Origin of the sequence: Frigoribacterium sp. VKM Ac-1396, from assembly GCF_015350895.1 — a bacterium.
Classification (GTDB): Bacteria; Actinomycetota; Actinomycetes; order Actinomycetales; family Microbacteriaceae; genus Frigoribacterium.
The window spans coordinates 238,398-295,375 of sequence record NZ_JADKSD010000001.1 but is presented as its reverse complement, the minus strand read 5'-3'; the positions used below and the strand labels follow the sequence as shown (position 1 = coordinate 295,375).

The window sequence follows — 56,978 nt, the reverse complement described above, 5'->3', positions numbered from 1 at the left end:
TCGGTGCCCTGCTCTGCGTCTACGGCGTCGCCACGGCGTTCATGGGCACCGCACCCGCAGCGCTCGTGGGCGACGCGGCAGGAGCCCGCGGTGGCCGCCCGGTCGCGATCTTCTCGATGTGCTCGGACGTGGGGGCCATCGCCGGGCCGCTCGTCGCCGGGCTGCTGGTGGACACGGTCTCGTACCCTGCGGCGTTCGGCGTGGCGGCCGTCTTCCTCGCCGTCGCCGCCGTGACGGCGGTCCGACTCCCTCGGACCGCCGTCGGCGCCCCCACCCCGGCCTGACCGGCCACGGGGGCCTGTGCTTCAGCCCAGGTGCACGGGCGCCTGGGTGGGCAGCAGGTCCTCTTTCCGACCGCGGATCAGCACGAACGAGATCGGTGCGGCCAGCAGCATGGCGATCGCGGCGGCGAGGAACGCCACCGAGTAGCCGTCGACGAGCGGGCCGAGCGGGCCGCCCACCGTCGACGTCGACGACGCGACCGCCCCGGCGTACAGGTTGGTGAAGACGGCGAGGCCGATCGAGCCGCCGATCTGCATCATGGCGTTCGACGTCGCGCTGGCGGCGCCGGCGTCGTGCGGCTCGACCCGGCTGAGCGCCAGGTTCTGCATGGGCACGAAGACCCCCGCGAGCCCCACGCCCATGACGAGCAGCGCGGGCAGCACCTGGGCGGCGTACGAGCCGTCGGCGGTGATCTGCGTGGCGAGCCAGAGCAGGCCCGCCCCGGCCACCAGCGGGCCGACGATCATCATCGGGCGGGGCCCGACGACCGGCAGCAGCTTGGTCAGCAGGGGCGCGCAGACCATGATGACGAGCGTCATCGGCAGGCTCGCGAGCCCGGCTTCGAGGGGGCCGAAGCCGAGCACGATCTGCAGGTGGAAGGTGAGGTAGAGCAGGGCCCCGATCATCACGCTGCCGACGATCAGCTGCACGAGGAACGCCCCGCCGCGGACCCGGTCGGCCAGCACGCGCATCGGCAGCAACGGGTGGTCGCTGCGCCGCTCGACGACGACGAAGAGGGCGAGCAGGCCGGCACCGAGGGCGATGAAGCCGATGACGACGGCCGAACCCCAGCCGTCCTCGGCCCGGGTGAAGCCGTAGACGAGGCTGGCGAGGCCGGCCGCGACGACGATCGTGCCGACGACGTCGAGTCGGTTGCGTCCCTCGGCGCGGCTCTCGCTCACGACGAGCGCGGCGGCCACGATGGCGACGACCACGATCGGCACGTTCACCAGCAGGCACCAGCGCCAGCTGACGAACTCGGTGAGCACGCCGCCGAGCACGAGTCCGACGGCGGCACCTGCGCCCGAGATGGCACCGAAGACCGCGAACGCCGTGTTGCGGTCTCGTCCCGAGGCGAACGTCGTGGTCAGCACGGCGAGGGCGGCCGGGGCGAGCAGTGCGGCGAAGACGCCCTGCAGGCCGCGGGCGACGATGAGCTCGCCGCCGGTCTGCACTAGACCGCCGAAGGCCGAGGCCGCGCCGAAGCCGACCATGCCGACGATGAAGGTGCGCTTGCGCCCCCAGAAGTCGGCGATGCGGCCACCGAGCAGCAGCAGGGCGCCGAAGGCGAGGGCGTAGGCCGTGACGACCCACTGGCGGTTCTCGTCGCTCAGGCCGAGGTCGGCCTGAGCGTCGGGCAGGGCGATGTTGACGATGGTGCCGTCGAGGACGACGACGAGCTGCGCGAGGGCGACGATGACGAGCACCCACCAGCGGCGCGACGAGCGCGTCTCGGTGGGGGCGGGGGCGACGGTGGTCACTGCGGTACCTGTTTCTCTGAGGGGGACGACGGATCACCCTACCTACTAGTTGGTTGGTTCGTAAGTCGGCTACGGTGATCCGATGCGAACCGATGCCGCCGAGACCCGTCGAGCCATCCTCGAGGCGGCGACGGCCGAGTTCTCGCGCCACGGACTGGCCGGGGCGCGCGTCGACCGCATCGCCGCCGAGGCAGGCTGCAGCAAGGAGCGCCTCTATGCGAACTACGGCGACAAGCGCTCGCTCTTCACCACCGTGCTGAACGGCACCTTCGAGACCATGGGTGACGCGGCGTCGCGCCCCGCCGCGAGCATCGAGCAGTTCGCCCTCGCCGTCTTCGACCACATGCAGGCCCACCCCGACCACAACCGCCTGATCGCCTGGGCACGACTCGAGGGCGAGCACGACTGGGAGGCCTCCGTCCCCACCCTGCGCGCCGTCCAGGACGCCGCCCTGGCACAACTCGACCGCCTCCGTGACGACCCGGCCGTGACGGTGTCGTGGAGCAGCGACGACATCTTCGCCCTGGTCATGTCGCTCGCCCGGGCCTGGCAGAACCTCCCCGGTCTCGGCGAGGCGCACCCGGGCGTCGTCCTCGACCCCGCCCTGCAACGCGAGATCGTGCGCGAGGCCGTGCGTCGCCTGACGACCGCCTGACCCGGGCACGGGCCGCCGGCCGGCACCGACGACGAAGGAGGCGCGCCCCGGTCACCCGGGACGCGCCTCCTTCGGTCGTCGACTCGCTTCTACTTCTTCGCGTCGACCTTCGGGGTGACCTTGAGGAACCCGGCGCGCGGGTCGCCGAGCCCCACCAGCGGAGTCGTGTCGCGGCCGCCGACGAAGTTCGTCACCCAGCCGGACAGGATGCGGTACTTGCGATTCACCGTCGGCATCGCGTACAGGTGGTAGCCGCGGTGCGCGAGCCAGGCTGGCACGTTCTTGAGCTGCAGGCCGAACATGCTGGCCGCACCCTTGCCGATGCCGTAGCTCGCCACGGTGCCGAGCGACTCGTGGCGGTACTCCTTGACCGGCTCACCCGACAGCGTCGCGATGACGTTGTCGGCGACCGTGACCGCCTGCCGCACGGCGTTCTGCGCGTTCGGCGGGTAGTACGCCGGCTGCTTCTCGGCCAGCAGGTCGGGGACCTGCGCGCCGTCGCCGAGCGCCCAGACGCCGTCGAGCTTCTGGCCGTCCTCGGTCTGGACCTGCAGGGTGGCGCTGACGTTGACGTGGCCCTTCGGGCCGAGGGGCAAGCCCATGTCGCCGAGGACGGGGTTCGGCTTGACGCCGGCCGTCCAGACGATGGTGCCGGCGGGGATGGTCTCGCCGTCGCTCAGCACGACGTCGCCGTCGACGCACGAGGGCATCGTGGTCTTGAGACGGATGTCGATGCCGCGTCCGCGCAGCTGGCCGAGCGTCCACTTCGAGAGCTCGGGGCCGACCTCGGGCGCGACGCGGTCGAGCGCCTCGACCAGGACGAAGCGCAGCTCGTCGCGGGACAGGTTCGGGAACGTGTCGACGGCCGAGTTGGCGGCGTCGGACAGCTCGGCGAGCGCCTCGACTCCGGTGTAGCCGCCACCGACGAACACCACGGTGAGCAGCTTTCGACGAACGGCGGGGTCCTTGACGCTGGCGGCCTCGGCGATGTTGCCCAGGATGCGGTCGCGGACGTACTGGGCCTCTTCGACGCTCTTGAAGCCCACGCCGTTCTCGGCCAGGCCCGGCGTCGGGAAGGTGCGGGTGACGGCGCCGAGGGCGACGACCAACTGGTCGTAGGCGATGTCGCTCGCCTCGCCGTCGGCGCTGGTCACGGTGACCGTCTTGGCCTCCCTGTCGAGCCCGGTGACGGACGCCTCGACGACCTTGGTCCGTTTGAGCGTCTTGCGCAGCGGCACCGTGACGTCACGGGCCGCGATGTGGCCGCCGGCGACCTCGGGCAAGAACGGTTGGTAGGTGAAGTACGGGGCCTGGTCGACGAGGGTGATGCTCGCCGCCTGGGGTGGGTGCCGCTTCTGCAGTTCGAGTGCGGTGGTGAGCCCGGCGGAACCGCCGCCGAGAATTACGATTCGCTTGGTCATGTATGTGTTCCTCCCTCAGACGACCGTACCCCCGGGCCGGTCGGCGGGGTGACACACGACGAGGCGGTCCGGGCCCACGACGGGCCCGGACCGCCCGGTCCGCGAGGTGTGTGGCTCAGCGAGCGCCGTCGACGTCGGTCTGCGTGAACGACCCGTCGGGCTCACCGTCGTGCGGGCCGCCGGTCGTGGCGGATTCGTCGGGCACGTCGGCGTCGACGTACGACCCGTCGCCCTCGCTGCTGCCGGGCTCCTCGGTGTAGGTGCCGTCCGCCTCGCCGTCGTGCGGCCCTCCGGTGCGAGGGGCGCCGTCGTGGAGGTCGTCGTCGACGTACGAGCCGTCCTGAGCCGAGACCCGGTCGTCGGCGTTCGAGCCGTGCTCGTGCTCGTGCTCGTGGTGGTTGGCGTCGCTGCCCATGGCTGCTCCCGTTCGTCGAGGTCGGGCGGCGACGTCGCCGTCCGTGCCGCTCACCCTAGACCGCGGGGCGGTCGACCGGACGGGACGCGGCGCCTGCTCAGAAGCCCTCGTTCTCGCGGGTCACGTACGGCGACTCGAGGGTGTCGAGCTCGTCGTCGGTCAGCCACAGGTCGACCGAGGCGACGGCGTCGTCGAGGTGCTGCATCTTCGTGGCGCCGACGACGGGCGAGGTGACGGCGTCCTGCTGCCGCACCCAGGCCAGCGCGACCTGGGCACGCGAGACGCCCCGCGCCTCCGCGACGTCGGCGACGGCCCGGGCGACGCGACGGTCGCCGTCCTCGCGCTGCTTGTAGAGCGTCTGACCGAACCGGTCGGACTCGGTGCGCGTGGTCGTGGCGTCCCAGTCACGCGTCAGCTTGCCGCGGGCGAGGGGGGACCAGGGCAGCACCCCGACTCCCTGGTCGAGGCAGTACGGGTGCATCTCGCGCTCCTCCTCCCGCTGGATCAGGCTGTACTGGTCCTGCATCGAGACGAAACGGGTCCAGCCGCCGAGGTCGGCCGCGTGCTGCATGGTCGCGAACTGCCACGCCCACATGCTCGAGGCACCGACGTACCGGGCCTTGCCGGCCTTGACGACGTCGTGCAGCGCCTCCATGGTCTCCTCGACGGGCACCTCGGGGTCGAAGCGGTGGATCTGGTACAGGTCGACGTAATCCGTGCCGAGCCGGCGCAGGCTGTCGTCGATCGCGCTCATGACGTGGCCCCGGCTGAGCCCGGCGCCGTTCGGCCCCGGACGCATGCGCCCGTGCACCTTGGTCGCCAGGACGACCTCCTCGCGCGTGGCGAAGTCGCGCAGGGCCCGGCCGACGATCTCCTCGCTCGTGCCGTCCGAGTAGACGTCGGCGGTGTCGAAGGTCGTGATGCCGAGCTCGAGCGCCCGGGCGATGAACGGCCGGCTCTCGTCCTCGGGCAGGCTCCACCCGTGCGTCCCGCGCTCGGGCACCCCGTAGCTCATGCAGCCCAGGGTCACCGCCGAGACCGTCAGACCGCTCGTGCCCAGTCGTGCGTACTCCATGGGTCGTCCCTCTCGTCGTCCTGGCGCGGCACCGGCGGCCCCGCCGCCTGCGACCCTACGCGCGGGCGGCGGCGGGCCGACCCGCCGGGGGCGCGTCCCCGCGGATCACCGAGGCGGCGTGACGGACCGCACGCCGCGCCTCCGGGGTCCAGGGCGCCCCGACGAAGACGTGGAACGCCCCCCGGTACAGGCGCAGTTCGGCGCGCCCCCCGGTGCCGGTGACGCCCCGCACCAGGCGCTTCACGTCGGCCGTCAGCAGGTCGCGGTCGCCGGCGTAGGCGAACACGGGCGGCAGCCCCGAGAGGTCGCCGCGCACCGGGCTGACGACGGGGTCGGCCGGCTCGCGGTCGCCCGCCCACCACCGGCCCGCCGCCACGAGTCCGTCGCGACCGAGCATCGGGTCGACGGCCGCCACCTCGCGCGCACCGGGGGAGTCGAGCACCGCGTCGACCCACGGCGAGAACAGCACCAGCGCGTCGGGCGCCGGGCGGCCGGCGTCGCGGGCCCGCATCGCGGCGACCAGGGCGAGCGCCCCGCCCGCGGAGTCGCCGGACAACACCAGGCGGGACGAGGAGGCGCGACGAGCGTCGTCGAGGACGGCGTCCAGCACCGGCAGCGCCTCGTCCACGTCGTGCGCCGGGGCAAGCCCGTAGAGCGGGACGGTGACGACGGCTCCGGAGGCGCGGACCAGCCGGGCGAGGAGGTCCCAGTGGGTGGTCCGGACGGGGTGGACGTAGGCGCCCCCGGGGAGGTGGACGACGTGCACGCCGCTCGGGGACCGACGCGGCCGGAGGGTGACGACCGTGACCCCGCCGATCCGCGCCTCCTCGACGATCGCGACCCGTCGAGCCGCCCGCGAGACCGGGGCGGCCGAGCCCTGGCGGGCGATCGACCGCACGAGGGAGTCCTCCGACTCGGTCGACCTCGGTCGGAAGCGCAGCAGGGCCCGGGTGACGGCCATCGAGAGCGACATGACCCGACCCTACGGGCGTCGGCGACGCCGGGTCGGAACGGGGGGCTGGCGAGCGGGCCCCGTCGGGGATAGCTTGACCCCCGTACGGGTCACCCGACCCCGACGTCGCCGGTGTCCGTCATCTGGGAGCGAGCACGGACGGTACGCATCGCTGCACGAATCCACCCCGAAGGAACGACGATGTTCGACACACGTTTCATCAGCAGTGCCATCTCCCGGAGCGCCGAGACCCCCATCGACCGACGACGGCTGCTCGCCGCCGCCGGCGTCACGGGCCTCGGCACGGGGCTCGCCGCGGTCGCCGCGACGCTGCCCGCCCAGTCCGCCGCCGCCGTCTCGCCGTCCGACGAGGCGATCAGCGACTCGACCATCTTGAACTTCGCCCTCAACCTCGAGTACCTCGAGGCGGAGTTCTACCTCCGGGCCGTCACCGGCTCGGGCCTGCCCGCCGACCAGATCACCGGCATCGACCCCCAGGGCGCCGTGACCGGCGGGGCCCCCGTCCCGTTCAAGACGACGATCGTCAAGCGCATCGCCCAAGAGATCGCGGCCGACGAGAAGGCGCACGTCGCCTTCCTGCGGTCGGCGCTCGGCGGGGCCAAGGTGTCGCGCCCGGCGATCGACCTCAAGAGCAGCTTCACGGCGGCGGCCCTCGCGGCCGGCGTGATCACGCCGGGCCAGACCTTCGACCCGTTCGCCTCGGAGGAGAACTTCCTGCTCGGGGCGTTCATCTTCGAAGACGTCGGCGTCACCGCCTACAAGGGGGCCGCGCCCCTGATCTACAACAAGACCTACCTCGGGGCGGCCGCCGGCATCCTCGCGGTCGAGGCCTACCACGCGGGCATCATCCGCACCACGCTGAACGCCAAGGGGCTGCAGGTGCCCGCGACGAAGATCTCGGACGCCCGCGACTCCCTCGACGGGTCGACGGACGACGACCAGGGCCTGACCCTCGGCGGCGTCCAGAACCTCGTGCCGACCGACGCCAACGCGATCGTCTACGGACGGACCGCCGAGCGCGTGCTCAACGTCGTGTACCTGACGCCGAACCAGATCGACAAGGGCGGGTTCTTCCCGCAGGGCATCAACGGGGCGATCGTCGCGAGCGGCAACCCCGGCAGCGCGGTCTGACGACCGACGACGGCCGGCGAACCCAGGAGGCTCCCTGAACCAAGGAAGGCCCGCACACCCAAGAGTGTGCGGGCCTTCCGTCGCTTGCGAGCAAGCATCTGTCTCAACACAGATCGTGGGGAACGCCTCTCGCGAGGGGTGTTCCGAGTGTCCGAGGGGGGACTTGAACCCCCACGCCCTATACGGGCACTAGCACCTCAAGCTAGCGCGTCTGCCATTTCCGCCACCCGGACCGGATGGTGCCGACCGAAGCCGACACGAAAGATTAGCACGGCTCCGAGGGCCCTCGTGACCACGGCCACCTCCGTCGCCACGACCGGCGGCACAGGTAGCGTGGGGCGCATGACGACCACCCCCACGAGCACCGGCCCGACCGATCCCGAGCTCGACGAGACGGCCCGCATCGCCCGCGACCTGATCCGCTTCGACACGTCGAACTACGGCGGCGGACGGTCGAACGGCGAGGCCGACGCGGCCGAGTACGTCGAGGCGGCGCTCCGCGACCTGGGCCTCGAGCCGCAGCTGTTCGAGTCCGAGCCCGGCCGGGTCAGCGTGATCGCTCGCGTCGAGGGGGCCGAGCCGGCCAAGCCCGGCCTGGTCGTCCACGGCCATCTCGACGTGGTCCCCGCCGACCCGGCCAACTGGTCGGTCGACCCGTTCGGCGGGGTCGTCCGCGACGGCATGCTCTGGGGGCGAGGCGCCGTCGACATGAAGAACATGGACGCCATGATGCTGACGGCCGTCGGTGACATCCTCCGCGCCGGCGAACGACCCGCCCGCGACCTGGTCCTGGGCTTCCTCGCCGACGAGGAGGCCGGGGGAGTCCTCGGCTCGCACTTCCTGGTGACCGAGCACCCCGACCTGTTCGACGGCGCCACCGAGGCGATCAGCGAGGTCGGCGGCTACTCGACCTTCATCGACGGTCGCCGCTCGTACCTGCTGCAGACCGGCGAGAAGGCCCTCATCTGGATCAAGCTGCGGACGCGCGGCACCGCGGGCCACGGGTCGCAGATGATCGAGGCGAACGCCGTGACGCGCCTCGCCGAGGCCGTCGCCGTCCTCGGGCGGCAGCAGTGGCCGATCGTCCTCACCGACACGACGACCGCGCTGCTCGGCGAGGTGGCGCGCATCCTCGACGTCGACGTGCACGAGGTCGCGCCCGACGAGCTCGTCCTGCGGACCGGCACCGCGAAGGGCTTCATCCGCGGGTCGCTGCGCACGACGACGAACCCCACGATGCTCACGGCGGGCTACAAGCACAACGTCGTGCCCGACACCGCCGAGGCCCTCGTCGACATCCGCTGCATGCCCGGGCAAGAAGCGGCCGTGCTCGCCGAGGTGCGGTCGCTGATCGGCGACGACGTCGAGATCGAGACGATGCACACCGACATCGGCCTCGAGACGCCCTTCTCAGGCCCCTTGGTCGAGGCCATCACGGCGACCCTCGACCGGCACGACCCGGGCGCGCCCGTGCTGCCGTACCTGCTCTCGGGCGGCACCGACAACAAGGCGCTCAGCCTGCTCGGCATCGCCGGCTACGGGTTCGCGCCCCTCCGGCTCGACGAGGGCATGGACTTCCCGGCGATGTTCCACGGGGTCGACGAGCGGGTGCCGCTCGACGCACTATCCTTTGGCAGTCGCGTCCTGCGGGACTTGTTGTCGACGTACTAGCAACCCCCGCACCAGAAGGGTCACCCGCGTGGAGCATCTCCTCCAGGCACTCCTGCTCGGCCTCGTCCAGGGCCTCACGGAGTTCCTCCCCGTCTCGTCGAGCGCGCACCTGCGGCTCGTCGGCCTGTTCTTCAGCGACCCCGGGGCGGCGGCCGAGTTCGACCCGGGCGCCACGTTCACGGCCATCACGCAGCTCGGCACCGAGCTCGCGGTGGTCATCTACTTCTGGCGCGACATCACCCGCATCGTCTCGCGCTGGTTCGCCGGGGTGACGGGCAAGATCCCGCGCACCGACCCCGACGTGCGCATGGGCTGGCTCGTCATCATCGGCACGGTGCCGATCGTCCTCGTCGGCTACGTCGCCCAGGAGTACATCCGCACGGTCTTCCGCTCGCTCTGGATCGTCGCGATCGTGCTGATCGTGTTCGGCGTGCTGCTCGGGCTCGCCGACCGCCTCGGCAAGAAGACCGAACGCTTCGAGGACATGCGCTACGGCCACGGCATCGCCGTCGGCCTCGCCCAGGTGCTGGCGCTCTTCCCCGGCGTCTCGCGGTCGGGGGCGACGACCACCACGGCGTTGGCCCTCGGCTACACGCGCCCGGCCGCCGCCCGGTTCTCGTTCCTGCTGGCGGTGCCCGCGGTCTTCGGCAGCGGCCTGTACGAGCTCGTCCAGAGCTTCAGCGAGCCCGGTCCCTACTCGCTCGGCGAGACCCTGGCCGCGACCGTCGTCGCCTTCGTGGTCGGCTTCGTCGTCATCGCCTTCTTCATGAACTACATCTCGCGCCGCAGCTTCGCCCCCTTCGTGGCCTACCGCATCGTGCTCGGCGTCGTCCTGCTCGTCCTCCTCGGCACGGGCGTGGTGGCCGCGTGAGGTCCTGGGCAGAACCCGACGTCCCCCGCCTGCCGGGCCTCGGCGACCTCCCGTCGCTGCACGACACGTCGACCGGCACGGTGCACCCCACCGAGGTCGACGGCTCGCGGGCCGGGCTGTACGTCTGCGGCATCACGCCGTACGACGCCACCCACCTGGGCCACGCGTCGACCTACCTGGCCTTCGACACCCTGTTGCGGGTCTGGCGCGACGCCGGGGTCGAGGTCGTCTACGCGCAGAACACGACCGACGTCGACGACCCGCTCCTCGAGCGCGCGACCGCGACCGGCGTCGACTGGCGCGCACTCGCCGACGGTCAGACCGACCTCTTCCGCAGCGACATGGAGCACCTCGCCGTCGTGCCGCCGACGCACTACGTCGCGGTGACCGAGGTGGTGACCGACGTCGCCGAGGCCGTGGCGCGCCTCCTCGACCGGGGTCTGGCCTACCCCGTGCCGACCGACGACTCGTCGGCCGGTGACGACCTCTACTTCGACGTCCGCCGGGCCGAACGCGAGACCGACTGGCACCTGGGCCTCGAGAGCCGCTACGACGCCGAGACCATGGCCCGCTTCTTCGCCGAACGCGGGGGAGACCCCGACCGCCCCGGCAAACGCGACCCGCTCGACCCCCTGCTGTGGCGGGCGGCCCGTGACGACGAGCCTTCGTGGCCCACCCTGCTCGGTGCCGGCCGGCCCGGCTGGCACATCGAGTGCACGGTGATCGCGCAGCAGCACCTCGACGTCCCGATCACGGTGAACGGCGGCGGCAGCGACCTCGTCTTCCCGCACCACGAGATGAGCACGGCCCACGGCACGGCTCTCACCGGGCGCCCGTACGCCGTGCACCACACGCACACCGGCATGGTCGGGTACCAGGGCGAGAAGATGAGCAAGTCGCTCGGCAACCTGGTCAAGGTGAGCGAGCTCGTCGCCGCCGGCCACGATCCGAGGGCCGTCCGCCTCGCCCTCCTGTCGCACCACTACCGCTCCGACTGGGAGTGGTTCGACGCCGACCTCGTCGACGCCGAGGCCCGCCTCGCCCGATGGCGCACCTGGGCCGCGACGAGCGAAGGAGGCGCGGCGCCGGTACCGGCACCCACCCCGCTGGTCGTCGCCCTGCGGTCCGCCCTCGGGGCCGACCTCGACACGCCGTCGGCCCTGCTCGCCGTCGACGCCGTCGTCGCCCAGGGCGCGACGCCGTCCGAGGTGGACGTCGACGCGGTCCAGGCCCTGCTGGGAGTCGACCTGCGCCCCTGAGCCGCCGAGCTCCCGAGCCGGCGGTCCTACCCGGTCCGCCCGCCTCGAAACGGGTCGGGCGGCCCGTTCTGCATGCATACGCATGAGACTCTCTCAACCAGCACGATCGTCTGACCTACGATGGTCGGCGTGCACTCGTCGACCACCACCGCCTCGGCCCCGGCCGACGCGTCGGTCGACGAACGGCGGCCCCTCACCCGGCGCGACGGCCGCCTTGACCACTGGATCGCCGCCCTCGTCTTCGGGCTGGGGCTCGCGACTCTCTGGCTGAGCGCCGTCATCGTCGACGGCTCCGAGGGCGCCGGCACACCCTCGACCGTCGAGTCGGTCCTCTGGCTCGCCGCCCTGTGCGGGCCCGTCGCCCTGCGCCGGCGCCGGCCCGTCGCGGTGCTCGTCATCGTGTCGGCCGTCTTCCTGGCCGCACAGCTCAGGGGCTACCCCGACACGCTGACCCCGTCCATCGTCGAGTTCGTCGCGATCTTCACCGCGAACGCCTGGGCCGCCCGCCGCGGTCGGGCGCTCGTCGTCAGCGTCGCCGTGACGGCCGTCATGTTCGTCTGGCTCGGGGTGTGGCTGCGCACGGTCTACGTCTCGGGCGCCGAGTCGCCCGACGCGGTCGCCCTCGCCACGATCGCGTACACCCTCGTGTCGAACGGCATCGTCCTCGTGACCGCCATCGCCTTCGGGCGAGCGGCGCGCGTCTCGGCCACCCGCCTGCACGCGCTCGAACGCACCGGGGTCGAGCTGCGGGCCGCCCACGAGCTGGTGGCCGACCGGGCGATCAACGAGGAGCGCACGCGACTCGCCCGCGAGCTGCACGACGTCGTGGCCCACCACGTCGCCGTCATCGGCATCCAGGCCGGTGCGGCCCGGCGGACGCTCGACCGGCCCGAGATCGCCCGCGGCGCGCTGGCCGCCGTCGAGGCCACGGCGCGCACGACCATCGACGAGCTCGAACGCCTGCTGAGCGTCCTGCGGTCGAGCGACGGCGAGACGGATGCCGGCCCCTCCGGTCTCGCGGCCCTGCCCGACCTCATGACCGACACCCGCGCCCTGGGCCTCGAGGTCCGCTTCTCGGTGCACGGTGACCCGCGCGAGGTCCCCGAGAGCATCGGCGTCACGCTCCACCGCATCACCCAAGAGGCCCTGACCAACACCCTGAAGCACGGCAACGCCTCGCTCGCCGAGGTGTCGCTGCGCTACGGCGACCGCACCGTCGAGGTCGAGGTGGTCGACGACGGACGACCCGGCCCCGCTCCCTACCCCGTGGCGGGCGGCCCACACGACGCTGCCACGACCGGCGCCGGCCTCGGGCAGCGGGGCATGCGCGAACGCGTCGACCTGCACGGTGGAGAACTGCACCTCGGCCCGAGACGTCGGGGCGGCTACCGCGTCCGAGCCGTCCTGCCCGTCGGAGCCTGCGTCGACTCCCGTCCGCGCGAGCACGCCGTCACCCCCGACCCGTCCGAGAGAGCATGAACCACACCACCGATCCGATCAGCGTCCTGCTCGTCGACGACCAAGACCTCGTCCGCACGGGGTTCCGCATCATCCTCGACACCGCCCCCGACCTCCGGGTCGTCGGCGAGGCCCGCGACGGGCTCGAGGCGGTCGACCTCGCGCGACGGCTCCGGCCCGACGTGGTCGTCATGGACATCGAGATGCCCGTCCTCGACGGCCTCGAGGCCACCCGGCGCATCCTCGAGCAGGCTCCCCCCGACGGCCCCGCCGTCCTCGTGCTCACCACCTTCGGCCGCGACGACTACGTGTTCGGGGCGTTGCGGGCCGGGGCGAGCGGGTTCCTCCTGAAGACGGCCACGCCCGAAGAGCTGATCGAGGGGATCGCGGTCGTGCACCGCGGTGACGCACTCCTCTCGCCGCAGCTCACCCGGGCCGTCGTCGAGCGTGCCGTCGGCGACGGCGCGACCGCCCGCGTCATGGTGCCGAGCCCCGACCTCGCGACCCTGACCGACCGGGAGCGTGAGGTGCTCGACCGGCTCGCGTCGGGGGAGTCCAACGCCGAGATCGCCAGACGACTCTTCCTCGGCGAGGCCACCGTCAAGACGCACGTCTCGAACGTGCTCGGCAAGCTCGGACTGCGCGACCGTACGGCGGCCGTCGTGTACGCCTACGAGAACGGCGTGGCCGTCCCCGGCCAGGCGTCGCGCTGAGTCGCCCCGCCCGGCACGCCGGTGCTGCCGGCCCGGCCGGGCGTCAGGGGACGGGCGGGTAGCGCGGGTCGTCCGGCCGGCCGTCGCCGCCCTTGCCGTCGCGCCGACGCAGGTAGCGCTCGAACTCCTGGGCGATGGCCTCGCCGCTCGCCTCGGGGCTGTCGACCGTGTCACGGGCCTGTTCGAGCTGCTCGATGTAACCCGCCATGTCGTCGTCGTCGGCCGCGAGGGCGTCGATGCCCGACTCCCACGCCGTCGACTCGGCGGCGAGCTCACCGCGGGGGATCGCCACGCCCGACAGCTCGTCGAGCTTCTCGATGAGGGCGAGCGTGGCCTTGGGCGACGGCGCGTTGTGCACGTAGTGGGGCACCGACGCCCAGATCGACAGGGTCGGCACGCCGGCGGCCTCGACGGCGTCGGCCAGGACCGAGAGGATGCCCACCGGCCCCTCGTAGGTGCTCCGCTCGAGGGTGTACTCGTCGCGGACCGACTCGTTCTCGCTGCTGACGAAGACCGAGATGGGTCGTGTGTGCGGCACGTCGGCGAGCATCGCCCCGAGGAACACCACGCCCGTGACGTCGTGCACGTCGATGAGGTCGACGATCTCGGCGGCGAAGCCCCGCCAGCTGCGGGACGGCTCGGCCCCGAGCAGCACCAGCACCTCGGTGGCGGAGGCAGCCGGGTCGCGGGGGAGGACCGTCACGGCGTCGGCGGCCGCGTGCAGCTGGATGCGCGGCCACACGAGCGTCCGCTCGCCGTCGTCGTCGAGCCCCACCTGGGGCCGGTTGAACTGGTAGTCGATGTACCGCTCGCCGTCGAGTTCGGCGACCGGCTCGAGCGACAGCGTCTCGACGAGGCTGCGGGCGACGCCGCTGGCGGCCTCGCCGGCGTCGTTCCAGCCCTCGAAGGCCACCACCAGCAGGCGTCCCGCAGCGAAATCCGACGTGTTCGTCAACCTGAGTCCTCACCGTGCCGGAGGGCGTCCGGCGCTTGACCCTCCACGATAGACCGTGGCGACGACGAGGAGGCGCGGGTCGGGGGCCGCGGAGCCCACGCCCGGTAGACTCGTCCGCCGTGACCGAAACCCTGCCTGCCGCCGTCCTGTGGGACATGGACGGAACCCTCGTCGACACCGAGCCGTACTGGTTCCTCTGCCAGGTCGAACTGGTCGAGTCGTTCGGCGGCACCTGGAGCCGCGCCGACGGCGACGCCATGATCGGCAGCGGTCTGTGGCAGTCGGCCCGTGTGCTGCAGTCCCACGGCGTCGAGCTGTCCGAGGACGAGATCATCGACCGCCTGACCACGGCCGTGCTCGAGCGCTCCGCGGTCGAGATCCCCTGGCGGCCCGGCGCGAAAGAGCTGCTCGCCGCCTTGCGCCGCGAGGGCGTGCCCACGGCGCTCGTCACCATGTCGATCCGCCGCATGGCCCAGTTCATGGTCGACGCCATCGAGTTCGAGGCGTTCGACGCGATCGTCGCGGGTGACGACGTCGAGCACGCCAAACCGCACCCCGAGGCCTACCTCCGCGGCGCCGAGCTGCTCGGCGTCGACCCGGCCGACTGCATCGCCATCGAGGACAGCACGCCGGGGCTCGCCTCGGCCGTCGCCGCCGGCACCGTCGCCATCGGCGTGGAGCACCACGCGCCGCTCGCCGACGACGGCCCCTTCATCCGTCGCGACACGCTCGTCGGCACGACCGTCGACGACCTGCGCGACCTCCACCGGGCGGGTCGCGCCCTCCGCGACCGGTCGACGTCCGACTCCTGACCCCCGGTGCGCCCACCGCGCCTCCTGCACCCCTCGGGGTGCGACCCGATCGAAAGCAGCACCGCCGCATGACCGCGATCCGCCGACAGTCCGGCCCCTTCGTCGAGGGCGACAAGGTCCAGCTCACGGGCCCCAAGGGCAAGATGAACACCATCGTGCTGACGCCCGGGGCCGTGTTCCACACCCACCGCGGCATGATCGCGCACGACGACGTGGTCGGGCTGCCCGACGGGTCGGTCCTCGCGAGCACCACCGGTGACGAGTACCTCGCCCTCCGCCCGTTGCTGAGCGACTTCGTCATGTCCATGCCGCGGGGTGCCGCGATCGTCTACCCGAAGGACGCCGCCCAGATCGTCGCCTTCGCCGACATCTTCCCGGGTGCCACGGTGGTCGAGGCGGGGGTGGGCTCGGGTGCGCTGTCTCTCTGGCTGCTCCGTGCGGTCGGCCCCGAGGGTCGCCTGGCCTCGTTCGAGCGCCGCCAGGAGTTCGCCGACGTGGCCGAGGGCAACGTCGCGAGCTTCTTCGGCGCCGAGCCCGGCAACTGGACCGTCACGGTCGGCGACCTCGCCGACGAGCTGCCGGCGGCCATGCCGGACGGCACGGTCGACCGGGTCGTCCTCGACATGCTCGCCCCGTGGGAGAACGTCGACGTCACGGCCGACGCCCTCAAGCCGGGCGGCCTGGTCGTCTGCTACGTCGCCACGGCCACCCAGCTCTCCCGGACGGCCGAGGCGCTCCGGGCCTCGGGCGCGTTCACCGAGCCCGACGCGTCCGAGACCCTCGTGCGCGGCTGGCACGTCGAGGGGCTGGCCGTTCGCCCGGACCACCGCATGATCGGCCACACCGGGTTCCTCCTCACCGCGAGGCGCCTCGCCCCGGGCGCGGTGCTGCCGCAGCTCAAGCGGCGCCCGTCGAAGTCGGACTACAGCGAGGCCGACGTCGAGGCGTGGACCCCCGGGGCCCTCGGCGACCGGTCGGCGAGCGACAAGAAACTGCGCAAGACCGCCCGCCAGGCCCGTTCAGCGGCCGACGCCGCCATCGCCGCCACCGAGGCCGTCGACGGTGGCACACCGTCGGGTTCCGCACCCGCCTGAGCCGCGCGAGCGGGGCGGACGCCCCCGCTAAGCTGTCTCCGCATCCGTGCGACCCGACCGGTCGCCCCACTCGACCCCCCGGTCGCCTCGACGAAATGAGTCCCCGTGCGCAAGATCCCCGCCCTCGTCGTGACGGTCGGCCTGCTCGCCTCGATGACGGCCTGCTCGACCGCGACCGGGCCCGGCTCGGCAGGCTGCCCGCCCACGGGCGACGCCGCCTCGGTCGTGACGGCGACGGGTGACTTCGGCTCGAAGCCGGACGTCGACGTGCCCACCCCGATCGTGACGAAGAAGACCGAGGTCTCCACGCTCATCCAGGGTGACGGCCAGCGGCTCGTCGACGGCACGCCGGTGGTCATCGACTACACGCTCTTCGACGGCACCACGGGCCAAGAGCTCGAAGACAGCGGCTACGACGGGTCGACCAACGTGCCCCTGACCGTGGGCGGCCAGACCCTCGCGCCCCTCGTCGACGCGCTCGAGTGCTCGATGGTGGGCTCCCGCGTCGCCGTCGCGGTGAAGGCCAGCGACCTCTCCGCCTCGATCAACGGCGCCGCGACCACGCCGAACGACGACCCGGACGCCGCCTACGTGGCCGTGGTCGACGTCAAGCGCGCCTTCCTCGCCAAGGCCGACGGCGTCCTCCAGCTCGGTGCGAACGGCCTGCCGGCCGTCGTGACCGCCCCCGACGGCGCTCCCGGCATCACCATCCCCGCGGGTGACGCCCCGACGAGCGAGGTCGTCCACCTCGTCCGCAAGGGCCACGGCCCCACCCTGACCGCCGACGACACCGCCGTCGTGCAGTTCACGGCGGTCACCTGGAGCCAGCCCTCGACGGTCGCGGGCTCCACGTGGACGAACGGTGGGTCGGCGACGCCGGTCGACCTGGGCGACTCGCAGATCCCCGACGACATCCGGTCCGCCCTGGTGGGCCAGCAGGTCGGTTCGCAGGTGATGGTCGTGCTGCCCGCCTCGGCCGCGAGCGGTGGGTCGGCCTACGTCTACGTGTTCGACGTGCTCGGCGCGATCCGATGACCCCCACCTGCTGAGACGGCCCTCCGTGCCCGCTGCCCGCACCCCCCGCGTCCCCGTCGAAGAGCGTCTGTTCAGCCTCGTGCTGGCCCTGCTCGCGACGGATTCCGGGCTGAGCAAGACCGAGATCCTGTCGACCGTCCAGGGGTACCGGCAGAAGTACTCGCGGTCCGGCGACAACGCCGCCCTCGAGCGGCAGTTCGAACGCGACAAGGACGACATCCGCGAGCTGGGCGTCCCCCTCGAGACGATCGACGACCCGTCGGCGGCCGGCAACAACCAGGCCCTGCGCTACCGCATCCCGCGCGGGGCGTACGAGCTGCCCGACGACATCGCGTTCTCCTCCGAAGAGACCGCCCTGCTCACGTTGGCCGCCATGGTCTGGCGCGAGGGGTCGCTCTCCCACGAGTCCCGTCGAGCGCTGCTCAAGCTGCGGTCGCTCGGCGGCTCGGCGAGCGTCCCCGAGCTCGAGTACGCCCCTCGCCTCCGGTCGCGCGACCCGGCCTTCGAACCCCTGCGCAGCGCCCTCGACCGGGGCGTCGTGGTGCGGTTCGACTACCTCAAGCCAGGCGACGAGGCCGCCCGCCGACGCGAGGTGGCCCCGGCGGCGCTCGTGCAGCACCACGGTCGGTGGCTCGTCTCCGCGGTCGAGATCGCAACGGGGGCCGTCAAGACCTTCCTGTTGTCGCGCGTCGTCGGTCCGGTGCAGGTCACCTCGACCCCGTTCACCCGCCCCGACGGCGCCACGGCCGAACGCGCCCTGGCCGACCTCGAGCAGGTCTGGCGCGACCGCACGGCGACCGTCCGCGTCGAACCCCTGTCCGACGCCGAGACGCGCCTCGGCAAGCGTCGTGGCACGACCCGGGTCGCCCCCGACGCCCTCACGGTCCACTGGACCGACGAGCACCTGCTCGCCGACGAACTGGCCTCCTTCGGCCCCGAGGTCACCGTCCTCGAGCCCGAGAGCCTGCGCGCGCTGGTGCTCAGCCGACTCACCGGCGTGCTGCGTGCCCACGGCGGCACCACCTCACCCGTCGCCGGCGGCGACACGGGAGGCACCGGTGGCTGACGCGCGGGGCGCCCTGCACGCGGCCGACAAGTTGGCCTTCCTGCTCTCGCTCGTTCCCTGGCTCATGGACCACGAACGGGTCAGCGTGGCCGAGGCTGCGGCCCACTTCGGCGTCAGCGTGGCCGAGATCCGACGCGCGGTCGAGCTCATCGCCGTCTCGGGGGTCCCGGGCGAGACGACCCAGTACCAGCACGGCGACCTCTTCGACATCGCCTGGGACGACTTCGAGCAGAACGACGTGATCGTCCTGACCAACCTGGTGGCGATCGACGACTCGCCGCGCTTCTCGGCTCGCGAGGCCGCCGCCCTGATCGCGGGCCTGCAGTACCTCTCGTCCCTGCCCGAGAACGCCGACCGCGCCGCCATCGCCACGCTGATGAGCAAGCTGTCCCGCGGGGCCTCGAGCGAGCCGAGCCAGGTCGCGGTCGACCAGACCGAGACGAGCGAGGTGCTGGGCCTCGTCGGCCGGGCGGTCGAGTCCGGCGTCCAGCTCGAGTTCGACTACCGGGGCACCCGCGGGGTGGCCGAACGTCGCCGGGTCGACCCCCTGCGGGTCGAGTCGGTCGACGCCGACTGGTACCTCCGCGCCTGGGACCACCTCCGCGAGGCCCCTCGCACCTTCCGCCTCGACCGGATCGCCGCCCCTGCGCTCACCTCGACGCCCATCGCCCATCGGGCCGTCGACGTGGCCCTGCCCGAGACCCTCTTCGAGGGATCGCCCGACGACCTCGACGTGGTCGTCGACCTCGACGCGGCGGCGGCCCCCCTGCTGGCCGACTACGGCCCCGACGAACCCGAGGTGCTCGACGGCGGCCGCGTGCGGTTGCGACTGCGGGTCAACCGGCTCGGAACGCTCTGCCGGGTCGTCGCCGGCCTGCCCGGACGCCCCGAGGTCGTCTCGCCCGAGTCCGCTCGGACGGCTGTCGCGGACTGGGTGCGCACGGCGATCGCGCGCTACGACGACGAGGCGACACGCGCCTCCTGACCGCCGTGCGGTGATCCGCCCTGTGGATCGCCTGCGCCGCACCCGTCTCGGGCGACCCATGACGGTAGACTGATCGTCACCCTGCCCCGCAAGGAGAACCCACCATGTTCGGAAACGCGCTCTCAGGCTGGCACCTGATCATCATCCTGGCGATCGTCCTGTTGCTCTTCGGTGCCCCGAAGCTGCCGGCCCTCGCGAAGAGCATCGCCCAGTCGATGCGCATCTTCAAGAACGAGGTCGCCAGCGACAAGAAAGACCCGGTCGACGACTACGACGAGCGTCCGACCCGTCGCTCCGACGAGTCCTCGGCACGGTCCACCGACTCGACCACCGCTCGTCGCGTCGACGACTCCTACCCGTCGCCCGATCGCGACCTCCCGCCGAAGTCCTGACGCGTGGCCACGACGACGACTCGTGGCGACAGCACCCAGGGGCGAGGGGCCGGCCGTGTCCGTGGCCGTGACGGCAAGATGTCGCTCGGTCAGCACCTCCTCGAGTTGCGCAAGCGACTCTTCATCTCCGCCCTGGCCCTCATCCTGGCCGCTGTCGCCGGTTGGTTCCTGGCCCCGTTCGTCCTCGACGCCCTGAGATCACCGGTCGAGGCCATCGCGGCGGCCCGGACGGGCGCGACGACGCTCAACTACTCGAACATCACGGGTGCGTTCGACCTGAAGCTGCAGATCGCCGTCACGGTCGGGGTCGTCATCTCGAGCCCGGTCTGGCTGTACCAGGTGTGGGCCTTCATCGTGCCCGCGCTCGTCCGCAAAGAGAAGCTCTACGCCGTCGGGTTCATCGGCACCGCGATCCCGCTCTTCCTCGGCGGCTGCGTCGCGGGGTGGTACGTCCTGCCGCACATCGTCGAGGTCATGACGAGCTTCGTCGACACCCAAGACTCCACGATCATCGAGTCGAAGGTCTACTACGACTTCGTGCTGAAGCTCGTCCTCGCGGTCGGCATCGCGTTCGTGATGCCCGTGTTCCTCGTCCTGCTGAACTTCGTCGGTGTCATCTCCGCGTCGTCGATCATCAAGGGCTGGCGCGTCGCCATCCTCGTGATCGTCCTCTTCACGGCCATCGCGACGCCTTCGGCCGACATCTTCTCGATGTTCTTGCTCGCCGTCCCGATGGTGATCCTCTTCTTCCTCGCCGCCGGGGTGGCCTGGTTGCACGACCGTCGGGTCGCGAAACGGGCCGCCGTCCTCGACGCCGAGCTGGCGGCGAGCTGATCCGGTGAGTCCCGACCTCAGCCCGGCGGAACGCTTCGCCGCCGCGAAGACGCGCGTCAAGACGCCCAAGCTCCAGGCCTTCCGGTCGCGCCTGGGGTTCTCGCTCGACCCGTTCCAGATAGCAGCGTGCGCCGCCGTCGAAGACGGCGACAGCGTCCTCGTCGCCGCCCCCACCGGTGCGGGCAAGACCCTCGTCGCCGAATTCGCGATCCACCTCGCGATGCAAGACCCGCGGGCCAAGGTCTTCTACACCGCTCCGATGAAGGCGCTGAGCAACCAGAAGTTCCAAGAGCTCGTCGCCGAGTACGGCGCGTCCGAGGTCGGTCTGCTCACCGGCGACACGAACGTCAACTCGCGGGCCCGCATCGTCGTCATGACGACCGAGGTGCTGCGCAACATGATCTACGCGGGCTCCGAGATGCTCACCGACCTCCGCTACGTCGTCCTCGACGAGGTGCACTTCCTGGCCGACCGCTTCCGGGGTGCCGTGTGGGAAGAAGTCATCATCCACCTGCCCCTCGACGTGCGCCTCATCTCGTTGAGCGCCACCGTGTCGAACGCCGAAGAATTCGGCGACTGGCTGCAGACCGTGCGCGGCAGCACCGAGGTCATCGTCTCGGAAGACCGCCCCGTGCCCCTCGACCAGCACGTCCTGGTGGGCGGCAAGTTCCTCGACCTGTTCGACTCGTCGGGGCAGGCCGCGACCAACCGGGTCAATCCCGAGCTGCTCCGGGCGACCTCCCTCGGGCGGCGTGGCGGGCGCAGCGGCGGTCGTCGTAGCGAAGGGCACTCGTCCGGGCGCGGCGGCCCGCGGGGCCACGTCGTGCCGCCGACGCAGGGCGGACCCGGCCGGCTCGACCGCTGGAAGATCGTCGAGATGCTCGACGACCAGAACCTCCTGCCGGCGATCTTCTTCGTCTTCAGCCGCGTCGGTTGCGACCAGGCCGTCGCGCAGGTGCTGCGGTCGGGCATCCGCCTGACGACGGCCGAGCAACGGCACGAGATCCGCGAGATCGTCGAGGCCCGGTGTCGCACCCTGCGCGACGAAGACCTGGCGGTGCTGGGGTACTGGCGCTGGCTCGACGGGCTCGAGCGCGGCGTCGCCGCCCACCACGCGGGGCTGCTGCCGGCCTTCAAAGAGGTCGTCGAAGAGCTCTTCCAGAAGAAGCTCGTCAAGGTCGTCTTCGCGACCGAGACCCTGGCGCTCGGCATCAACATGCCGGCTCGGACGGTCGTCCTCGAGAAGCTCGAGAAGTTCAACGGCGAGGCCAGGGTCCCGATCACCCCGGGCGAGTACACCCAGCTGACCGGACGCGCCGGCCGTCGGGGCATCGACGTCGAGGGCCACTCTCTCATCCAGTGGCAGCAGGGCCTCGACCCCCAGGCCGTCGCCTCCCTCGCGTCGCGCCGCACGTACCCGATGAACAGCAGCTTCCGGCCGACCTACAACATGGCCGTCAACCTCATCGAGCAGTTCGGGCGTTCGCGCACCCGCGAGGTCCTCGAGACCTCGTTCGCGCAGTTCCAGGCCGACCGCTCGGTCGTCGACCTGGCGCGCAAGGTGCGGTCGCAGCAGCAGTCGCTCGACGGCTACGCCGCCTCGATGGCCTGTCACCTCGGCGACTTCGGTGAGTACACGCTGCTGCGTCGCGAGGTGGGCGACCTCGAGAAGCAGGGTGCGGCCCGTGCCGACTCGCAGTCGCGTGCCGAACGCGACAAGCGACAGCGCCGCATCACCGAACTCCGCCGACAGGTCCGGCAGCACCCCTGCCACGCCTGCCCCGAGCGCGAGCAGCACGCCCGGTGGTCCGAACGATGGTTCAAGCTCAAGAAGCAGACCGACCAGCTCTCGGCCCAGATCCGCAGTCGCACGGGTGCCGTGGCCAAGGTCTTCGACCGGGTCACCGACGTCCTGCTCGACCGCGGGTACCTCGTCCCCACGGGCGCGAGGGCCGGAGGCGCGGGTCGCGTCCCGCGCGACGCCGAGGTCGCCGTCGCCCCGGCTGGCCGCACGCTCCGACGCATCTACGGCGATCGCGACCTCCTCGTGGCCGAGAGCCTGCGCCTCGGCCTCTGGAATCTTCTCGACGTCCCGTCCCTGGCGGCGATGGCGGCGACCCTGGTGTACGAACCCCGCCGTGACGAGGGGCAGCTCTCCGAACGCTTCCTGCCGCGAGGCGAGTTCCGCACCGCGCTCGACGCCACGCAGACGCTCTGGGCCGAGCTCGACGACCTCGAACAAGAGAACCGCCTGCCGGGCAGCCAACAGCCCGCGCCGGGGCTGGCCCTCGCCATGCACCGATGGGCCCGAGGGGCTCCTCTCGACTCCGTGCTCGAGGACGCCGACCTCGCCGCAGGCGACTTCGTCCGGTGGACGAAGCAAACCATCGACCTGCTCGACCAGCTGTCGGTCGTGGGCGACCTGCCCGTCGGACCGACGGCCCGTCAGGCATTGGACGCGGTCCGCCGGGGCATCGTGGCGTACACCGCGGTCGGTCCCTGACGCGTCGCACCTCCTGCCGGCCGAGGGGTGGGCGGACGGCGGGTCTCCCAGACGCCGCCACCTAGAATCGCGTGGTGTCTTCCCGAGCGACCGACGTCCGACTGCCCCTCTGGCTCGCCGTGGTCGTCGCGCTCGGTGCGGGTGCCGTCCTCGACGGCGGCTTCCCCGACGGTGACGTCTGGCCGTTGACCTTCGTCGGCATCGGCTTCGTGCTGCTCGCGCTGAAGGGCCGGTCGCTCGGCGGCTCGTTCCTGGTGGGCCTCGTGGCCGGGCTGTCGTTCTACCTGATCCACATCTCGTGGGCGACGCTCTTCCTGGGCGTCGTGCCGTGGGCCGCCCTGTCGACGCTCGAGGCCCTGTTCTTCGCAGCCGGGGCGATGCTGATCACGCTCGCGTACCGCTGGGTGCCCCGCGTCTGGCCGGGCACCCTGGGCCGGACGGTCCTCCTCCCCGTCGTCGTCGGCGGGCTGTGGACGCTCCGTGAGTTCGTCGCCGGCAACTGGCCCTACGGAGGCTTCGCCTGGGGTCGGGTCGCCCTGAGCCAGTCCGAGAGCCCGTTCGCCGGACTCGTCGCCTGGTTGGGCATCTCGGGGCTGTCGTTCCTCATGGTGGCGATCGTCGCGGCGCTCCTCCAGCTCGCCCTCCAGACCACCGTCCGCGGGTCGACCCGCGTGCTCGCCGGCGCCACCGTGGTCGTGGCCGCGCTGGCGGTGCCCGCCTGGCCCACCCACTCCGCCGGGACGGCGACCATCGCCGCCGTCCAGGGCGACGGCGACGCCGGTTACTTCTCCGATCGCGAGTACGGCGACCTGACCAACGCCCAGGTGCTGGCGATGAGCAGCCTGCAGGCCCAGTTGGCCCAGCTCCCCGAAGACCAGCGCGACCTCGACATGATCGTCTGGCCCGAGGGCGGCAGCGACCGCGACCCGACCCGTGACGCCGCCGGGCGGTACGTCTTCGACGCGATCAGCCGCGGCTACGACGCCCCGCTCGTCTCCGGCGTCATCACGCAGAGCGACGACGGCGAGACCGTCTACAACTCGTCCCTGCTCTGGGCCGACGGGGCCGTGCAAGACCAGTACGACAAGAAGCACCCCGTCCCGTTCGGCGAGTACGTCCCCGATCGCGACTTCTGGCGCCCGTTCGCACCCGACCTCATCGACCTGATCGGTCGCGACTACACGCCGGGCACGCGTGACGAGGTCTTCGACCTGGGCGGGTTCCGGGCCGGCATCTCGATCTGCTTCGACATCGTCGACGACCAGCTGATCACGAACATGATGGACGAGGGCGCCCAGGTGATCATCGGCCAGACCAACAACGCCGACTTCGGCACGCGGCCCGGTCAGACCGACGAGAACGAACAGCAGCTCGCGATCGCGCGCCTCCGGGCGATCGAGACCGCACGCCCCCTCGTCAACGTCTCGACGGTCGCGTCGACGCGGGCCATCGACGCCTCGGGTCGGACGACCGCGAGCATCCCCGACTACGAACCGGGCACCATGATCGCCATCGTCGACCTCGGGACGGGCACCACTCCGGCCGTCGTCGCCAGTCGGGCGATCGAGCTGCTGGTCTCGTTCTTCGGGCTGGCCGTGCTCGTCCTGTCCCGACTCTTCATCGGCACCCGCCGGTCACGTCGACGCCGCCTGCTCGACGAGGCACCCGACCCGGTGCTGCCGCGGTGGCGAGTCGTCGACTGATCGGCACGCCCCCACCGCACGCGACGGCGAGAGGCCCGGGCACCTCGCGGTGTCCGGGCCTCTAGTGGTCTGCGGTCAGGCGCCGATCTTGTGCTGACCCTTGCGGGCCCGCAAGAAGTCGAGTCGTTCTTGCAGGAGCTCTTCGAGCTCGGCTCGACTGCGACGCTCGAGCAACATGTCCCAGTGGCTGCGGGGGACCTTCACGTCGCCGGCGTCGATCTCGACCGGCTTGCCGTCGGCCGACAAGAGACGGCCTTCTTGACCACTCTTGGGGGACTGCCAGATGTCCGGGATCTCGGCGTCCGCAGCGAACACCATGTCGAACGTCTGACCGTCGGTCGTCTGGTAGACGGCCTTCTTGCGGGGCGAGAACTCCACGCCCTCTTCGCTCTGCAGGCTCTGGCTGCCGAGCCTCATTCCGCGCAAACTGCGATCTGCCATTGTGTGGTCTCCTCTCGCGTTGCAATCACCCGTTGTAACCCGTTCTGGACCCTGCCCGTTCCGAGCCGTGCGCTTTCACAGTCGCTTCACAGTGCCCGGGCAGGCTGGAACGACGCTCAGATCGCGAGGCGACCGACCTCGACGAGGGCCAGATCGGCCCGGTCGGAGACGATCCCGTGGACGCCGAGGGCGAGGAGGCGGGCCATCACGGCGGGCTCGTTGACCGTCCAGACGTGGGTCTCGACGCCCAACGCGGCGAACTCGGCCACGCGCGAGGCCGTCACGATGCGGACCGGCCCCTTGCGTTCGGGCACCTGCACGGCGCCGCAGCCGGCCAACGCCCGCCGGAGGAGGGCGCGTCGGAGGCCGGCGACGGGGACGAGCCCGGCGGCGACGGCTGCGGTGATGCCGCGGGACGAGGCGGAGGTGGCCACGCCCGGCAGCGCCGCCACGGCACGGAGGCGGCGCCGATGGTCGAACGAGGTGACGAGCACGCGGTCCGTCGCGCGCACCCGCTTGATCGCCCGGACCGCCGGCGCGACGGCCTCGTCCGACTTGAGGTCGACGTTGAACCGCGTCTCGGGGAACGCGTCCAGGGCCTCGTCGAGGGTCGGGATCTCGTGTTCCCCGTCGAGCCGGACGGTCTTGACGTCGGCCAGGTCGAGGTCGAGGAGGCGCTGGTCGCGTCCGGCGAGCCGCCTCAGGTCGGGGTCGTGGCTGATGATCGCGATGCCGTCGCGCGTGGCGTGCACGTCGGTCTCGACGTAGGTCGCTCCGGCCGAGACGGCGAGGGCGAACGCCAGCATGGTGTTCTCGGGCGCCTCGACGGCCAGGCCGCGGTGGGCCAGGACGCGCGGCCCGGGCGGCGCGAACCAGCCGGCCGAGACCGGGGGAGCGGACGTCACGACGAAGTCGTGGGGGGAGTGCTCGGCCCGGTGCCCGCGGTGCCCCCCTCGGGGGCGGGACCGTCGGGGACGTCGCCCGCCGCGCCTCCTCGGGGAGGCGTGCCGCCGGCGGCGCCACCCGGCGTGGTCACCGTCGGGAAGCCCAGGTCGGGTTCGGCCTCGAGGTCGACCGTCGACGCCAGGTCGGGGGTGACGTCCATCTCGGAGACCTTGGGCGCCTCGGTCGGGGTCCACCCGGGGGCGTTCGGGTCGCGCGGGGCGAAGAATCCCTGCCCGATGCCCTTCAGCGCCTCGGTCAGCTCGCTCGGGATGATCCACATCGTGTTGGCCGAGCCGTCGGCGATCTTCGGCAGGGTCTGCAGGTACTGGTAGGCCAGCAGCTTCGGGTCGGGGTCGCCGGCGTGGATGGCGTTGAAGACCGTGGCGATGGCCTCGGCCTCACCCTGGGCGCGCAGCACCTGGGCCTTGGCGTCGCCCTCGGCCTTCAGGATGGACGACTGGCGTGAGCCCTCGGCCTCGAGGATCTGGGACTGCTTGGTGCCCTCGGCGGTCAGGATGGCGGCGCGACGGCTGCGCTCGGCGCGCATCTGCTGCTCCATCGAGTCCTGGATCGACAGGGGCGGGTCGATGGCCTTGAGCTCGACGCGGCCGACCCGGATGCCCCACTTGCCCGTCGCCTCGTCGAGGACGATGCGCAGCTGACCGTTGATGTTGTCGCGGCTGGTCAGCGCCTGCTCGAGGTTCAACCCGCCGACGACGTTGCGCAGCGTGGTCGTCGTGAGCTGCTCGACGGCACCCAGGTAGTTCGCGATCTCGTACGTGGCGGCCCGGGCGTCGGTGACCTGGAAGTACACGACCGTGTCGATCGAGACGACCAGGTTGTCTTCGGTGATGACGGGCTGGGGCGGGAACGACACGACCTGCTCGCGCATGTCGATCAACGGGCGCACCCGGTCGATGAACGGCACGAGCAGGTTGAGCCCGGGGGAGAGGGTCTTGTGGTATCGACCCAGTCGTTCGACGACGCCGGCGCTCGCCTGCGGGATGATGCGGACCGAGCGGAACAGGATGACGAGGACGAGCACGACGATGATCGCGACGACCACGATCGTGACGACGGTGCCGGCACTGATGGTGTCCATGGGTTCAGGACCTCTCTGCGGGGGCGACGAACGCCGTCGACCCCTCGATGGCGGTCACGACGACCGGGGACCCGGTGTCGAGGGCGAGGTCGGCGGCCGCCGACGTCGCGGGGGAGGACAGCACCCGTGCCGTCCAGATCTCGCCGTTGGACAGCTTCACCTGCCCGGGGTCGGAGCCGATCGGCACGACGACGGTGCCGCGCAGGCCGAGCAGGGCCTCGACGTTGCTGGGCGTCGGGTCGCCCCCTCGGCGCAGGGCGCGGAGGAGGGGAGGCCGCACCGTGAACAGCAGCAGGACGGCGAGCACGGCGGCGACGATCGCCTGCAGCCACCACAGGGCGCCGAAGAGCCCCGCGAGCAGACCGCCGACGCTGCCGATGGCCAACATCAAGAAGGTGAACTCGAGCGTCGTCACCTCGACGATGACGAACACCAGGATGAGCGCGACCCACGCGACCCATGCGAAATCGTTCAGGACGTCCATGTGGACCTTCTCTCGTTCCCCTGTTATGGAAACTACCACCCGCCACCGACGCTGACGAGGGTCGTTGGTAGGGTCGAGTCCGGCCCGCGGGCCGACCGACCCCTCGCACAGTCTGGAGCACGCCTTGTCCAACCCCCTCGCCGCAGAGTCCCTCACCGGAGCCCGAGTCCTGGTCACCGGGTCGTCCCGGGGGATCGGTGCCGACACGGTGCGCTACTTCGCCGAGGCCGGGGCCAAGGTCGTCGTCAACTACCGCAACAAGGAGAAGCGGGCGCTGCAGCTCGTGTCGAAGATCGAGGAGGCCGGTGGCGAGGCCATCGCGATCGGCGCCGACCTGACCGACGACGCCAGCCTCGTCGCCATGTTCGACACGGTCCGCGACGCGTGGGGCGGGCTGGACGTCCTCGTCATGAACGCCTCGGGCGGCATGGAGACCGGCATGGCCGAGGACTACGCCCTGAAGCTCAACCGCGACGCCCAGGTGGCCCTGCTGACGGCCGCGCTGCCGTTGCTCGCCCCGGGGTCGCGCGTCGTCTTCGTCACCAGCCACCAGGCGCACTTCATCCGCACCACCGAGACGATGCCCGAGTACCTGCCGGTCGCCCTCAGCAAGCGCGCCGGCGAGGACGCCCTGCGCGAGATGCTGCCCCAGCTCGAGGCCGCGGGCGTCGAGTTCGTCGTGGTGTCGGGCGACATGATCGAGGGCACCATCACGGCGACGCTGCTCGAGCGGTCGAACCCGGGCGCCATCTCGTCGCGCAAAGAGAGCGCGGGCAAGCTGTACAACGTCGCCGAGTTCGCGGCCGAGGTCGCGTCGGCCGCCGTCGACCCGGTCCCGGCCGACCACACCCGGCTCGTGGGCGACACCGGCGACTTCGCGCCGATCGTCTGAGGCGGGCCACCTCGTGACCGAGAGGGTCGTGCGTCCGACCTCGCGCCTCCTCGTCCTCGACGAGGGCGACCGCCTGCTGCTGATGAAGACGGTCGCGCCCGACACGAGCCGGTTCGCCCGGTGGATCACGCCGGGCGGTGGGGTCGACCCGGGCGAGACGCACGTCGAGGCGGCCGTCCGTGAACTGCACGAAGAGACCGGCCAGGTCGTGACCGAGGTCGGCGACGTCGTGCGCGTCGACGACTTCGAGGTGCCGTGGGACGACGCCGACCACACGCACGGCCACGCCGAGTTCTTCGTCGTGCGCCTGCCGCACTTCGAGGTCGTCGACGACGACTGGACCGACGACGAGCGAAACGACATCCTCGCGTCGCGCTGGTTCACGCTCGACGAGTTAACGAACACCCACGAGCCGGTCGAACCCGCCGACCTGGCCGACCTGATGCGTCAGGTGCTCGGCCGGAGCTGACCCGACCAGTGCCAGGCGCAGGCCGACGGGGCGTTCCAGACGGGTTGCCACCGACCCCTCTCCGGATCAGCCCCGGGTGACTGATAATGCACATTATGTCAAGTGATGCCGATCTGGCCACTGACGGCAGCTCCCCGGTGGCGCGCGTCGCCCCTCCTCGGAGTTGCCTGGTCGCATGACGACCGACGCGACCCGCACGACCGATTCAGACGACGGAACCGACGACGGCCCCGACGAGGCACACCGCCGACCCGACGGGCTCGACGACGCGACGGTCGCGGCCCTCGGTGAGCTCTCGGCCGCACTCGAGATCGTCGAACAGGCCCGGGGGTTCCTCTACGGGTTCCACCGCCTGACCGGCAAGGCCGACCTCGCGCTCGGCGACGCCGTCGACTCGTTGCGGGACGCCGGCCACGCCGAGATCGCCGACCGGCTCGAGCGCGACCTCGTGGGCCGAAACGTCGTCGAGGGCCGGTGGACGTACCAGCTCGTCGAGGACTACGACGACGGCTACCACGCCGCGTTCCGTGAGCACGAGAAGAACGCCCGTGATGCCTTGGCAGGCGGCAGGAGGCACCTTTTCGAGGCGGAGATGAAGGAGGCGCGGCGCAGCCACGGACGGCGGCACCACGAGGCGCTCCCCCGGGACCGCGACGGTCGTGCCGACCGAGACGGCGGAGCCGACCGAGACGGCGGACCCGACCGAGACGCCGACGAGGCGGGCGGCACGACCGGGCCCACCGCCTGAGAGGATGGTGCGATGACCCACCCGCCGATCGACCGGCCCCGCATCGAGGCCGCCGTGCTCGAACTGCTCGCCGCCATCGGTGAGGACGTGGGGCGGCCCGGGCTCGAGTCGACGCCGCGGCGCGTGGCCGACGCCTACGCCGAGTTCTTCTCGGGGCTCACGGTCGACGCCGCCGACCTCGTGGCCCAGGCCACCGTCCCGGCCGAGAGCCACCAGCTCGGCGAGGTCGTCATCGTCCGCGACATCTCGTTCCGTTCCGTGTGCGAGCACCACCTGCTGCCTTTCGTGGGCGTCGCCCACGTGGCCTACGTGCCCGGCGAGACCATCGTCGGACTGGGCGCGCTCCCCCGGGTCGTCGACGCCGTCGCCTCGCGACCGCAGCTGCAGGAGCGCCTCGGCGAGGAGATCGCCGAGGCCGTCCAGGCCGGTGCGCGTCCGGACGGGGTCCTCGTCGTGCTCGACGCGTCGCACGGCTGCGTGACGACGCGGGGTCCTCGTCAGACCGGCAGCACGACGGTGACGCTCGCGAGCCGGGGCGTGTTGTCCGAGCCGGCGGCGCGCGCCGAGGCCGTCTCCCTCATCGGCGCGTCCCGTGCCTGACCCCACCGGCGCTGCCCGTGGGGGCGCCGCCTCGGCGGCCGTCCTGCCACCGCTGCGGGTCCCGGTGCGGCGCATCGGGGCACGTAGCTTCGACTTCGCGCGTCAGGTCGCCGTGATGGCGATCGTCAACCGGACCCCCGACTCGTTCTTCGACCAGGGCGCGACCTTCGCGCTCGACCGTGCGGTGCAGGCCGCCGTGGACGCGGCCGAGGCGGGCGCCGACTGGGTCGACATCGGCGGCGTCCCCTTCGCTCCCGGGCCCGAGCTGTCCCCCGCCGACGAACTCGACCGCGTGCTGCCGGTGGTCGAGGCCCTCGCCGTCCGGTCCGACGTCGTGATCTCGGTCGACACCTTCCGCCCCGAGGTCGCCGAGCGGGTCGTCGCCGCCGGGGCCCACGTGATCAACGACACGACGGGGCTGCACGACCCCCGCCTGGCCGACGTGGTCGCCGACTCCGACGCCACGCTCGTCGTCACCCACAGCCTCGCGGCACCGCGACGCCCCCATCCGCGCCCCCGGTACGACGACGTCGTCGCCGAGGTCGTCGAGTTCCTGGCCCGCCGGGTCGACCTCGCGCGGGCCCACGGCGTCCGCGACGACCGACTCGTCGTCGACCCGGGCCACGACCTCAACAAGACGACGCGACACTCGCTCGAGCTCACGCGCCGGTTGTCCGAGGTGGCCGCCCTGGGGCACCCGACGCTCGCCGCGGTGTCGAACAAGGACTTCGTCGGCGAGTCGCTCGGCCGCGACAAGCCCGACCGGCTCGCGGGTTCGCTCGCCGCGGCCACCGTCAGCGTGCTGCAGGGCGCGCGCATCGTCCGCATGCACGACGTCCGGGCCAGCGTCGACGCCGTCCGCATGGTCGAGGCGATCCTCGGCTGGCGGGACCCCGTCCTGGAGCGCCACAACATCGACGAAGGGGCCTCGTGACCGCGACCACCATCACGCGACTGCACCCCGCTCCCCCGCAGGTCGGCGGGGCGCTGACGCTCGACGACCTCATCGAGCTGCACGCACCGCGCGACCGCGCGACCCCGCGGGTGCGGGCGAACTTCGTCGCGAGCGTCGACGGGTCGGCGACGGCCGCGGGCCGCACGCGCGATCTCGGCGGCCCGGCCGACCTGCTCGTGTTCGACCTGCTGCGCCGCCTCTGCGACGTCGTGGTCGTCGGGGCGGGCACCGTCCGCGACGAGGGCTACGGCCCGATGCGCCTCGGTGACGACGCGGTGGCGTGGCGCCGTGCGGCCGGCCTTCCCGACCACCCCGTGTTCGCCATCGTCTCCGGGTCCCTCGGGCTCGACCCGACGAGCGGCGTGTTCGCCGACGCCCCCGTGCGGCCGGTGGTGTTGACGCACGACGGCGCCCCTCGAGACGCCAGGGCCCGGCTCGACGAGGTCGCCGACGTGGTGTCGTGCGGTCGCGACCGGGTCGACCCGCGCCTCCTCGTCCGGGCCCTCACCGAGCGAGGACTCCCGCAGATCCACACCGAGGGTGGGCCCGCGTTGTTCGGCGACCTGGTGGCCGCCGACGTGGTCGACGAACTGTGCCTGACCGTCTCGCCCAACCTCGAGGGCGGGGCCGGGCCGCGCATCGTCGCGGCCCGCGAGGCGATGGCGCTCAAGGGACTGAGCCTCGACCACGTGCTGCTCTCGGGCGACATGCTGCTCACGAAGTGGTCACGCCGCCGCTGACGCCGGCGCCCGGGAGGCACGGGTCGCGCGGGGCGGTCAGCTCGCCTTCTCGCCGAACCCGCCCTCGATCAGCGTGATGAGGTCGTCGACGGCCGCGGCGGCGTCGGGGCCCGTGGCCATCACGGCCACGGTCGAACCGACGCCCACGTTCAACCCCATGATGCGCAGGAGGCTCTTCGCGTCGACACCGTTGACGGTCACGTCGGCCTGGTACTTCGACGCGTGCGTGACGAGGTCGGCGGCGGGCCGGGCGTGCAGCCCGGACTCGTTCACCAGCACCGCGGAGCGCTCGATCGCGTCCCCGCCACGGAGCTCGCGTTCGTCGGCGTGGGCATCCGCGACGCCCGTCGCCGTGCGCGCCGCCGCGGCGACGGCGCCCAGGTCTCCCCCGGTCTCGGCGGCGACGGCCGCGGCCACCGTGCCCTCGACCAGCGGGGCGTCGGCGATGATCACGCGCTCCTTGTCGGCGTCGTCGAGGAAGTCGACGGCCGTCTCACTCGTGAGGATGGCCGAGCCGAGGTCGCAGAGGACGACCGCTCCCCCACCGGCTCCGGCCTCGGCCAGGGCCGCCGAGATCTTGTCGAAACTCGTGCCGATGGCGCCGTCGTCCGTGCCGCCGGCGGCCACGAGGGTCGTCGTGGGCGCCATCTGACGAGCCAGCTCGACGACGCCCTCGGCGATCTTGGTGCTGTGCGAGACGACGACGATTCCGATGGTGGGCATGCTCAGGACTCCTTTGTCGTGCCGTCGGCGGCGTCCGCCGCCGCGGCGATGATGAGGGACGACGACTGGGCGCCGGGGTCCCGGTGGCCGACGGCTCGCTCGCCGAGGTAGCTGGCCCGGCCCTTGCGAGCCACCAGGGGCTCGGTCGACGCGGCTCCTGCGGCGGCGGCGTCCGCGGCCGCTCGGAGGACGTCCACGGGGCTCGCTCCCCCGGCTGCGGCAGCCGCGGCGGCGTCGACGGCCGGCGTCCAGGCGTCGATCATGGTCTTGTCGCCCACTTCCGCCTTGCCGCGCAGCACCACGCCGTCGCGAGCCGCCGTGAGGAACGCCACCACCGCCTCCGCGTCGAGCTCGGTCGCGTCGCCGAGAGCGGCCGACCCCTTGAGGTACGCCGTGCCGAGCAACGGACCCGAGGCGCCGCCGACCGTCGAGATCAACGTCGTGGCGACGAGCTTGAGCGCCGCACCCGGCGTCGCGTCCGCGGGCAGGTCGGCGAGCCGGCTGCGCACGGCGGTGAAGCCCCTCGACAGGTTCTCGCCGTGGTCGCCGTCGCCGATCTGGCGGTCGAGCTCGCTCAAGGCCGTGTGCTCGGCGGCGACGACGTCGGCCGTCCGGTCGATCCAGGCCCGGGTCCAGGTGGCGTCGAGTGTCATGCGGTCGTCGTTCCTCTCGTGGTGCGGTGGTGCGGTGTCAGGCCGTGGTGCGTTGTGGCGGCGTCGCCGTGGTGTGGTCGGGTCGGGCTGCGGCGGTGCCGGGTCACCGCCCCCGACGGAGCGCGACGGTCTCGACCGGCGCGTCCCAGAGCTCGGTGAGTTCGTCGTCGAGGCGCGTCACCGTGATCGACATGCCCTGCATCTCGAGGGACGTCACGTACGAACCGACGAGGCTGCGCGTCACCTCGACCCCCTGACCTTCGAGGACCTCGGCTGCACGATGGTAGGCGATGTACAACTCGACGAGAGGCGTTCCCCCCATGCCGTTCACGAAGAGCAACACGCGGTCACCCGACGTGACCCCGAGGTCGTCGGTCACGGCCGCCAGCAGCCGGTCGACGACCGCGTCGACGGGCTCGAGCGGGACGCGCTCTCGACCCGGCTCGCCGTGGATGCCGATGCCGATCTCGATCTCGTCGTCGGCCAACGTGAAGCTCGGCTCGCCGGCGTGCGGGACGGTCCCCGCCGTGAGCGCGACGCCCATCGTCCTGGTCGCCTCGTTCGTGCGGCGGGCGACCTCGGCCACCGCGTCGAGGGAGTCGCCGCGTTCCGCCGCGGCACCCGCCGTCTTCTCGACGACGACGGTGCCGGCCACTCCCCGACGACCGGCGGTGTAGAGGGAGTCCTTGACCGCCACGTCGTCGTCGACGAGCACGGACCGGACCGTGATCCCCTCGGCCTCGGCGAGGTCGGCGGCGGTCTCGAAGTTGAGGACGTCGCCCGTGTAGTTCTTGACGATGTAGAGGACCCCTGCGCCGGCGTCGACGGCCTGGGTGGCCGCGACGATCGGGTCGGGCGTCGGCGAGGTGAAGACCGGGCCGGGCACGGCCGCCGAGAGCATGCCGAACCCGACGAACCCGGCGTGCAGGGGTTCGTGACCGCTCCCACCACCGCTGACGATCGCCACCTTGCCCGGTACGGGGGCCGCTGCACGCCGGACGAACGTCGGGTCGTGGGAGACCACCACGAGGTCGGCGTGCGCTGCGCCGAAGCCGGCCACGGCCTCGTCGACGACATCGGACGGATCGTTGATGAGCTTCTTCATCGAAGTACCTTTCGCGGCGCGGGACACGGTGCTGAGGGCATCAGGCTGCCGCTCAACCTACTCCCAGGGCACCCCGATGCACATATGTGCAAACACCCGATGTTTCCTTCTCATCTCGTGTGATCACAGCACTAAGGTGTTGACACACGCTCACCGCGGGTGCACTGTCGCCCCGCCGTACGACAAGGAAGGTCGACGTGAACCTGGGATTGATTTTTCTTTCAGAGACGGTGGGCACCGCATTGCTGCTCACCCTCGGTGGCGGCGTCGTCGCCAACGTCGCGCTGACGAAGACGAAGGGCTTCAACGGCGGGACGCTCATGGTCAACTTCGGCTGGGGCCTCGCGGTCTTCGTCGGCATCTTGGCCTCGTACTCGTCGGGGGCCCACCTGAACCCGGCCGTCAGCATCGCGCAGCTCATCCTGGGCAACATCACGTTCGGGGCCTTCCTCGTCTACGTGCTGGCCCAGATGGTCGGAGCGATCATCGGTGCTGTCGTCGTCTGGCTGGCCTACAAGCAGCACTTCGACGACGAGCCCGACCCCGCGACGAAGCTCGGCGTCTTCTCGACCGGCCCCGCCATCCGCAACTACGGCTGGAACCTCGTCACCGAGATCATCGGCACCTTCGTGCTGGTCTTCACGATCATCGCCATCACCAACGGCGCCTCGCCGAACGCCGCCAACCTCGGCCCGCTCGGTGGTCTCGCCGTCGCCCTGCTCGTGGTCGGCATCGGCGCCTCGCTCGGTGGCCCGACGGGCTACGCCATCAACCCGGCCCGTGACCTCGGACCGCGCATCGCCCACGCCTTCCTGCCCATCAAGGGCAAGGGCGGCAGCGACTGGTCCTACGCCTGGGTGCCGGTCGTCGGCCCCCTCGTCGGCGGCGCCCTCGCGGCCCTGCTGTCCTTCCCGCTCCTCCCCCTCGCCGCCTGACCCCGGCGTCCACCCGATCGGCCGAGGCCGGCTCACCCGCACCAACCGACCCCGACCACACCACCCGCTCCCAGCAGAGGCTCGGGCCCGTCCGCTCGAATGGACCGTCCCGGGCCTCTGTGCGAGCCGCATCCATCAACGACGAAGGAGTTCCACCCGTGAGCGACACCGACTACGTCCTGGCCATCGACCAGGGAACGACCAGCACCCGCGCCATCATCTTCGACCACTCGGGCTCGATCGTGGCGACGGGCCAGAAAGAGCACGAGCAGATCTTCCCCCGCGCCGGCTGGGTCGAGCACGACCCCGCCGAGATCTGGGAGAACACCCGCGAGGTCATCGGCCAGGCCCTGTCCCGCGCCGACATCACGCGCCACAACATCAAGGCCGTCGGCATCACCAACCAGCGCGAGACCGCCGTCGTCTGGGACAAGACCACGGGCAAGGCCGTCTACAACGCCATCGTCTGGCAGGACACCCGCACCCAGCCCATCGTCGACCGCCTCGCGGCCGACGGCGGCGTCGAGCGCTTCAAGCCCATCGTCGGCCTGCCGCTCGCCACCTACTTCTCGGGCACGAAGGTCGTGTGGATCCTCGAGAACGTCGAGGGCGCCCGCGAGAAGGCCGAGGCCGGCGACCTGCTGTTCGGCACGACCGACACCTGGGTCCTCTGGAACCTCACGGGCGGCACCGACGGCGGCGTCCACGTCACCGACGTCACCAACGCCTCGCGCACCCTCTTCATGGACCTCGAGACGCTCCAGTGGCGTGACGACATCCTCGAGGCCTTCGACGTGCCGAAGTCGATGCTCCCCGAGATCAAGAGCTCGTCCGAGGTCTACGGCACCGTCGAGGCGTCGAGCCTGCTGCGCGAGGTGCCGATCGCCGGCATCCTGGGCGATCAGCAGGCCGCGACCTTCGGCCAGGCCGCCTTCGACCAGGGCGAGTCGAAGAACACCTACGGCACCGGCAACTTCTTGATCTTCAACACGGGTGAAGAGATCGTCCACTCGAAGAACGGCCTCTTGACGACGCTCGGCTACAAGCTCGGCGACGCCGCCCCGCACTACGCACTCGAGGGGTCCATCGCCGTCACCGGCTCGCTGATCCAGTGGCTGCGCGACAACCTGGGCATGATCGGCTCGGCGCCCGAGGTCGAAGAGCTCGCCAAGACCGTCGACGACAACGGCGGCGTCTACTTCGTGCCCGCCTTCTCGGGCCTGTTCGCGCCCTACTGGCGTTCCGACGCCCGAGGCGCCCTCGTCGGCCTCACGCGCTACGTCAACAAGGGGCACATCGCCCGTGCCGCCCTCGAGGCGACCGCGTTCCAGACCCGCGAGGTGCTCGACGCCGTCAACGCCGACTCGGGCGTCGACCTGACCGAGCTGAAGGTCGACGGCGGCATGACGGCCAACGACGCCCTCATGCAGTTCCAGGCCGACATCCTCGACGTCCCGGTCGTGCGACCCGTCGTCGCCGAGACCACCGCCCTCGGCGCGGCCTACGCCGCCGGTCTCGCGGTCGGCTTCTGGGAGACCCTCGACGACCTCCGCGCCAACTGGCAGGAAGACAAGCGCTGGACGCCGAACATCGACGCGGACGAGCGTGACCGCACGCTCCGCCTCTGGAAGAAGGCCGTCACTAAGACCTTCGACTGGGTCGACGAAGACGTCAACTGACCGACGCCGTGCGAAGGGCCCGTCCGCCAGGACGGGCCCTTCGTCGTGCCGCCCGGCACCTCCCGGTCGAGACGACGTGCCGCGAGGGCGGGGAGGCGCGGTGACGTCCAGGAGGCGCGGTGATGGTCAGGACGCGCGCGTCGCCGCCACCCACTGGTCGAGTTTGGCGATCGCCGCCCCCGAGTCGACGGCCCGGGCCGCGACCTCGAGCTGTTCACGGAACCGGGCGAGGAGGGGGCGCTCTCGCTGACCGGGATCGGCGGCGAGCCCGTACGACACGAGGCCCGCGGCGGCGTTGAGCAGCACGATGTCACGGACCGGCCCCCGTGCCCCCGCCAGCACCTCTCGGGCGACCCCGGCGTTGTGGACGGCGTCTCCGCCGATCAGGTCGCTGATGCTCGCCCTCGGGATGCCGAGTTCGAGAGGGTCGAGGTCGTGCTCGGTCACGGACCCGGCCGTGACCTCCCAGATGTGGCTGTGACCGGTCGTCGTCAGTTCGTCGAGACCGTCGTCGCCCCGGAACACCAGTGCCGTGGCGCCACGGGTCTGGAACACCCCGACGATCAAGGGCACCTTGTCGAGCGACGCCACGCCGACCGCACTGGCCTCCGGTCGGGCGGGGTTGACGAGCGGCCCGAGGAAGTTGAACACGGTGGGCACGCCGATCTCGCGACGGACGACGGCGGCGTTGCCGAAGCCCGGGTGGAAGGCGGCGGCGAAGGCGAAGGTCAGCCCGGCCTCCTTGAGCACCGCGGCGACACGTTCGGCCCCGATGGTGAGGTCGATGCCGAGTGCGGACAGGACATCCGACGAACCCGACGACGAACTCGCGGCCCGGTTGCCGTGCTTGATGACCGGCACGCCGGTGGCGGCGACGACGACGGAGGCCATGGTCGACACGTTCACGGTGCCGAAACGGTCGCCGCCCGTGCCGACGATGTCGACCGCCATGGTGTCGACCGGCAGGGCGACGGCATGGGCCAGGACGGCGTCACGGAAGCCCACGATCTCGTCCACGGTCTCGCCCTTGGCCCGCAGCGCCACCAGGAAGGCACCCAGCTGCGCGGGGGTGACGTCGCCCGTCATCACCTGGTCCATCGACCACGTGGCCTCGCTGATCGAGAGGTCGCGACCGGTCAGCAGCGCGTCGATGATCAGGGGCCAGGTGAGCTCGGAGGTCATCGTCCCAGGCTACCGGCGAGGCCGGGCCCGTCCGATGTCTCGGCGTCAAGGGAAATTCCCGACCCGGGGTTTGCGACGCAAACCCAGGGCGAGTTACCAGGCATAATGGACCTCGTGACAAGTACCTCTCTCTCGAGACCTTCTGGCGGCCCGGTCGTCAACCGACCCAGCACGGTTGCCGTGGGCACCATCGTGTGGCTCGGCAGCGAGGTCATGTTCTTCGCCGGCCTCTTCGCGATCTACTTCACGCTGCGCTCGACGTCTCCCGGCCTCTGGGCCGACCAGACGGCCCTGCACAACGTGCCGTTCGCCCTCACCAACACGATCACCCTCGTGCTCTCGTCGGTGGCGTGCCAGTTCGGCGTCTTCGCCGCCGAACGCATGCAGCCGCACCGCACCGGGCGTCTGTTCCAGGTCGGCCGCTGGGGCATGGTCGAGTGGTTCTTCCTCACGTACGCCATGGGCGCCGTGTTCGTCTGCGGCCAGGTCTACGAGTACGCGACCCTCGTCTCCGAGCACGTCACCCTCAGCTCGAGTGCCTACGGCTCGGCCTTCTACATGACGACCGGGTTCCACGGTGCCCACGTCATCGGCGGTCTCATCGCCTTCCTGCTCACCATCGGTCGTGCCTACGCCGTCAAGAACTTCGGGCACAAAGAGGCCACCACGGCCATCGTCGTGTCGTACTACTGGCACTTCGTCGACGTGGTCTGGATCGGCCTCTTCATCGTCATCTACCTCCTCAAATAGGCATTGGATCGTCTGCACAGCATGTTCTCCAGAACCTCGTCCTCTCGACGCACCAAGAAGGCCGGCCGCCGCGGCCCCGTCGCCACCGCCTCCTTGCTGCTCGTCGGCCTGCTCACCACCGGTGGTGCCTACGCACTCTTCTCGTCGACGGCTTCGGCGGACGAGAGCAGTGCGACCGCCACCTCGCAGCAGAGCATCGACGAGGGCCAGAAGCTCTTCGCCTCGAACTGCGCCACGTGCCACGGCCTCAGTGCCGCCGGCACCGACAGCGGCCCCAGCCTGATCGGCGTCGGCGCTGCCTCGGTCGACTTCCAGGTCGGCACCGGTCGCATGCCGATGGCCGTCAACGGCCCGCAGGCAGAACAGAAGCCCACCCAGTTCTCCGACGAGCAGGTCGCCGCGATGGCCGCCTACGTCGCCTCGCTGGCCCCCGGCCCCGCCATCCCCGACGAGTCGCTGCTGCAGGCCGACGGTGACACGACCAACGGCGCCGAGCTCTTCCGCATCAACTGCGCCATGTGCCACAACGTGGCCGGTGCCGGCGGCGCGTTGACGCAGGGCAAGTACGCCCCGCCCCTCGACGGCGTCTCGGCCCACCACATCTACGAGGCCATGCAGACCGGCCCGCAGAACATGCCGGTCTTCAACGACCTCAACCTGTCGCCCCAAGACAAGGCCGACATCATCACGTACCTCAAGTACGTCGAGAACACCCCGTCCCCGGGTGGATTCGAGCTCGGAAGCCTCGGCCCGGTCGCCGAAGGCCTCTTCATCTGGATCTTCGGGCTCGGTGCGATCGTCGCGATCACCATCTGGCTGACCGCCCGGTCGAACTGACCCGCGTTCTCTCCGTACTTCACGAAAGGCAGAAACAATGGCAGAGCACGACGACGAGGCCCCCACGGCGGGCTCGGCTGTCGAGAAGCGCGAGCCTCGACAGGTCTCGGCCGGCACGGCGATCGTGACGTCCGACGTGTTCCAGAACCCCGGCGAGCCGCCGCACCGCGACCGTGTCACCGACATCGACCCCAAGGTCGAGAAGCGCGCCGAGCGTCAGGTGAGCCTGTTCTTCTTCCTGTCCATCGTCGGCAGCATCGCCGCCATCGGTGCGTACGTGGCGTTCCCCATCACGTCGGGCGACTCGGGTTCGGTCCGACTGAACAACCTCTTCCTAGGGTTGGGCATCGCCCTCGGGCTGCTCTCCGTCGGCATCGGCGCGGTCCACTGGTCCAAGACGCTCATGCCCGCTCGTGAGATCACCGAGATGCGCCACGACACCCGCGGGTCCGAGCCCACCCGCGAGAAGGCCGTCGAGGTCTTCGCCCTCGGCAACCACGAGAGCGGCTTCGGACGTCGGTCCCTCATCCGCAACAGCCTCATCGGCGCCCTCGTCGCCACTCCCCTGCCGGCCGTCGTGCTGTTCCGCGACCTGGCGCCCGCCGAAGACCCGAACGCGGTCCTGCGCCACACGCTGTGGGAAGAGGGCATGCACCTCGCCACCGACCCGGCCGGCGCCCGCATCCGCGCCTCCGACGTCACCCTGGGGTCCGTGTTCCACGTGATCCCCGAGAACCTCAACGAATCAGAACACCTGCTCGAAGAGAAAGCCAAAGCGGCCGTCCTCCTCATGCGCCTCAAGCCGGAAGACCTCCACCCGGCCGAGGGACGCGAAGACTGGCAGTACGACGGAATCGTCGCCTACTCGAAGATCTGCACGCACGTCGGTTGCCCCGTGGCACTGTACGAGCAGCAGACACACCACCTGCTCTGCCCCTGCCACCAGTCCACGTTCGACGTGACCAACAACTGCGAAGTGATCTTCGGGCCCGCCAAGCGCCCGCTGCCGCAGCTGCCCATCACGGTCGACGCCGACGGGTACCTCGTCGCGCAGAGCGATTTCCACGAACCTGTGGGCCCGAGCTTCTGGGAGCGCGAAAAGTGATCACCACCACCCCGACACATGGCTCCGAGCCGGCCACGTCCGACAACATCGGCAAGGCCCCCGGCTTCGCGCCGACGAAGACGAACAAGATCCTCGGTGCGACGGCCAACTACATCGACGAGCGCACGAGCATGTCGGGCCTGGTCAAAGAGGTCGGTCGCAAGATCTTCCCCGACCACTGGTCGTTCATGCTGGGTGAGGTCGCCCTCTACTCGTTCGTCGTGATCCTGCTGTCCGGCACGTTCCTGACGTTCTTCTTCCAGCCGTCCATGGCCGAGGTCAACTACAACGGGTCCTACGTCCCGCTCAAGGGCCTCAACATGTCGGCCGCCATGGCGTCGACGCTCGACATCTCGTTCGACATCCGCGGCGGTCTGCTGTTCCGCCAGATCCACCACTGGGCAGCCCTGCTGTTCGTGGCCGCGATCATGCTGCACATGCTGCGCGTGTACTTCACCGGTGCGTTCCGCAAGCCGCGCGAGATCAACTGGGTCGTCGGCTTCACGCTCTGGATCCTCGCCATGGCAGAAGGCTTCACCGGTTACTCGCTGCCCGACGACCTGCTCTCGGGCAACGGTGCACGAATCATCGACGGCATGATCAAGGGCATCCCGGTCATCGGCGTCTGGATCTCGTACCTGGTCTTCGGTGGCGAGTTCCCCGGCACCGACATGGTGGGTCGTTTCTACTCGCTGCACATCATGCTGCTTCCGGCGCTGCTCATCGCACTGCTGGGCGTGCACCTCCTGCTGCTGATCATCAACAAGCACACGCAGTTCGCCGGTCCCGGCAAGACGAACCAGAACGTCGTCGGCGTTCCCGTCATGCCCGTGTTCGCCGCGAAGGCCGGTGGATTCTTCTTCATCGTCTTCGGCGTCATCGTCCTGATCGCGTCGCTCTTCACGATCAACCCGATCTGGAACTACGGCCCGTACGACCCCTCCCCCGTGTCGGCTGGTACGCAGCCCGACTGGTACATCGGCTTCGCCGACGGCGCCCTGCGCCTCGTGCCGCCGGGCTGGGAGTTCGTCGCCTTCGGCTACACCGTCTCGATGAACATCCTGGTGCCGATCACGGTCCTCGGTCTCTTCATCGTCGTGGTCCTGCTGTACCCGTTCTTCGAGGCTTGGGTCACCGGCGACAAGCGAGAGCACCACATCCTCGACCGTCCCCGCAACGCTCCGACCCGCACCGCCATCGGTGCTGCCGGCATCGTGTTCTACGCCAGCCTCTGGGCTGCGGCGAGCTCGGACATCATGGCGACGCACTTCCACCTGTCGTTGAACTACGTGATCCACGCCTGCCAGGCAGCGTTGATCCTCGGACCGTTCATCGCCTTCTGGGTCACCAAGCGCGTCTGCCTGGCCCTGCAGAAGAAGGACCGCGAGATCGCCCTCCACGGCTACGAGTCGGGTCGCATCGTCCGCCTCCCCGGTGGCGAGTACATCGAGGTGCACGAGCAGCTCGACGAGTACGAGCGCTGGCGCCTGCTCGACTTCAACGAGTACGAGCCCCTCATGGTCCGGCCGAACGCCAACGGCAAGATCACCGCACTCCAGCGGGCGCGGGCCTCGGCGTCGTCCTTCTTCTTCGAAGATCGCATCGCCCCGGTCAAGCGCTCCGAGATCGAGGCATCGCACCACGACGAAGGTCACTGACACGCAGACCTTCTGATACCCGGAAGCCCGGCCGCACACCTCGTGCGACCGGGCTTTCGCGGTCAGATGCCGTGTCCCCTCGCGGAACGTGCTCCGACCGCACGTCGCACAACATCGGAGTCGACGGTCGTCAAGCAGCCGGAGACGAGCCAGGAGCTCCTCTGGCTCGACATGAGTGCCGGGATCAGAGCCGGTTGCCGGAACGACCGTCGGAAGCTCTCGCGACCACGCAGGACGTTCGCTTGCGTCCGCCCGTGTGCGGGAAGGCAACTCCCAGCCGTCCCGCACGCCAGCCTCACCAGGGCACGCTCACTGTGTGGGCTTCGTCGTCCTTGGCTCCAACGAACGACCGGCGACCACCGCGAGTCCGCGGGGCGCTCCCCCGGCGAAGGACGGAAGGCTGACCTCACGGGCACGCCACCCGGCTCGTGATTGAGCCAAGAGGGACGACGTCGAGGTTCATCAGGCGCAGCACGACGGATGCCGGTGGCCCCGCCTGGTCAGTGAGGAGGCATCCCCGTCACTGTCATTCGTCCTACGCCGATACCCCGGGCGGTTCAGGTGCGACAACCGCCAGCGCCGTGAGGTAGTGCCTGTCGATGCTGACGGACGTCACTTCTCTCGTTCGGTAGCCGTTGGGCTTTCGACGCCAGGACGCGTCGGGTCGCACCTCGAGCAGCCCGACCCATCTGCCGTGCGTACCGACGCATCTACCGATCCACAAACACCCGGGCTCTCTGCGGTCGCCTTCGACGGCGATGAGGGAGGACAGGGATGACATCGTCCCGATCACCTGGCCGGTTCGGTCTAGGTCGATGGTGGCCAGATCGTCAGGGCCCGGTTGCGGCTGGGTCATCGCGAACGTGGTCTCGAAGGACCGATCCCTTGCGAGAGAGGAGATGTCGCGGACTCAGAGGGCGATGAGGCCGTCGGGGTGGCCGCCGTCCATCGTTCGGGCGATGAGCACCCACTTCGCGCCGAGGCCGACGACGAATCCGTCGACGCGTTCCATGGCCTCGATCTCACGGGAGATCCGGTAGATCGACGACGTTGCGAGGGCCCGTTGGAGCTTCGACTGGACTTTCGACTGCTGCTTGCCCACGGTGACCTCATCGCCTGGAATCGCCATGATCATGGCAGTTCTCGACCCTATCGATGTCCACGTATCGCGCGAGTGGTGTCCCGGGCAGACGACGAAGGGCGCCGATCCGGAGATCGACGCCCTTCGGGAGGTGCTGAAGCCCTGCTCAGTGGGCGAAGTTGCCTCGGTAGTACTCGTAGACCCACCCGACGAGCGCCACGGCCGTGAGAGCGGCCCCGATGTAGATGATCCACATGCCCACGGCCAGCGCCAGGAAGATCAAGCTGCACCCGGCAGCGAGGATGATGGGCCACCACGACCACGGGCTGAAGAAGCCCATCTCGGGGTCGCCGTCGTCGATGTTGGCGTCCAGGCGGTCCTCGGGGAGTTCGCCACCCTGCGTGGCGTGCGAACGGCCCATGTAGAAGGCCAAGAAAGCACCCAGCATGCCGGCCAAGCCGATGCCGAGCGTGCCGGCCCACTCCACCCTGCCCGTGTCGAGCAGGCTCCAGAGCACGTACACCGCGCACATGAGGAAGAAGAAGATCGCGAGGATCCAGAACAGCGTCGCGTTGGTCTTCATCGGAACTACTTCACTTTCTCGCTGGACGCGTCGTACGTCGGAGCGTCAGGCGCGTCCTTCACGGGGCCGATGCCGACGGGCAGGCCCGCCTCGGGGTGGTTCAGGTCGAAGGCAGGCGACTCCGAGCGGATGCGAGGGATCGACGTGAAGTTGTGCCGCGGCGGCGGGCACGACGTGGCCCACTCGAGCGAGCGCGAGTAACCCCACGGGTCGTTCACCTCGACCTTGGGAGCCCGGCGAGCGGTGATGTACACGTTGTAGAGGAACGGCAGGATCGAGACACCGAGCAGCATGGCCCCGATGGTCGACAGCTGGTTCATCCACGTGAAGTGGTCCTCGGGCTGGTACGTCGCGTAACGACGGGGCATGCCCATGACGCCGAGCCAGTGCTGCACGAGGAACGTCGTGTGGAACCCGACGAAGAGCATCCAGAAGTGGATCTTGCCGAGACGCTCGTTGAGCATCTTGCCCGTCCACTTCGGCCACCAGAAGTAGAAGCCGGAGAACATCGCGAACACGACGGTGCCGAACACGACGTAGTGGAAGTGCGCCACCACGAAGTAGGTGTCCGACACGTGGAAGTCGAGCGGAGGCGACGCGAGGATGACACCGGTCAGACCACCGAACGTGAAGGTGATCAGGAAGCCGATGGCCCAGAGCATGGGCGTCTCGAAGGTGACCGACCCGCGCCACATCGTGCCGATCCAGTTGAAGATCTTCACACCTGTCGGAACGGCGATGAGCATCGTCATCAGCGAGAAGAACGGCAGCAGGACGGACCCGGTGACGTACATGTGGTGGGCCCACACGGTGACCGACAGGGCGGCGATCGAGATGGTCGCGTACACCAGCGTCTTGTAACCGAAGATCGGCTTGCGGCTGAAGACCGGGAAGACCTCGGACACGATGCCGAAGAACGGCAGGGCGATGATGTAGACCTCGGGGTGGCCGAAGAACCAGAAGAGGTGCTGCCAGAGGATCGCCCCGCCGTTCGCCGGGTTGAAGACCTGGGCGTCGAAGACGCGGTCGAAGCCGAGACCGAAGAGGGCGGCGGCCAGGACCGGGAACGCCATGATGACCAGGATCGACGTGATCAAGGTGTTCCACGTGAAGATCGGCATGCGCCACATGGTCATGCCGGGGGCTCGCATCGACACGATCGTGGTGATGAAGTTCACCGAACCGAGGATCGTGCTGAAGCCGGTCAGACCGAGGCCGAACACCCAGAGGTTTCCGCCGAGGCCTGGCGAGAAGGTCGTGTCGCTGAGCGGTGCGTAGGCGAACCATCCGAACGACGCGGCACCCTGCGGGGTGAGGAACCCGGCGACGGCGATGATCGAACCGAACGAGTAGAGCCAGAAGGCGAAGCCGTTCAGCCGCGGGAACGCGACGTCGGGTGCGCCGATCTGGAGCGGCATGAGCACGTTGGCGAAGCCCGAGAAGAGCGGCGTCGCGAACATGAGCAGCATGATCGTGCCGTGCATCGTGAAGAGCTGGTTGTACTGCTCTTTCGTGGCGACGATCTCGAGGCCCGGTGCGAAGAGCTGGGCGCGGATGATGAGCGCCATGACCCCGCCGAGGCAGAAGAAGAGGAACGACGTGATCAGGTACATGTACCCGATGGTCTTGTGGTCGGTCGACGTGATCCAGTTGACGACGACGTTGCCCTTGCGGCCGACCTTCGAGGCGCCGAAGTTCTGACCGGAGGACGTCCCGCCGGTGGTGGGACGGGTGGCGGTGGCTGAGCTCATCGAACCTGTGCCTTACTTCTCGGAGTCTTCGGTGCCGGCGGCGTTGGCGGGGGCCTCGGTGCCGGGCTGGTTGGTGTTGGTGTTGTACTGGTCGCCCAGGAGGCCGGTGTTGCCTTCGGCGTCGAGGGTCTGCAGGTACTGGTCGTACTCGGACTGCGAGACGACCTTGACGTTGAACAGCATCAGCGAGTGGTACTCGCCGCAGAGCTCGGCGCACTTGCCGCTGAACGTGCCCTCTTTCTCGGGCGTGAAGTACATCGAGTTCGTCTTGCCGGGGATCGTGTCTTTCTTGTACAAGAAGTCGATGATCCAGAAGGAGTGCGCCACGTCGCGCGACTTGAGGTCGATCTGCACCGTCTTGCCCACCGGGAGGTAGAGCTCGGGGAGCTGGCTCTCGTCGATGGTGCCGTCACCCAGCTCTTGCGCCTGGATGCCCTGGTAGTAGACGCTCTCGTCTTCGTTCTGCTGGTCGATGTAGTTGAAGTCCCAGGCCCAGCGCTTGGCGTAGACGTCGATCTTGACGTCGGGGCTGGCGGTCGGCTCTTCGATGGCCGCCTGGTCACGGGCGGTGAACGCGAAGAAGCCGAGCACGAGGATCAACGGGACGACCGTGTAGAAGATCTCGATCGGCATGTTGTAGCGGAGCTGCACGGGGAGGCCGGTCTGGCCCTTGCGACGGCGGTAGGCCACGCACACCCAGATGATGAGACCCCAGACGATGACGCCGACGATCAGCAGCACGATCCACGAGGTGACCCAGAGGCCGATGACGCGGTCCACGTGGTTGGTCGTGCCGGCGGTGGTGGGCAGCCACCCCTGGAGCTGGTCGGTGGTACACCCCGCAAGCACGAGAGCCAGGACGACTGCCATGGGGGCGGCAGCCCAACGAAGACGGCGGTTAGAGCGCACTGTGACCTCTCGGATGACACGACAGTGGGGGTGTTCCCAGTGTTGACGGGGACTTGCCTAGCTTACTCGCAGGATGAGACCCCCAACGCACGGCACGCGCCCAAAGCCTCTCGACGTCGAGTGAGAACCTGCCCGAGACGACGGAAGGGGCCATCCGTCCGGATGGCCCCTTCCGCTCGCCGGGCGTGCCGGCGGGTGCGATCAGTGGAAGCTGTCGCCGCAGGCGCAGCTGCCCTGGGCGTTGGGGTTGTCGATCGTGAACCCCTGCTTCTGGATGGTGTCCTCGAAGTCGATGGCGGCGCCGTCGAGGTACGGGACGCTCATCTTGTCGACGATGACCTCGACGCCGTCGAAGTCGACGGTGGCGTCACCGTCGAGCATGCGCTCGTCGAAGTACAGCTGGTAGATGAGCCCCGAGCAGCCGCCGGGCTGGACGGCCACGCGGAGGCGCAGGTCGTCGCGGCCCTCTTGCGTGAGCAGGCTCTTCACCTTGTCCGCGGCGGTGGACGTGATCGTCACGCCGTGCGCCTTCGCGTCGACGGGAGCGGTTGCGATGTCGGTCATGGTGCCTCCTTCGGGCCGGGTCGAGTGCGGGGCACTCGTCGTCGACCAGTGTAAGCAGCGGTGAGCCGGTTTTGTTCCGGACCCGCGCCTCCTCGTCCGTCGTCGACGGCGACGAGGAGGCGCGGGTCGTGCCGGTCAGCCCCTCGCGTCCAACCGCGCCAACAGGATCGCTTCGCTGAGGATCGCCCGGTGCAGCACGCCGAGGTGCTGCGATTCGTTGGGGCTGTGGGCGCGCGTGTCGGGGTCCTCGACGCCGGTCACGAGGATCTGGGCCTCGGGGAAGGTGCGGACGAGGTCGGCGATGAACGGGATCGATCCGCCGATGCCGGTCTGCACCGGGGCCTCACCCCAGCCCTCGGTCATGGCGACGGTCGCATCGGCGATGGCCGTGCCCGACGTGTCGACCAAGAAGGGATCGCCCTTGTCCACGTCGTCGATCCGGACGTGCGCGCCGAACGGGGCGTGGCCCAGCAGGTGCTCTTCGAGCGCGGCGTAGGCGTCGTCCGCCGTCTGCCCGGGAGCGATCCGCGCACTGATGCGGACCGACACCTCGGGGCTCAGCGTGTTGGACGCGTTGGCGACCGACGGCGCGTCGATCCCCGTCACCGTGATGGACGGCTGCGACCAGACGCGACTGAGGATCGGGCCGCGCCCGATCGGGGTCACCCCGTCGAGCAGGCCGCTGTCGTCGCGCAGCTGCTGCTCGGTCTGCTCGGGGTGGTCGGCGTCACGGCTCGTGAGCCCGGCCACCGCCACGGCACCCACGTCGTCGTGCAGGGTGGCGAGCAGCTTCACCATGGCCATCATGGCGTCCGGGACGGCGCCGCCGAGCATGCCCGAGTGGGACGCGTGCGCCAGGGTGCGGACGGTCAGGCGGAAGGTGACGTTGCCGCGGAGGCCCACGGTGATGGCGGGCACCGTCGTGCTCCAGTTGTCGGAGTCCGCCACCACGATGACGTCGGCCCGAAGGTCGTCCTGGTGCTGCGCCAGGAACTCGGCGAACGACCGCGAGCCGAATTCTTCTTCTCCCTCGACGAACAGCGAGACGCCCACGCGCAGGTCGTCGCCCAGGATCTCGCGCACCGCCCGGAGCGCGGCCACGTGGGTCATCACGCCGGCCTTGTCGTCGGAGGCGCCCCGCCCGTACAGCCGGTCGCCCTTGACGGTCGGCTCGAACGGAGGGGTGTCCCAGTCCGCGTCGTCGCCCTGGGGCTGCACGTCGTGGTGGGCGTAGAGCAGGATCGTCGGCCGACCGTCACGGGCGGCGCGGCGGGCGAGCACGGCGGGCTGCCCGAGCGCGTCACCGTCGCCGATCGGCGCCCTGCTGACGGACACCTGGTCGAACAGGCCCGTGCCCTCGACCAGTGCCGCCACGGCGTCGGCGCTGCGTCGGACGTGCTCGGGGTCGAAGGCGTCCCACGACACCGAGGGGATGCGCACGAGGGCGCCGAGGTCGGCGATCGTCGACGGGAGACCCGCGTGGACGGCCTCCGCGAGTTCGCTGACAGTACGGGGATCGGTCGGTCGGACGGGATGCTGCGAGTCGCTCATGCAGGTAATCTTAGGAACTCGGACAACCCTGAGGATCTCCCGTGGCCAAGCCAGACAGCAAGACGACCGAGACGACCACCGTCGCCGAACCCGAGTCGACCGCGGTCGGCAAGGGACGACCGACCCCCACGCGTCGCGAACGCGAGGCCGCCAACCAGCGCCCCCTCGTCGCCTCGGGCAAAGAAGCCCAGAAGGCGCAGCGCGCCCGCCTCGCCGAGCAGCGTGACCGTGCACGCGTCGGGCTCGCCAACGGCGAGGAGAAGTTCCTGCCCGACCGTGACAAGGGGCCCCAGCGTCGGTTCATCCGCGACCACGTCGATGCCCGCTTCAGCGTGGGCGAGGCCATGATCCCGATCATGGTCGTCGTCATCGCCCTGACGCTCGTGCAGTCGGCCGCGATCCAGTCCATCACCCTGCTCGTGCTCTGGGGCTTCTTCGCCCTCGCCGTCGTCGACTGCCTCATCGTCGGCAGCAGCGTGAACCGCAAGCTCGCGGCCAAGTACGGTGCCGAGAACGTCCGCAAGGGCAACCGCTGGTACGCCGCCATGCGCGCGATGCAGCTCAAGCCCATGCGCCTGCCGAAGCCCCAGGTCAAGCGCGGCGAGTACCCGACCGCCTGAACTGCACCGCTCCCCCGTCACCGAACGGCGTCGCCCCCGGGCGACGCCGTTCGTTCGTGGTGGGGAACGCCGGCCCTCCGGTCGTCGTCAGGGCCGGGTGCGACGACGACGCAGGGCGACCAACCCGCGGTTCACCTGACGGGCCCACAAAGGGCCCCGGTAGAGGAACGCCGTGTAGCCCTGCACCAGGGTGGCCCCGGCCCGGAGGCGTTCGTCGACGTCGGCGGCAGTCGAGACCCCGCCCACCGAGATGACGCAGGTCTCTGCGGGCACGGACTCACGCACGAGCCTCAGCACCTCGAGCGACCGGGCGGCCAGGGGGGCACCCGACAGGCCGCCGGCCCCGGCCGCCTCGACCACGGCCCGATCGGTGTCGAGCCCCTCTCGCGACAGGGTCGTGTTGGTGGCGATGACGCCGGCCAGGCCCAGGTCGGTCACCAAGGCGCCGATGCGACGGACCCCCTCGTCGTCGAGGTCGGGGGCGATCTTGACCAGGACGGGTGTCCGACCCGCGGCGTCGCGGACAGCCTCGAGCAGCGGTGCGAGCTTGTCGAGCTCTTGCAGCCCGCGCAGCCCCGGCGTGTTCGGCGAACTGACGTTGACCGCCAGGTAGTCGGCCAGGGGGGCCAGGAGGCGCGTGCTGGCGAGGTAGTCGTCGATCGCGTCGTCGACGTCGACGACGCGGCTCTTGCCGATGTTGACGCCGATGACGGGCCGGGACGCGGCCGAACGTGCCCTGCTGAGTTCGAGGGCCGCCGCGTGGGAGCCCGCGTTGTTGAATCCCATCCGGTTGACGACGGCGAGGTCGGGGACGAGCCGGAAGAGGCGGGGGCGCTCGTTGCCCGGCTGGGCCCGGGCCGTGATGGTGCCGACCTCGACGTGACCGAAGCCGAGGGCCCCGAGACCGGCGATGCCCTTGGCGTCCTTGTCGAACCCGGCGGCGACGCCGAACGGCGAGGTGAAGCGCAACCCGAGGGCGTCCACCGCGAGCGACGGTGCCGGAGCCGTGAGACGACCGACGAGCCCCGCCAGCCTCAGCTTGGGGATCGCCGTGATCACGCGGAACGCCAGGTGGTGGGCGTCTTCGGGGTCCATCTTGGCGAAGACGACGTCGAACAGGACGCGGTACGGCGTGGTCACTCGTCGACCGACCGGGTGGGACGCGGACGCGACGCGTGCTCTTCGCGCAACTGACCGATGGAGGCCTCGAAGTCCTCGAGCGAGTCGAACGCCTGGTAGACGCTGGCGAAGCGCAGGTAGGCGACCTCGTCGAGGTCGCGCAACGGGGGCAGGATGGCCAGGCCGATGTCGTTGGCCTCGATCTGCGAGGCACCGCTCGCCCGGACGGCCTCTTCGACCTTCTGGGCCAGGACGGCGAGGTCACCGTCGGTGACCGGGCGCCCCTGGCAGGCCTTGCGCACGCCCGAGATGATCTTGTCGCGGCTGAACGGTTCGAGGACTCCGTTGCGCTTCACCACGTTCAGGCTCGCGGTCTCGGTGGTGCTGAAGCGTCGACCACAGTTCGGGCACTGCCGACGGCGTCGGATGGACGTGCCGTCGTCACTGGTGCGGGAGTCGACGACACGGGAGTCGGGGTGACGGCAGAAAGGGCAGAACATGGTGCGGCCAGATTATCGGACCCACGGGCCGCCGTCGGACGACCGAGGAGTCGGTCGGCCCGACGGGCCCCTCAAGGACGCGAGAGGCGGGCGGCGACGGCCTCGCCGTGGGCCGGCAGCAGCTCGGCGTTCGACAGGGCGACGAGACGTTCCGCCACGACACCGAGGGCGTCGGCGTCGTACCGCACGATCTGCTGCGGGCGCAGGAACGTGAACGCCCCGAGGCCCGACGAGAATCGCGACTGGCCGCTCGTCGGCAAGACGTGGTTGGAGCCCGCGAGGTAGTCGCCCAGGCTGACGGGGGTGTCCGGTCCGACGAAGATCGCGCCGGCATCGGTGATGTCGGCCAGGACGGCGTCGTCGTCACGGGTCTGGATCTCGAGGTGTTCGGGACCGTAGGCGTTGCTGAAGGCAGCCGCCTGCCGGAGGTCGTCGACCAGGACGACGGCGGACTGGCGCCCCGAGAGGGCCGTTCGCACCCGTGCCGCACTGAGCGTCCGGGGCACGAGCCGGGTCAACTCGGCCACGACGGCGTCACCGAAGGCCGCCGAGTCGGTGACGAGCACGGCCGAGGCCTCTTCGTCGTGCTCGGCCTGGCTGATGAGGTCGACGGCCACGAGCGTGGCGTCGGCCGAGTCGTCGGCGATGACCAGGATCTCGGTCGCGCCGGCGACAGAGTCGATGCCGACGCGACCGCGGACGAGCTGCTTGGCAGCCGCCACGAAGTTGTTGCCCGGACCGGTGATGACCTGGACCGGCTCGAGCTCGAGCTCGGGCACCCCGTAGGCGAGCGCCCCGATGGCGCCCGCACCACCGATCGCGTAGACCTCGCCGATGCCGAGCAGGCCCGCCGCACCGAGGATCACGGGGTGGACTCCCCCGGCGTGCTCGCGCTGGGCCGGTGAGACGAGCGCGATCGACGAGACGCCGGCCACCTGGGCCGGGACCACGTTCATCACGACGCTCGACGGATAGACGGCCTTGCCCCCGGGGACGTAGACGCCGGCCCGGGTGACGGGCTGCCACCGCTGCTCGATGACCGCCCCGGGCGCGGGACGGGTCGTGGTGGCTGCCGGTACCTGGGCACGGCTGGCCTGGGTGACGCGCGCGATCGACTCGACCAGCGCCTCCTTGACCAGGGGGTCGAGGGCGACGACGGCGTCGTCGATGGTCTGCTGGGCCACCCGCAGTGCGTCGGGACGCACGCCGTCGAAGCGAGCCGCCTGATCGCGCAACGCGGCGGCACCCCGCTCGCGGACGTCGTCGACGAGGCGGCGGGCGGCGTCCGTCGCGGCGCCGACGTCGGCGTGGGACCGCGGGACGAGGTCGAGCAGTTGGGCGTGCGTCGGCGTGAGACCGCGCAGATCTGTGGTCTGGATCATGGCCCGCCCAGCCTAGTCAGTAGGGTCGTGAGCATGACGGACGACGACCTGGCAGCCCCGACGACCGACGACCCCCTCACCGTCTTCAAGGAGGCCTTCCGTCGGCACGCGGCCGGCGTCGCCGTGGTGACCGCTCGCGACGCCGAGGGGACGCCGGTGGGCTTCACGGCCACGTCGCTGGCCTCCCTGGCCGCTGTGCCACCCCTGGCGACCTTCAACATGGCCCGCACGGCGAGCTCGTGGCCCGCCGTCGCCGAGACGGACGAGGTCATCGTGCACCTGCTCGGCCTGCGCAACCGGGATCTCGCGCGACGCATGGCGGGGCCTGCGGCCCTGCGGTTCGCAGGCGACCACTGGACGGACGGGCCGAACGGAGTCCCCCTGCTCGACGGCGTCACCGCATGGATGACGGGCACGATCGTCGAACGCGTCCCCGTGCACGGCAGTGCGGTCGTCGTCGTGCGCATCGGCACGGGTGGCGTCGGCGAGGACGACGACGCCTTGCTGTACCACGACCGGCACTACCTGAGGCCGGTCCACCTCGACGACTGACGGCGGCTCACACAAGGCGGCGACTCACACGAGACAGCCGGGGCCCAGCAGGCTCTTGAGCTCGCCGAACAGGTCGGCCGTCACGTCGACCGGCATGGGGATCTCGAACACGCGGGCGGCCTCGCCCTTCACCAGCCGAAGGCGCACTTCGGTGCCTCCGGCGTGACGACCGAGGACCGCGGCGAGTTCGGTGACCGTGTCGTGGGTCGCCCGGTGTTCGGGCATCTGCAACAGCAGCGGCCCGTGGGTGACGCCGACCCCCAGGTCGGGCATGAACATGCTCGCGGCGTGCATGTTCATGCCGTCGTCGCGGACGCTCACCCGGCCCTTGAGCACGATGATCGAGTCGCCGACGAGCGACGGCCCGAACTCTTGGTACGTCTTGCCCAGGAACATGGCCGAGATCTCGCCCCCGAAGTCCTCGACGGTGATGATGCCGTAGGGGTTGCCGGAGTTGCGGGCGACGCGGTGCTGCACGCTGGTGATGAGGCCGGCGATCGTCACCGTCTCGCCGTCGATGGTCGCCGGGTCGCTCGCCAGGATGTCGGTGACCGTCGTCTGCGCGTGCTTGGCCAACGGCAGCTCGAGCCCGGCGAGAGGGTGGTCGGAGACGTAGAGGCCCAGCATGTCGCGCTCGAAGGCCAGCTTGTCGCGCTTGGACCACTCGGGACGTTCGGGCACGTGCTGGACGTCTTGTGGTTCGTCCCAGAGGGAGTCGAAGTCGAAGCCGACCTGGCCGTTGGCCTCGGCCCGCTTCTCGCCCACCGCCGCCTCGACGGCGGACTCGTGGATCTCGACCAGCGCTCGTCGGGTCGACCCGAGGGAGTCGAACGCGCCCGCCTTGACCAACGACTCGACGGTGCGCTTGTTCGCGACCGGCAGCGGGACCTTGCGCAAGAAGTCGTGGAACGACGTGAACGCGCCCTCTTTCTGCCGGGCTGCGATGACGTGGTCGACCACGTTGAAGCCGACGTTGCGGACGGCACCCATGCCGAAGCGGATGTCGTCACCGACGGCGGCGAAGAACCCGATCGACTCGTTGACGTCGGGCGGCAGCACCTTGATGCCCATCCGGCGGCACTCGTTGAGGTAGAGACCGAGCTTGTCGCGCGAGTCGCCGGTGCTGGTGAGCAGCGCCGCCATGTACTCGGCCGGGTAGTGCGCCTTGAGGTACGCCGTCCAGTACGAGACCACGCCGTACGCGGCCGAGTGCGCCTTGTTGAAGGCGTAGTCGGAGAACGGCAGCAGGATGTCCCAGAGCATCTTGACGGCGTCGGGAGAGAAGCCGTTGTCGAACATGCCCTGCTCGAAACCGGCGTACTGCTTGTCGAGCTCGGACTTCTTCTTCTTGCCCATGGCTCGCCGCAGGATGTCGGCCTGGCCGAGGGAGAACCCGGCGACCTTCTGCGCGATCGCCATGACCTGCTCTTGGTAGATGATCAGGCCGTAGCTGGTCGAGAGGATCTCTTTCAGCGGCTCTTCGAGCTCGGGATGGATCGGGGTGATGTCTTGCGCGCCGTTCTTGCGGAGCGCGTAGTTCGTGTGCGAGTTCGCCCCCATCGGCCCCGGGCGGTACAGGGCGATGACGGCCGAGATGTCTTCGAAGTTGTCGGGCTTCATCAGCCTGAGCAGGCCGCGCATGGGGCCACCGTCGAGCTGGAACACCCCGAGGGTGTCGCCCCGACCCAGCAACTCGTAGGCCGCCGGGTCGTCGAGTTCGAGGTCTTCGAGCACGAGGTCGAGGCCACGGTTCGTCTTGATGTTGTCGAGGGCGTCGTTGATGATCGTGAGGTTGCGCAGCCCCAGGAAGTCCATCTTGATCAGCCCGAGCGACTCGCAGGCCGGGTAGTCGAACTGCGTGACGATCTGGCCGTCCTGCTCGCGCTTCATGATGGGGATGATGTCGATCAGCGGGTCGCTCGACATGATGACGCCGGCGGCGTGCACGCCCCACTGACGCTTGAGCCCCTCGAGGCCCAGGGCGGTGTCGAAGACCGTCTTCGCCTCGGGGTCGGACTCGACCACCGTGCGGATGTCGCCGGCCTCTTTGTAGCGGTCGTGCTGCTTGTCGAAGATGCCCGTGAGCGGGATGTCCTTGCCCATGACGGCCGGCGGCATGGCCTTCGTCAGCTTCTCGCCCATGCCGAAGGGGAACCCCAGCACGCGTGAGCTGTCTTTCAGGGCCTGCTTGGCCTTGATCGTGCCGTAGGTGACGATCTGAGCGACGCGCTCGTCACCGTACTTCTCGGTGACGTACTGGATGACCTCGCCGCGACGACGGTCGTCGAAGTCGACGTCGAAGTCGGGCATCGAGACGCGGTCGGGGTTGAGGAACCGCTCGAAGATCAGGCCGTGGCGCAGCGGGTCGAGGTCGGTGATGCGCATCGCGTAGGCGGCCATCGACCCGGCCCCCGAGCCACGCCCCGGACCGACCCGGATGCCGTTCTCCTTCGACCAGTTGATGAAGTCGGCGACCACGAGGAAGTACCCGGGGAACCCCATGCCCGTGATGACGCCGATCTCGTACTCGGCCTGCTTGCGCACGTCGTCGGGGATGCCGTCCGGGTACCGGTAGACGAGGCCCTTCTCGACCTCTTTGATGAACCAGGTCTCTTCGGTCTCGCCCTCGGGGACCGGGTAGCGCGGCATGTAGTTGGCCGAGGTGTTGAACTGCACGTCGCACCGCTCGGCGATGAGCAGCGTGTTGTCGCAGGCCTCGGGGTGGTCTCGGAAGAGGTGACGCATCTGCTGGGCGGACTTGAGGTAGAACTCGTCGGCGTCGAACTTGAAACGGTTCGGGTCGTTCAGCGTCGAGCCCGACTGCACGCAGAGGAGTGCCGCGTGACTGGTGGCGTCGTGCTCGTGCGTGTAGTGCAGGTCGTTCGTCGCGACGAGCGGCAGGTCGAGGTCTTTCGCGAGGCGCAACAGATCGCCCATGATCTGGCGCTCGATGCCGAGCCCGTGGTCCATGATCTCGGCGAAGTAGTTCTCGCGACCGAAGATGTCGCGGAAGTCCGACGCGGCCTTGACCGCCTCGTCGTACTGGCCCAGCCTCAGGCGCGTCTGCACCTCGCCGCTCGGGCACCCGGTCGTCGCGATCAGCCCGTCCGAGTACTGCGAGAGCAGCTCGCGGTCCATGCGGGGCTTGAAGTAGTACCCCTCGAGCGATGCCCGCGACGACAGCCGGAACAGGTTGTGCATGCCTGCGGTGTTCTCGGACAGCAGGGTCATGTGCGTGTACGCACCCGAGCCCGACACGTCGTCTCGCCCGCCGTCGCCCCAGCGCACCCGCGTCTTGTCGCCGCGGTGCGTGCCCGGCGTGATGTAGGCCTCGGTGCCGATGATGGGCTTGACGCCCGCGTCGGTGGCGGTCTTCCAGAAGTCGTAGGCGCCGAAGACGTTGCCGTGGTCGGTCACCGCGACCGCCGGCATGCCCTGCGCCGCGGCCTCGGTGACCAGCGGCTTGACCCGGGCCGCACCGTCGAGCATCGAGTACTCGCTGTGCACGTGCAGATGGACGAATGAGTCTTTGCTCGAGGCCACGGGGCTCCTCGTCTGGTGGTGGATCTGGCGACTAGG

General features: G+C 70.3%; 54 protein-coding genes, 1 tRNA gene and 1 pseudogene (1 of these 56 only partly in view). 31 read left to right on the top strand and 25 right to left on the bottom strand.

The genetic code is table 11. The annotated features are described in order from the left end of the window. On the top strand, positions 1-284 hold the 3' portion of the coding sequence (locus ITJ55_RS16405) for an MFS transporter (RefSeq protein ID WP_370543955.1). It extends 928 nt beyond the left edge of the window; only the last 284 of its 1,212 coding nucleotides appear in the window; its start codon lies off the left edge, out of view; it ends in the stop codon at positions 282-284. Positions 285-305: 21 nt separating this feature from the next. On the opposite strand, the gene ITJ55_RS01440 is transcribed toward ITJ55_RS16405, so the two are convergent. Further along, complete coding sequence (locus ITJ55_RS01440; protein WP_370543954.1) at positions 306-1,763, bottom strand: MFS transporter; 1,458 nt, start codon at positions 1,761-1,763, stop codon at positions 306-308. 82 nt (positions 1,764-1,845) lie between these two features. On the opposite strand from ITJ55_RS01440, the gene ITJ55_RS01435 reads away from it, so the two are divergent. Beyond that, the gene (locus ITJ55_RS01435) at positions 1,846-2,418 is read left to right on the top strand and encodes a TetR family transcriptional regulator (RefSeq protein ID WP_194593792.1); all 573 of its coding nucleotides are present in this window, start codon (positions 1,846-1,848) and stop codon (positions 2,416-2,418) included. An 89-nt stretch (positions 2,419-2,507) separates the two neighbouring features. On the opposite strand, the gene ITJ55_RS01430 is transcribed toward ITJ55_RS01435, so the two are convergent. From ITJ55_RS01430 to ITJ55_RS01415, 4 genes are all read right to left on the bottom strand, one after another. Next, on the bottom strand, positions 2,508-3,839 hold the full coding sequence (locus ITJ55_RS01430; protein WP_194593791.1) for an NAD(P)/FAD-dependent oxidoreductase: 1,332 nt from the start codon (positions 3,837-3,839) through the stop codon (positions 2,508-2,510). A gap of 115 nt (positions 3,840-3,954) precedes the next feature. After that, positions 3,955-4,254, bottom strand: a complete 300-nt coding sequence (locus ITJ55_RS01425; RefSeq protein ID WP_194593790.1) for a hypothetical protein — start codon at positions 4,252-4,254, stop codon at positions 3,955-3,957. A 97-nt stretch (positions 4,255-4,351) separates the two neighbouring features. Next, positions 4,352-5,329 (bottom strand): aldo/keto reductase, encoded by a 978-nt coding sequence (locus tag ITJ55_RS01420; RefSeq protein WP_194593789.1) that lies wholly within the window; start codon positions 5,327-5,329, stop codon positions 4,352-4,354. A gap of 55 nt (positions 5,330-5,384) precedes the next feature. Beyond that, entirely contained in the window at positions 5,385-6,302 is a 918-nt protein-coding gene (locus ITJ55_RS01415) for an alpha/beta hydrolase fold domain-containing protein (RefSeq protein ID WP_194593788.1), read from the bottom strand. A gap of 180 nt (positions 6,303-6,482) precedes the next feature. On the opposite strand from ITJ55_RS01415, the gene ITJ55_RS01410 reads away from it, so the two are divergent. Then, positions 6,483-7,433, top strand: a complete 951-nt coding sequence (locus ITJ55_RS01410; protein ID WP_056256182.1) for a ferritin-like domain-containing protein — start codon at positions 6,483-6,485, stop codon at positions 7,431-7,433. A gap of 148 nt (positions 7,434-7,581) precedes the next feature. On the opposite strand, the gene ITJ55_RS01405 is transcribed toward ITJ55_RS01410, so the two are convergent. Continuing rightward, positions 7,582-7,666, bottom strand: a tRNA-Leu gene (locus tag ITJ55_RS01405). 109 nt (positions 7,667-7,775) lie between these two features. Here ITJ55_RS01405 and ITJ55_RS01400 point away from each other — a divergent pair. The 5 genes from ITJ55_RS01400 (at position 7,776) to ITJ55_RS01380 (ending at position 13,405) form a co-directional block, all read left to right on the top strand. Continuing rightward, positions 7,776-9,104, top strand: coding sequence for a M20/M25/M40 family metallo-hydrolase (locus tag ITJ55_RS01400; protein ID WP_194593787.1), 1,329 nt, complete (start codon positions 7,776-7,778; stop codon positions 9,102-9,104). A gap of 28 nt (positions 9,105-9,132) precedes the next feature. After that, the gene (locus ITJ55_RS01395) at positions 9,133-9,975 is read left to right on the top strand and encodes an undecaprenyl-diphosphate phosphatase (RefSeq protein WP_056256177.1); all 843 of its coding nucleotides are present in this window, start codon (positions 9,133-9,135) and stop codon (positions 9,973-9,975) included. Further along, complete coding sequence (gene mshC / locus ITJ55_RS01390; protein ID WP_194593786.1) at positions 9,972-11,234, top strand: cysteine--1-D-myo-inosityl 2-amino-2-deoxy-alpha-D-glucopyranoside ligase; 1,263 nt, start codon at positions 9,972-9,974, stop codon at positions 11,232-11,234. The genes ITJ55_RS01395 and mshC overlap by 4 nt, the downstream gene beginning before the upstream one ends. A 129-nt stretch (positions 11,235-11,363) precedes the next feature. After that, positions 11,364-12,713 (top strand): sensor histidine kinase, encoded by a 1,350-nt coding sequence (locus tag ITJ55_RS01385; RefSeq protein ID WP_194593785.1) that lies wholly within the window; start codon positions 11,364-11,366, stop codon positions 12,711-12,713. Continuing rightward, the gene (locus tag ITJ55_RS01380) at positions 12,710-13,405 is read left to right on the top strand and encodes a response regulator transcription factor (RefSeq protein WP_194593784.1); all 696 of its coding nucleotides are present in this window, start codon (positions 12,710-12,712) and stop codon (positions 13,403-13,405) included. Before ITJ55_RS01385 ends, ITJ55_RS01380 begins: the two co-directional genes overlap by 4 nt. Before the next feature lie 43 nt (positions 13,406-13,448). Here ITJ55_RS01380 and ITJ55_RS01375 read toward each other — a convergent pair whose 3' ends face one another. Further along, complete coding sequence (locus tag ITJ55_RS01375; RefSeq protein WP_194593783.1) at positions 13,449-14,360, bottom strand: proteasome assembly chaperone family protein; 912 nt, start codon at positions 14,358-14,360, stop codon at positions 13,449-13,451. A 119-nt stretch (positions 14,361-14,479) separates the two neighbouring features. Here ITJ55_RS01375 and ITJ55_RS01370 point away from each other — a divergent pair, with 119 nt between their 5' ends. The 9 genes from ITJ55_RS01370 (at position 14,480) to lnt (ending at position 24,784) form a co-directional block, all read left to right on the top strand. Next, positions 14,480-15,172, top strand: a complete 693-nt coding sequence (locus ITJ55_RS01370) for an HAD family hydrolase (protein ID WP_370543953.1) — start codon at positions 14,480-14,482, stop codon at positions 15,170-15,172. Between the two features lie 68 nt (positions 15,173-15,240). Further along, the gene (locus ITJ55_RS01365) at positions 15,241-16,266 is read left to right on the top strand and encodes a tRNA (adenine-N1)-methyltransferase (protein WP_194593782.1); all 1,026 of its coding nucleotides are present in this window, start codon (positions 15,241-15,243) and stop codon (positions 16,264-16,266) included. A gap of 105 nt (positions 16,267-16,371) precedes the next feature. Beyond that, on the top strand, positions 16,372-17,301 hold the full coding sequence (locus ITJ55_RS01360) for an FKBP-type peptidyl-prolyl cis-trans isomerase (protein ID WP_194593781.1): 930 nt from the start codon (positions 16,372-16,374) through the stop codon (positions 17,299-17,301). Between the two features lie 25 nt (positions 17,302-17,326). Beyond that, the gene (locus tag ITJ55_RS01355) at positions 17,327-18,367 is read left to right on the top strand and encodes a WYL domain-containing protein (protein WP_194593780.1); all 1,041 of its coding nucleotides are present in this window, start codon (positions 17,327-17,329) and stop codon (positions 18,365-18,367) included. Beyond that, positions 18,360-19,352 (top strand): helix-turn-helix transcriptional regulator, encoded by a 993-nt coding sequence (locus ITJ55_RS01350; protein WP_370543952.1) that lies wholly within the window; start codon positions 18,360-18,362, stop codon positions 19,350-19,352. Before ITJ55_RS01355 ends, ITJ55_RS01350 begins: the two co-directional genes overlap by 8 nt. Positions 19,353-19,456: 104 nt before the next feature. Continuing rightward, on the top strand, positions 19,457-19,744 hold the full coding sequence (tatA, locus tag ITJ55_RS01345) for a twin-arginine translocase TatA/TatE family subunit (protein ID WP_056256149.1): 288 nt from the start codon (positions 19,457-19,459) through the stop codon (positions 19,742-19,744). A gap of 78 nt (positions 19,745-19,822) precedes the next feature. Then, positions 19,823-20,578, top strand: a complete 756-nt coding sequence (gene tatC, locus ITJ55_RS01340) for a twin-arginine translocase subunit TatC (protein WP_194594682.1) — start codon at positions 19,823-19,825, stop codon at positions 20,576-20,578. A 4-nt stretch (positions 20,579-20,582) separates the two neighbouring features. Further along, on the top strand, positions 20,583-23,081 hold the full coding sequence (locus ITJ55_RS01335) for a DEAD/DEAH box helicase (protein ID WP_194593779.1): 2,499 nt from the start codon (positions 20,583-20,585) through the stop codon (positions 23,079-23,081). Positions 23,082-23,155: 74 nt separating this feature from the next. Beyond that, the gene (gene lnt / locus ITJ55_RS01330; protein ID WP_194593778.1) at positions 23,156-24,784 is read left to right on the top strand and encodes an apolipoprotein N-acyltransferase; all 1,629 of its coding nucleotides are present in this window, start codon (positions 23,156-23,158) and stop codon (positions 24,782-24,784) included. A gap of 75 nt (positions 24,785-24,859) precedes the next feature. Here the strand turns inward: lnt and ITJ55_RS01325 are convergent, their stop codons facing one another. The 4 genes from ITJ55_RS01325 to ITJ55_RS01310 form a co-directional block, all read right to left on the bottom strand. Continuing rightward, positions 24,860-25,225 (bottom strand): RNA polymerase-binding protein RbpA, encoded by a 366-nt coding sequence (locus tag ITJ55_RS01325; protein WP_056256142.1) that lies wholly within the window; start codon positions 25,223-25,225, stop codon positions 24,860-24,862. Between the two features lie 116 nt (positions 25,226-25,341). Then, on the bottom strand, positions 25,342-26,130 hold the full coding sequence (locus ITJ55_RS01320) for a glycerophosphodiester phosphodiesterase family protein (protein WP_370543950.1): 789 nt from the start codon (positions 26,128-26,130) through the stop codon (positions 25,342-25,344). Further along, entirely contained in the window at positions 26,127-27,272 is a 1,146-nt protein-coding gene (locus tag ITJ55_RS01315) for an SPFH domain-containing protein (protein WP_194593777.1), read from the bottom strand. Before ITJ55_RS01315 ends, ITJ55_RS01320 begins: the two co-directional genes overlap by 4 nt. A 4-nt stretch (positions 27,273-27,276) precedes the next feature. Further along, positions 27,277-27,756, bottom strand: coding sequence for an NfeD family protein (locus tag ITJ55_RS01310; protein WP_194593776.1), 480 nt, complete (start codon positions 27,754-27,756; stop codon positions 27,277-27,279). Between the two features lie 124 nt (positions 27,757-27,880). Here ITJ55_RS01310 and ITJ55_RS01305 point away from each other — a divergent pair, with 124 nt between their 5' ends. The 6 genes and pseudogenes from ITJ55_RS01305 to ITJ55_RS01280 all read left to right on the top strand — a co-directional run bounded on the left by ITJ55_RS01305 (position 27,881) and on the right by ITJ55_RS01280 (position 32,160). Beyond that, complete coding sequence (locus tag ITJ55_RS01305) at positions 27,881-28,648, top strand: SDR family oxidoreductase (RefSeq protein WP_194593775.1); 768 nt, start codon at positions 27,881-27,883, stop codon at positions 28,646-28,648. Between the two features lie 13 nt (positions 28,649-28,661). Then, entirely contained in the window at positions 28,662-29,117 is a 456-nt protein-coding gene (locus ITJ55_RS01300) for an NUDIX hydrolase (protein ID WP_370543949.1), read from the top strand. Positions 29,118-29,292: 175 nt separating this feature from the next. Then, a pseudogene (locus ITJ55_RS01295) lies at positions 29,293-29,760 on the top strand (hypothetical protein); the annotation flags it as partial. Positions 29,761-29,877: 117 nt separating this feature from the next. Then, complete coding sequence (gene folE / locus ITJ55_RS01290; protein WP_194593774.1) at positions 29,878-30,465, top strand: GTP cyclohydrolase I; 588 nt, start codon at positions 29,878-29,880, stop codon at positions 30,463-30,465. Then, complete coding sequence (gene folP, locus ITJ55_RS01285) at positions 30,458-31,399, top strand: dihydropteroate synthase (protein ID WP_370543948.1); 942 nt, start codon at positions 30,458-30,460, stop codon at positions 31,397-31,399. Before folE ends, folP begins: the two co-directional genes overlap by 8 nt. Continuing rightward, positions 31,396-32,160 carry a pyrimidine reductase family protein gene (locus ITJ55_RS01280; RefSeq protein WP_370543947.1) on the top strand — a complete coding sequence of 255 codons (765 nt, stop codon included), beginning with the start codon at positions 31,396-31,398 and terminating at the stop codon, positions 32,158-32,160. Before folP ends, ITJ55_RS01280 begins: the two co-directional genes overlap by 4 nt. Positions 32,161-32,196: 36 nt before the next feature. Here the strand turns inward: ITJ55_RS01280 and dhaM are convergent, their stop codons facing one another. From dhaM to dhaK, 3 genes are all read right to left on the bottom strand, one after another. Further along, positions 32,197-32,883, bottom strand: a complete 687-nt coding sequence (dhaM, locus tag ITJ55_RS01275) for a dihydroxyacetone kinase phosphoryl donor subunit DhaM (RefSeq protein ID WP_194593773.1) — start codon at positions 32,881-32,883, stop codon at positions 32,197-32,199. A gap of 2 nt (positions 32,884-32,885) precedes the next feature. Continuing rightward, positions 32,886-33,536: a dihydroxyacetone kinase subunit DhaL gene (gene dhaL / locus ITJ55_RS01270; protein WP_194593772.1), complete on the bottom strand. Its 651-nt coding sequence runs from the start codon at positions 33,534-33,536 to the stop codon at positions 32,886-32,888. A 103-nt stretch (positions 33,537-33,639) separates the two neighbouring features. Then, positions 33,640-34,641, bottom strand: coding sequence for a dihydroxyacetone kinase subunit DhaK (gene dhaK / locus ITJ55_RS01265; protein WP_194593771.1), 1,002 nt, complete (start codon positions 34,639-34,641; stop codon positions 33,640-33,642). A gap of 197 nt (positions 34,642-34,838) precedes the next feature. On the opposite strand from dhaK, the gene ITJ55_RS01260 reads away from it, so the two are divergent. Together ITJ55_RS01260 and glpK are read left to right on the top strand one after the other, a co-directional pair. Beyond that, positions 34,839-35,576 carry an MIP/aquaporin family protein gene (locus ITJ55_RS01260; protein ID WP_082486191.1) on the top strand — a complete coding sequence of 246 codons (738 nt, stop codon included), beginning with the start codon at positions 34,839-34,841 and terminating at the stop codon, positions 35,574-35,576. A 158-nt stretch (positions 35,577-35,734) separates the two neighbouring features. Further along, positions 35,735-37,255, top strand: coding sequence for a glycerol kinase GlpK (gene glpK / locus ITJ55_RS01255; protein ID WP_194593770.1), 1,521 nt, complete (start codon positions 35,735-35,737; stop codon positions 37,253-37,255). 126 nt (positions 37,256-37,381) lie between these two features. Here glpK and trpD read toward each other — a convergent pair whose 3' ends face one another. Then, complete coding sequence (trpD, locus tag ITJ55_RS01250; protein ID WP_194593769.1) at positions 37,382-38,437, bottom strand: anthranilate phosphoribosyltransferase; 1,056 nt, start codon at positions 38,435-38,437, stop codon at positions 37,382-37,384. 105 nt (positions 38,438-38,542) lie between these two features. Here trpD and ITJ55_RS01245 point away from each other — a divergent pair, with 105 nt between their 5' ends. From ITJ55_RS01245 to ITJ55_RS01230, 4 genes are read left to right on the top strand one after another with little or no spacing between them, the layout of a single operon-like run. Then, positions 38,543-39,187: a heme-copper oxidase subunit III gene (locus tag ITJ55_RS01245; protein ID WP_194593768.1), complete on the top strand. Its 645-nt coding sequence runs from the start codon at positions 38,543-38,545 to the stop codon at positions 39,185-39,187. A 21-nt stretch (positions 39,188-39,208) separates the two neighbouring features. Then, entirely contained in the window at positions 39,209-40,024 is an 816-nt protein-coding gene (locus ITJ55_RS01240) for a c-type cytochrome (RefSeq protein WP_194593767.1), read from the top strand. 37 nt (positions 40,025-40,061) lie between these two features. Then, on the top strand, positions 40,062-41,129 hold the full coding sequence (locus ITJ55_RS01235) for a ubiquinol-cytochrome c reductase iron-sulfur subunit (protein ID WP_194593766.1): 1,068 nt from the start codon (positions 40,062-40,064) through the stop codon (positions 41,127-41,129). 47 nt (positions 41,130-41,176) lie between these two features. Beyond that, positions 41,177-42,787 carry a cytochrome bc complex cytochrome b subunit gene (locus tag ITJ55_RS01230; RefSeq protein WP_370544060.1) on the top strand — a complete coding sequence of 537 codons (1,611 nt, stop codon included), beginning with the start codon at positions 41,177-41,179 and terminating at the stop codon, positions 42,785-42,787. 910 nt (positions 42,788-43,697) lie between these two features. Here ITJ55_RS01230 and ITJ55_RS01225 read toward each other — a convergent pair. From ITJ55_RS01225 to ITJ55_RS01200, 6 genes are all read right to left on the bottom strand, one after another. Further along, entirely contained in the window at positions 43,698-43,916 is a 219-nt protein-coding gene (locus ITJ55_RS01225) for a hypothetical protein (protein WP_228497540.1), read from the bottom strand. A gap of 118 nt (positions 43,917-44,034) precedes the next feature. Further along, positions 44,035-44,451 (bottom strand): cytochrome c oxidase subunit 4, encoded by a 417-nt coding sequence (locus ITJ55_RS01220; protein WP_056256104.1) that lies wholly within the window; start codon positions 44,449-44,451, stop codon positions 44,035-44,037. Positions 44,452-44,456: 5 nt separating this feature from the next. Then, positions 44,457-46,202, bottom strand: a complete 1,746-nt coding sequence (gene ctaD / locus ITJ55_RS01215; protein WP_082059957.1) for a cytochrome c oxidase subunit I — start codon at positions 46,200-46,202, stop codon at positions 44,457-44,459. 12 nt (positions 46,203-46,214) lie between these two features. Further along, the gene (gene coxB / locus ITJ55_RS01210) at positions 46,215-47,072 is read right to left on the bottom strand and encodes a cytochrome c oxidase subunit II (protein WP_082486189.1); all 858 of its coding nucleotides are present in this window, start codon (positions 47,070-47,072) and stop codon (positions 46,215-46,217) included. Positions 47,073-47,312: 240 nt separating this feature from the next. After that, positions 47,313-47,675: an iron-sulfur cluster insertion protein ErpA gene (erpA, locus tag ITJ55_RS01205; protein WP_043594936.1), complete on the bottom strand. Its 363-nt coding sequence runs from the start codon at positions 47,673-47,675 to the stop codon at positions 47,313-47,315. 135 nt (positions 47,676-47,810) lie between these two features. Next, the gene (locus ITJ55_RS01200) at positions 47,811-49,226 is read right to left on the bottom strand and encodes a dipeptidase (protein ID WP_194593764.1); all 1,416 of its coding nucleotides are present in this window, start codon (positions 49,224-49,226) and stop codon (positions 47,811-47,813) included. Between the two features lie 41 nt (positions 49,227-49,267). Between ITJ55_RS01200 and ITJ55_RS01195 the strand changes: the two genes are divergently transcribed. After that, on the top strand, positions 49,268-49,846 hold the full coding sequence (locus tag ITJ55_RS01195; protein ID WP_194593763.1) for a DUF3043 domain-containing protein: 579 nt from the start codon (positions 49,268-49,270) through the stop codon (positions 49,844-49,846). A gap of 87 nt (positions 49,847-49,933) precedes the next feature. Here ITJ55_RS01195 and ITJ55_RS01190 read toward each other — a convergent pair whose 3' ends face one another. The 3 genes from ITJ55_RS01190 to hisD form a co-directional block, all read right to left on the bottom strand. Further along, positions 49,934-50,986, bottom strand: coding sequence for a quinone-dependent dihydroorotate dehydrogenase (locus ITJ55_RS01190; protein WP_370543946.1), 1,053 nt, complete (start codon positions 50,984-50,986; stop codon positions 49,934-49,936). After that, positions 50,983-51,465, bottom strand: a complete 483-nt coding sequence (nrdR, locus tag ITJ55_RS01185; RefSeq protein ID WP_194593762.1) for a transcriptional regulator NrdR — start codon at positions 51,463-51,465, stop codon at positions 50,983-50,985. The genes ITJ55_RS01190 and nrdR overlap by 4 nt, the downstream gene beginning before the upstream one ends. A gap of 71 nt (positions 51,466-51,536) precedes the next feature. After that, positions 51,537-52,847, bottom strand: a complete 1,311-nt coding sequence (hisD, locus tag ITJ55_RS01180; protein WP_194593761.1) for a histidinol dehydrogenase — start codon at positions 52,845-52,847, stop codon at positions 51,537-51,539. 33 nt (positions 52,848-52,880) lie between these two features. Here hisD and ITJ55_RS01175 point away from each other — a divergent pair, with 33 nt between their 5' ends. After that, positions 52,881-53,399, top strand: coding sequence for a flavin reductase family protein (locus tag ITJ55_RS01175; protein WP_194593760.1), 519 nt, complete (start codon positions 52,881-52,883; stop codon positions 53,397-53,399). Positions 53,400-53,423: 24 nt separating this feature from the next. Here ITJ55_RS01175 and dnaE read toward each other — a convergent pair whose 3' ends face one another. Next, entirely contained in the window at positions 53,424-56,888 is a 3,465-nt protein-coding gene (gene dnaE / locus ITJ55_RS01170; protein ID WP_194594676.1) for a DNA polymerase III subunit alpha, read from the bottom strand. Positions 56,889-56,978 lie beyond the last annotated feature (90 nt).

Excerpts from the sequence above, each read along its gene's own strand:
- ITJ55_RS01435 (WP_194593792.1), top strand. The coding sequence starts at position 1,846 with ATGCGAACCGATGCCGCCGAGACCCGTCGAGCCATCCTCGAGGCGGCG.
- ITJ55_RS01430 (WP_194593791.1), bottom strand. The coding sequence starts at position 3,839 with ATGACCAAGCGAATCGTAATTCTCGGCGGCGGTTCCGCCGGGCTCACC.
- ITJ55_RS01425 (WP_194593790.1), bottom strand. The coding sequence starts at position 4,254 with ATGGGCAGCGACGCCAACCACCACGAGCACGAGCACGAGCACGGCTCG.
- ITJ55_RS01420 (WP_194593789.1), bottom strand. The coding sequence starts at position 5,329 with ATGGAGTACGCACGACTGGGCACGAGCGGTCTGACGGTCTCGGCGGTG.
- ITJ55_RS01415 (WP_194593788.1), bottom strand. The coding sequence starts at position 6,302 with ATGTCGCTCTCGATGGCCGTCACCCGGGCCCTGCTGCGCTTCCGACCG.
- ITJ55_RS01410 (WP_056256182.1), top strand. The coding sequence starts at position 6,483 with ATGTTCGACACACGTTTCATCAGCAGTGCCATCTCCCGGAGCGCCGAG.
- ITJ55_RS01400 (WP_194593787.1), top strand. The coding sequence starts at position 7,776 with ATGACGACCACCCCCACGAGCACCGGCCCGACCGATCCCGAGCTCGAC.
- ITJ55_RS01380 (WP_194593784.1), top strand. The coding sequence starts at position 12,710 with ATGAACCACACCACCGATCCGATCAGCGTCCTGCTCGTCGACGACCAA.
- ITJ55_RS01365 (WP_194593782.1), top strand. The coding sequence starts at position 15,241 with ATGACCGCGATCCGCCGACAGTCCGGCCCCTTCGTCGAGGGCGACAAG.
- tatA (WP_056256149.1), top strand. The coding sequence starts at position 19,457 with ATGTTCGGAAACGCGCTCTCAGGCTGGCACCTGATCATCATCCTGGCG.
- tatC (WP_194594682.1), top strand. The coding sequence starts at position 19,823 with ATGTCGCTCGGTCAGCACCTCCTCGAGTTGCGCAAGCGACTCTTCATC.
- ITJ55_RS01325 (WP_056256142.1), bottom strand. The coding sequence starts at position 25,225 with ATGGCAGATCGCAGTTTGCGCGGAATGAGGCTCGGCAGCCAGAGCCTG.
- ITJ55_RS01315 (WP_194593777.1), bottom strand. The coding sequence starts at position 27,272 with ATGGACACCATCAGTGCCGGCACCGTCGTCACGATCGTGGTCGTCGCG.
- ITJ55_RS01310 (WP_194593776.1), bottom strand. The coding sequence starts at position 27,756 with ATGGACGTCCTGAACGATTTCGCATGGGTCGCGTGGGTCGCGCTCATC.
- folE (WP_194593774.1), top strand. The coding sequence starts at position 29,878 with ATGACCCACCCGCCGATCGACCGGCCCCGCATCGAGGCCGCCGTGCTC.
- dhaM (WP_194593773.1), bottom strand. The coding sequence starts at position 32,883 with ATGCCCACCATCGGAATCGTCGTCGTCTCGCACAGCACCAAGATCGCC.
- dhaL (WP_194593772.1), bottom strand. The coding sequence starts at position 33,536 with ATGACACTCGACGCCACCTGGACCCGGGCCTGGATCGACCGGACGGCC.
- dhaK (WP_194593771.1), bottom strand. The coding sequence starts at position 34,641 with ATGAAGAAGCTCATCAACGATCCGTCCGATGTCGTCGACGAGGCCGTG.
- trpD (WP_194593769.1), bottom strand. The coding sequence starts at position 38,437 with ATGACCTCCGAGCTCACCTGGCCCCTGATCATCGACGCGCTGCTGACC.
- ITJ55_RS01245 (WP_194593768.1), top strand. The coding sequence starts at position 38,543 with ATGGACCTCGTGACAAGTACCTCTCTCTCGAGACCTTCTGGCGGCCCG.
- ITJ55_RS01240 (WP_194593767.1), top strand. The coding sequence starts at position 39,209 with ATGTTCTCCAGAACCTCGTCCTCTCGACGCACCAAGAAGGCCGGCCGC.
- ITJ55_RS01235 (WP_194593766.1), top strand. The coding sequence starts at position 40,062 with ATGGCAGAGCACGACGACGAGGCCCCCACGGCGGGCTCGGCTGTCGAG.
- ITJ55_RS01225 (WP_228497540.1), bottom strand. The coding sequence starts at position 43,916 with ATGGCGATTCCAGGCGATGAGGTCACCGTGGGCAAGCAGCAGTCGAAA.
- ITJ55_RS01220 (WP_056256104.1), bottom strand. The coding sequence starts at position 44,451 with ATGAAGACCAACGCGACGCTGTTCTGGATCCTCGCGATCTTCTTCTTC.
- ctaD (WP_082059957.1), bottom strand. The coding sequence starts at position 46,202 with ATGAGCTCAGCCACCGCCACCCGTCCCACCACCGGCGGGACGTCCTCC.
- coxB (WP_082486189.1), bottom strand. The coding sequence starts at position 47,072 with ATGGCAGTCGTCCTGGCTCTCGTGCTTGCGGGGTGTACCACCGACCAG.
- erpA (WP_043594936.1), bottom strand. The coding sequence starts at position 47,675 with ATGACCGACATCGCAACCGCTCCCGTCGACGCGAAGGCGCACGGCGTG.
- ITJ55_RS01200 (WP_194593764.1), bottom strand. The coding sequence starts at position 49,226 with ATGAGCGACTCGCAGCATCCCGTCCGACCGACCGATCCCCGTACTGTC.
- nrdR (WP_194593762.1), bottom strand. The coding sequence starts at position 51,465 with ATGTTCTGCCCTTTCTGCCGTCACCCCGACTCCCGTGTCGTCGACTCC.
- hisD (WP_194593761.1), bottom strand. The coding sequence starts at position 52,847 with ATGATCCAGACCACAGATCTGCGCGGTCTCACGCCGACGCACGCCCAA.
- ITJ55_RS01175 (WP_194593760.1), top strand. The coding sequence starts at position 52,881 with ATGACGGACGACGACCTGGCAGCCCCGACGACCGACGACCCCCTCACC.
- dnaE (WP_194594676.1), bottom strand. The coding sequence starts at position 56,888 with ATGCTCGACGGTGCGGCCCGGGTCAAGCCGCTGGTCACCGAGGCCGCG.